Source organism: Haloferax gibbonsii ATCC 33959 (assembly GCF_000336775.1).
GTDB classification, from domain to species: Archaea; Halobacteriota; Halobacteria; order Halobacteriales; family Haloferacaceae; genus Haloferax; species Haloferax gibbonsii.
The window spans coordinates 1-54,516 of sequence record NZ_AOLJ01000013.1; the positions used below are offsets into that span (position 1 = coordinate 1).

56 protein-coding genes, 1 tRNA gene and 2 rRNA genes (1 of these 59 only partly in view) are annotated in these 54,516 nt (G+C 67.5%); 32 read left to right on the plus strand and 27 right to left on the minus strand.

All coding sequences use genetic code 11. From position 1 onward, the window contains the following. From C454_RS20915 to C454_RS07705, 3 genes are all read left to right on the plus strand, one after another. Window positions 1–1,851: ribosomal RNA gene (locus C454_RS20915) — 23S ribosomal RNA — on the plus strand; the annotation flags it as partial. Between the two features lie 111 nt (window positions 1,852–1,962). Next, window positions 1,963–2,084 (plus strand): 5S ribosomal RNA (gene rrf, locus C454_RS07700). A 345-nt stretch (window positions 2,085–2,429) separates the two neighbouring features. Then, window positions 2,430–3,944 (plus strand): hypothetical protein, encoded by a 1,515-nt coding sequence (locus tag C454_RS07705; RefSeq protein WP_049905037.1) that lies wholly within the window; start codon window positions 2,430–2,432, stop codon window positions 3,942–3,944. Window positions 3,945–4,086: 142 nt separating this feature from the next. Here the strand turns inward: C454_RS07705 and C454_RS07710 are convergent, their stop codons facing one another. Together C454_RS07710 and C454_RS07715 are read right to left on the minus strand one after the other, a co-directional pair. Next, complete coding sequence (locus C454_RS07710) at window positions 4,087–4,497, minus strand: hypothetical protein (RefSeq protein WP_004974233.1); 411 nt, start codon at window positions 4,495–4,497, stop codon at window positions 4,087–4,089. Between the two features lie 20 nt (window positions 4,498–4,517). Beyond that, window positions 4,518–4,895, minus strand: a complete 378-nt coding sequence (locus C454_RS07715) for a hypothetical protein (RefSeq protein ID WP_004974234.1) — start codon at window positions 4,893–4,895, stop codon at window positions 4,518–4,520. A gap of 265 nt (window positions 4,896–5,160) precedes the next feature. On the opposite strand from C454_RS07715, the gene C454_RS07720 reads away from it, so the two are divergent. Both C454_RS07720 and C454_RS07725 read left to right on the plus strand, forming a co-directional pair. Next, window positions 5,161–6,351: a redox-regulated ATPase YchF gene (locus C454_RS07720; RefSeq protein WP_004974239.1), complete on the plus strand. Its 1,191-nt coding sequence runs from the start codon at window positions 5,161–5,163 to the stop codon at window positions 6,349–6,351. Window positions 6,352–6,405: 54 nt separating this feature from the next. After that, complete coding sequence (locus tag C454_RS07725) at window positions 6,406–6,816, plus strand: hypothetical protein (protein ID WP_004974241.1); 411 nt, start codon at window positions 6,406–6,408, stop codon at window positions 6,814–6,816. Window positions 6,817–6,861: 45 nt separating this feature from the next. On the opposite strand, the gene C454_RS07730 is transcribed toward C454_RS07725, so the two are convergent. Together C454_RS07730 and C454_RS07735 are read right to left on the minus strand one after the other, a co-directional pair. After that, entirely contained in the window at window positions 6,862–7,476 is a 615-nt protein-coding gene (locus C454_RS07730; RefSeq protein ID WP_004974244.1) for a GNAT family N-acetyltransferase, read from the minus strand. A gap of 84 nt (window positions 7,477–7,560) precedes the next feature. After that, entirely contained in the window at window positions 7,561–8,874 is a 1,314-nt protein-coding gene (locus tag C454_RS07735; protein ID WP_004974250.1) for a 5'-deoxyadenosine deaminase, read from the minus strand. A 301-nt stretch (window positions 8,875–9,175) separates the two neighbouring features. On the opposite strand from C454_RS07735, the gene C454_RS07740 reads away from it, so the two are divergent. After that, window positions 9,176–9,895, plus strand: coding sequence for a helix-turn-helix domain-containing protein (locus C454_RS07740; RefSeq protein ID WP_004974252.1), 720 nt, complete (start codon window positions 9,176–9,178; stop codon window positions 9,893–9,895). Window positions 9,896–9,997: 102 nt separating this feature from the next. Here C454_RS07740 and C454_RS07745 read toward each other — a convergent pair. The 6 genes from C454_RS07745 to C454_RS07770 all read right to left on the minus strand — a co-directional run bounded on the left by C454_RS07745 (window position 9,998) and on the right by C454_RS07770 (window position 14,363). Next, window positions 9,998–10,072 (minus strand) — tRNA-Glu (locus C454_RS07745). Between the two features lie 84 nt (window positions 10,073–10,156). After that, complete coding sequence (locus tag C454_RS07750; protein ID WP_004974254.1) at window positions 10,157–11,314, minus strand: metal-dependent hydrolase family protein; 1,158 nt, start codon at window positions 11,312–11,314, stop codon at window positions 10,157–10,159. A gap of 102 nt (window positions 11,315–11,416) precedes the next feature. Then, window positions 11,417–12,298 (minus strand): MOSC domain-containing protein, encoded by an 882-nt coding sequence (locus C454_RS07755; RefSeq protein WP_004974256.1) that lies wholly within the window; start codon window positions 12,296–12,298, stop codon window positions 11,417–11,419. Further along, entirely contained in the window at window positions 12,299–13,045 is a 747-nt protein-coding gene (psmA2, locus tag C454_RS07760) for a proteasome subunit alpha (protein ID WP_004974258.1), read from the minus strand. It abuts the gene before it with no gap. A 158-nt stretch (window positions 13,046–13,203) separates the two neighbouring features. After that, window positions 13,204–13,386 (minus strand): HVO_2922 family protein, encoded by a 183-nt coding sequence (locus tag C454_RS07765; RefSeq protein ID WP_004974266.1) that lies wholly within the window; start codon window positions 13,384–13,386, stop codon window positions 13,204–13,206. Window positions 13,387–13,448: 62 nt separating this feature from the next. Beyond that, window positions 13,449–14,363 (minus strand): hypothetical protein, encoded by a 915-nt coding sequence (locus C454_RS07770; RefSeq protein WP_004974268.1) that lies wholly within the window; start codon window positions 14,361–14,363, stop codon window positions 13,449–13,451. A gap of 200 nt (window positions 14,364–14,563) precedes the next feature. Here C454_RS07770 and C454_RS07775 point away from each other — a divergent pair, with 200 nt between their 5' ends. Beyond that, a complete protein-coding gene (locus tag C454_RS07775; protein ID WP_004974269.1) occupies window positions 14,564–15,049 on the plus strand; it encodes a hypothetical protein in 486 nt (161 codons plus the stop codon). Between the two features lie 30 nt (window positions 15,050–15,079). Here C454_RS07775 and C454_RS07780 read toward each other — a convergent pair whose 3' ends face one another. From C454_RS07780 to thyA, 3 genes are read right to left on the minus strand one after another with little or no spacing between them, the layout of a single operon-like run. Then, the gene (locus C454_RS07780; protein ID WP_004974272.1) at window positions 15,080–15,283 is read right to left on the minus strand and encodes a DUF4177 domain-containing protein; all 204 of its coding nucleotides are present in this window, start codon (window positions 15,281–15,283) and stop codon (window positions 15,080–15,082) included. Next, window positions 15,276–15,887, minus strand: a complete 612-nt coding sequence (locus C454_RS07785; RefSeq protein WP_004974273.1) for a dihydrofolate reductase — start codon at window positions 15,885–15,887, stop codon at window positions 15,276–15,278. The genes C454_RS07780 and C454_RS07785 overlap by 8 nt, the downstream gene beginning before the upstream one ends. Further along, the gene (gene thyA / locus C454_RS07790; protein WP_004974274.1) at window positions 15,884–16,882 is read right to left on the minus strand and encodes a thymidylate synthase; all 999 of its coding nucleotides are present in this window, start codon (window positions 16,880–16,882) and stop codon (window positions 15,884–15,886) included. The genes C454_RS07785 and thyA overlap by 4 nt, the downstream gene beginning before the upstream one ends. A 108-nt stretch (window positions 16,883–16,990) precedes the next feature. Between thyA and C454_RS07795 the strand changes: the two genes are divergently transcribed. After that, window positions 16,991–17,569: an MBL fold metallo-hydrolase gene (locus tag C454_RS07795; RefSeq protein WP_004974277.1), complete on the plus strand. Its 579-nt coding sequence runs from the start codon at window positions 16,991–16,993 to the stop codon at window positions 17,567–17,569. A 75-nt stretch (window positions 17,570–17,644) separates the two neighbouring features. Here the strand turns inward: C454_RS07795 and C454_RS07800 are convergent, their stop codons facing one another. Both C454_RS07800 and C454_RS07805 read right to left on the minus strand, forming a co-directional pair. After that, a complete protein-coding gene (locus C454_RS07800) occupies window positions 17,645–18,403 on the minus strand; it encodes an SDR family oxidoreductase (RefSeq protein WP_004974278.1) in 759 nt (252 codons plus the stop codon). A gap of 104 nt (window positions 18,404–18,507) precedes the next feature. Further along, window positions 18,508–18,798 carry a DUF5827 family protein gene (locus C454_RS07805; RefSeq protein ID WP_004974279.1) on the minus strand — a complete coding sequence of 97 codons (291 nt, stop codon included), beginning with the start codon at window positions 18,796–18,798 and terminating at the stop codon, window positions 18,508–18,510. A gap of 150 nt (window positions 18,799–18,948) precedes the next feature. Between C454_RS07805 and C454_RS07810 the strand changes: the two genes are divergently transcribed. After that, complete coding sequence (locus C454_RS07810; RefSeq protein WP_004974280.1) at window positions 18,949–19,374, plus strand: DUF7522 family protein; 426 nt, start codon at window positions 18,949–18,951, stop codon at window positions 19,372–19,374. A gap of 106 nt (window positions 19,375–19,480) precedes the next feature. Here C454_RS07810 and C454_RS07815 read toward each other — a convergent pair whose 3' ends face one another. The 3 genes from C454_RS07815 to C454_RS07825 all read right to left on the minus strand — a co-directional run bounded on the left by C454_RS07815 (window position 19,481) and on the right by C454_RS07825 (window position 22,551). Then, window positions 19,481–20,257 carry a superoxide dismutase gene (locus C454_RS07815; RefSeq protein ID WP_004974282.1) on the minus strand — a complete coding sequence of 259 codons (777 nt, stop codon included), beginning with the start codon at window positions 20,255–20,257 and terminating at the stop codon, window positions 19,481–19,483. A gap of 137 nt (window positions 20,258–20,394) precedes the next feature. Further along, the gene (locus tag C454_RS07820) at window positions 20,395–21,000 is read right to left on the minus strand and encodes a DJ-1/PfpI family protein (RefSeq protein ID WP_004974285.1); all 606 of its coding nucleotides are present in this window, start codon (window positions 20,998–21,000) and stop codon (window positions 20,395–20,397) included. 102 nt (window positions 21,001–21,102) lie between these two features. Next, window positions 21,103–22,551, minus strand: a complete 1,449-nt coding sequence (locus tag C454_RS07825; RefSeq protein WP_004974286.1) for a cryptochrome/photolyase family protein — start codon at window positions 22,549–22,551, stop codon at window positions 21,103–21,105. 389 nt (window positions 22,552–22,940) lie between these two features. Here C454_RS07825 and C454_RS07830 point away from each other — a divergent pair, with 389 nt between their 5' ends. Further along, window positions 22,941–23,708: a hypothetical protein gene (locus C454_RS07830; protein WP_004974288.1), complete on the plus strand. Its 768-nt coding sequence runs from the start codon at window positions 22,941–22,943 to the stop codon at window positions 23,706–23,708. 64 nt (window positions 23,709–23,772) lie between these two features. Here the strand turns inward: C454_RS07830 and C454_RS07835 are convergent, their stop codons facing one another. Continuing rightward, window positions 23,773–24,456 (minus strand): 6-hydroxymethylpterin diphosphokinase MptE-like protein, encoded by a 684-nt coding sequence (locus C454_RS07835; RefSeq protein WP_004974290.1) that lies wholly within the window; start codon window positions 24,454–24,456, stop codon window positions 23,773–23,775. Window positions 24,457–24,644: 188 nt separating this feature from the next. After that, window positions 24,645–25,784, minus strand: coding sequence for a dihydropteroate synthase (locus C454_RS07840; RefSeq protein WP_004974291.1), 1,140 nt, complete (start codon window positions 25,782–25,784; stop codon window positions 24,645–24,647). A gap of 177 nt (window positions 25,785–25,961) precedes the next feature. Here C454_RS07840 and C454_RS07845 point away from each other — a divergent pair, with 177 nt between their 5' ends. Genes C454_RS07845 through C454_RS07865 form a run of 5 tightly spaced genes read left to right on the plus strand, consistent with a single transcriptional unit; the run spans window position 25,962 to window position 31,106 of the window. Then, a complete protein-coding gene (locus tag C454_RS07845) occupies window positions 25,962–26,531 on the plus strand; it encodes a response regulator (RefSeq protein WP_004974294.1) in 570 nt (189 codons plus the stop codon). A 22-nt stretch (window positions 26,532–26,553) separates the two neighbouring features. Further along, entirely contained in the window at window positions 26,554–28,650 is a 2,097-nt protein-coding gene (locus C454_RS07850; protein WP_004974295.1) for a HAMP domain-containing sensor histidine kinase, read from the plus strand. 55 nt (window positions 28,651–28,705) lie between these two features. Further along, a complete protein-coding gene (locus C454_RS07855) occupies window positions 28,706–29,698 on the plus strand; it encodes a PstS family phosphate ABC transporter substrate-binding protein (RefSeq protein WP_004974296.1) in 993 nt (330 codons plus the stop codon). Window positions 29,699–29,742: 44 nt separating this feature from the next. Next, on the plus strand, window positions 29,743–30,330 hold the full coding sequence (locus C454_RS07860) for a hypothetical protein (RefSeq protein WP_004974299.1): 588 nt from the start codon (window positions 29,743–29,745) through the stop codon (window positions 30,328–30,330). Beyond that, window positions 30,327–31,106, plus strand: coding sequence for an RNA methyltransferase (locus tag C454_RS07865; RefSeq protein WP_004974300.1), 780 nt, complete (start codon window positions 30,327–30,329; stop codon window positions 31,104–31,106). The genes C454_RS07860 and C454_RS07865 overlap by 4 nt, the downstream gene beginning before the upstream one ends. 38 nt (window positions 31,107–31,144) lie before the next feature. Here C454_RS07865 and C454_RS07870 read toward each other — a convergent pair whose 3' ends face one another. Further along, window positions 31,145–31,606 (minus strand): MaoC family dehydratase, encoded by a 462-nt coding sequence (locus tag C454_RS07870; protein WP_004974302.1) that lies wholly within the window; start codon window positions 31,604–31,606, stop codon window positions 31,145–31,147. A gap of 173 nt (window positions 31,607–31,779) precedes the next feature. Between C454_RS07870 and C454_RS07875 the strand changes: the two genes are divergently transcribed. Both C454_RS07875 and C454_RS07880 read left to right on the plus strand, forming a co-directional pair. Beyond that, on the plus strand, window positions 31,780–32,700 hold the full coding sequence (locus C454_RS07875) for a M48 family metallopeptidase (protein WP_004974303.1): 921 nt from the start codon (window positions 31,780–31,782) through the stop codon (window positions 32,698–32,700). A 1-nt stretch (window position 32,701) separates the two neighbouring features. Then, window positions 32,702–33,229, plus strand: a complete 528-nt coding sequence (locus tag C454_RS07880; RefSeq protein WP_004974306.1) for a hypothetical protein — start codon at window positions 32,702–32,704, stop codon at window positions 33,227–33,229. 33 nt (window positions 33,230–33,262) lie between these two features. Here the strand turns inward: C454_RS07880 and gatE are convergent, their stop codons facing one another. From gatE to C454_RS07890, 3 genes are all read right to left on the minus strand, one after another. Next, window positions 33,263–35,137, minus strand: coding sequence for a Glu-tRNA(Gln) amidotransferase subunit GatE (gene gatE, locus C454_RS07885; RefSeq protein ID WP_004974308.1), 1,875 nt, complete (start codon window positions 35,135–35,137; stop codon window positions 33,263–33,265). A gap of 47 nt (window positions 35,138–35,184) precedes the next feature. Next, the gene (locus tag C454_RS21180; RefSeq protein WP_191965854.1) at window positions 35,185–35,349 is read right to left on the minus strand and encodes an HVO_2901 family zinc finger protein; all 165 of its coding nucleotides are present in this window, start codon (window positions 35,347–35,349) and stop codon (window positions 35,185–35,187) included. Between the two features lie 236 nt (window positions 35,350–35,585). Further along, window positions 35,586–36,995: a class II fumarate hydratase gene (locus C454_RS07890; RefSeq protein WP_004974311.1), complete on the minus strand. Its 1,410-nt coding sequence runs from the start codon at window positions 36,993–36,995 to the stop codon at window positions 35,586–35,588. Window positions 36,996–37,238: 243 nt separating this feature from the next. Between C454_RS07890 and C454_RS07895 the strand changes: the two genes are divergently transcribed. From C454_RS07895 to C454_RS07910, 4 genes are all read left to right on the plus strand, one after another. Next, window positions 37,239–38,609, plus strand: a complete 1,371-nt coding sequence (locus C454_RS07895; RefSeq protein ID WP_004974312.1) for an extracellular solute-binding protein — start codon at window positions 37,239–37,241, stop codon at window positions 38,607–38,609. Window positions 38,610–38,633: 24 nt separating this feature from the next. Beyond that, window positions 38,634–39,704 (plus strand): carbohydrate ABC transporter permease, encoded by a 1,071-nt coding sequence (locus tag C454_RS07900; protein WP_004974315.1) that lies wholly within the window; start codon window positions 38,634–38,636, stop codon window positions 39,702–39,704. Continuing rightward, on the plus strand, window positions 39,701–40,660 hold the full coding sequence (locus tag C454_RS07905) for a carbohydrate ABC transporter permease (protein ID WP_004974317.1): 960 nt from the start codon (window positions 39,701–39,703) through the stop codon (window positions 40,658–40,660). Before C454_RS07900 ends, C454_RS07905 begins: the two co-directional genes overlap by 4 nt. A gap of 90 nt (window positions 40,661–40,750) precedes the next feature. Continuing rightward, window positions 40,751–41,890, plus strand: a complete 1,140-nt coding sequence (locus C454_RS07910; RefSeq protein WP_004974319.1) for an ABC transporter ATP-binding protein — start codon at window positions 40,751–40,753, stop codon at window positions 41,888–41,890. 109 nt (window positions 41,891–41,999) lie between these two features. On the opposite strand, the gene C454_RS07915 is transcribed toward C454_RS07910, so the two are convergent. Next, window positions 42,000–42,263: a BolA family protein gene (locus C454_RS07915; protein WP_004974320.1), complete on the minus strand. Its 264-nt coding sequence runs from the start codon at window positions 42,261–42,263 to the stop codon at window positions 42,000–42,002. A gap of 93 nt (window positions 42,264–42,356) precedes the next feature. Here C454_RS07915 and C454_RS07920 point away from each other — a divergent pair, with 93 nt between their 5' ends. Continuing rightward, on the plus strand, window positions 42,357–42,794 hold the full coding sequence (locus C454_RS07920; RefSeq protein ID WP_004974322.1) for a hypothetical protein: 438 nt from the start codon (window positions 42,357–42,359) through the stop codon (window positions 42,792–42,794). Window positions 42,795–42,820: 26 nt separating this feature from the next. Here the strand turns inward: C454_RS07920 and C454_RS07925 are convergent, their stop codons facing one another. Next, on the minus strand, window positions 42,821–43,144 hold the full coding sequence (locus C454_RS07925) for a hypothetical protein (protein WP_004969267.1): 324 nt from the start codon (window positions 43,142–43,144) through the stop codon (window positions 42,821–42,823). Window positions 43,145–43,270: 126 nt separating this feature from the next. On the opposite strand from C454_RS07925, the gene C454_RS07930 reads away from it, so the two are divergent. The 4 genes from C454_RS07930 to C454_RS07945 all read left to right on the plus strand — a co-directional run bounded on the left by C454_RS07930 (window position 43,271) and on the right by C454_RS07945 (window position 46,951). Next, on the plus strand, window positions 43,271–44,191 hold the full coding sequence (locus C454_RS07930; RefSeq protein WP_004974326.1) for a hypothetical protein: 921 nt from the start codon (window positions 43,271–43,273) through the stop codon (window positions 44,189–44,191). A gap of 51 nt (window positions 44,192–44,242) precedes the next feature. After that, window positions 44,243–45,160 (plus strand): HhH-GPD family protein, encoded by a 918-nt coding sequence (locus C454_RS07935; RefSeq protein ID WP_004974327.1) that lies wholly within the window; start codon window positions 44,243–44,245, stop codon window positions 45,158–45,160. 108 nt (window positions 45,161–45,268) lie between these two features. Further along, complete coding sequence (locus C454_RS07940) at window positions 45,269–46,273, plus strand: alpha/beta fold hydrolase (RefSeq protein WP_004974335.1); 1,005 nt, start codon at window positions 45,269–45,271, stop codon at window positions 46,271–46,273. Between the two features lie 33 nt (window positions 46,274–46,306). After that, the gene (locus C454_RS07945) at window positions 46,307–46,951 is read left to right on the plus strand and encodes a helix-turn-helix domain-containing protein (protein WP_004974336.1); all 645 of its coding nucleotides are present in this window, start codon (window positions 46,307–46,309) and stop codon (window positions 46,949–46,951) included. Between the two features lie 13 nt (window positions 46,952–46,964). On the opposite strand, the gene C454_RS07950 is transcribed toward C454_RS07945, so the two are convergent. Next, window positions 46,965–47,306 carry a DsrE family protein gene (locus tag C454_RS07950; RefSeq protein ID WP_004974337.1) on the minus strand — a complete coding sequence of 114 codons (342 nt, stop codon included), beginning with the start codon at window positions 47,304–47,306 and terminating at the stop codon, window positions 46,965–46,967. Window positions 47,307–47,404: 98 nt separating this feature from the next. Between C454_RS07950 and C454_RS07955 the strand changes: the two genes are divergently transcribed. From C454_RS07955 to C454_RS07980, 6 genes are all read left to right on the plus strand, one after another. Next, a complete protein-coding gene (locus C454_RS07955) occupies window positions 47,405–47,983 on the plus strand; it encodes an NADPH-dependent FMN reductase (RefSeq protein ID WP_004974340.1) in 579 nt (192 codons plus the stop codon). A gap of 118 nt (window positions 47,984–48,101) precedes the next feature. Further along, complete coding sequence (locus tag C454_RS07960; RefSeq protein ID WP_004061202.1) at window positions 48,102–48,689, plus strand: thymidine kinase; 588 nt, start codon at window positions 48,102–48,104, stop codon at window positions 48,687–48,689. A gap of 83 nt (window positions 48,690–48,772) precedes the next feature. Further along, window positions 48,773–49,300: a YIP1 family protein gene (locus tag C454_RS07965; protein ID WP_081605193.1), complete on the plus strand. Its 528-nt coding sequence runs from the start codon at window positions 48,773–48,775 to the stop codon at window positions 49,298–49,300. A gap of 126 nt (window positions 49,301–49,426) precedes the next feature. Next, complete coding sequence (locus tag C454_RS07970; protein WP_004974346.1) at window positions 49,427–51,640, plus strand: DHH family phosphoesterase; 2,214 nt, start codon at window positions 49,427–49,429, stop codon at window positions 51,638–51,640. Window positions 51,641–51,769: 129 nt separating this feature from the next. Beyond that, a complete protein-coding gene (locus C454_RS07975; RefSeq protein WP_004974351.1) occupies window positions 51,770–53,428 on the plus strand; it encodes a tRNA uridine(34) 5-carboxymethylaminomethyl modification radical SAM/GNAT enzyme Elp3 in 1,659 nt (552 codons plus the stop codon). Window positions 53,429–53,515: 87 nt separating this feature from the next. Then, a protein-coding gene (locus C454_RS07980) for a mechanosensitive ion channel family protein (RefSeq protein ID WP_004974353.1) crosses the window boundary here: on the plus strand, window positions 53,516–54,516 show its 5' portion. Its footprint extends 223 nt past the window's final position; the window shows 1,001 of its 1,224 coding nt (coding positions 1–1,001); its start codon is at window positions 53,516–53,518; its stop codon lies off the right edge, out of view.

Below are 54,516 nucleotides of genomic sequence, written 5' to 3' on the forward strand. Positions count from 1 at the left end.
CCTCCGAGACCTGGCGGCGTGTCTTATGACACGATTCCGTAGGTTGGCATACTGCATGGGTGGAAGCACGGGTGAGAACTCGTGTGGACCGTGCAGCAACGAAAATCATGGTCTCAGTAGCAGCGAGAGTCGGGTGTGAACCCCGACGGCCTTACGCGCAAGGGTTCCTCGGCACTGTCAATCAGCCGAGGGTTAGTCGATCCTAAGTCTATCCGTAATTCGAAATAGATGAAAGGGAAACTGGTTAATATTCCAGTACCTTCTTGCACCAAACGTCGACGCTTTAGGAAACACCGAGCGGGGCCTTCGCCCCGTCGAATCACCGAAATTCGTGGAAGCCGTAACGGCACGAAGCGAACGAATGGTGAGATAGGGAAACTCGGCGGTACCTAGAGCCCGTGAAAAGACAAGCAAGAAGCTCGTACCGAGATCCGACACAGGTGCGCTGGCAGAGCAAGCCAAGGCCTGTCGGGATCAACCGACGTTAGGGAATTCGGCAAGTTAGTCCCGTAAGTTCGCGATAAGGGATGCCTGCTCTTGACCGAGCAGGTCGCAGTGACTCGGACGCTCCGACTGTCTAGTAACAACATAGGTGACCGCAAATCCGCAAGGACTCGTACGGTCACTGAATCCTGCCCAGTGCGGGTATCTGAACACCCATTACAATGGGACGAAGGACCCGTCAACGGCGGGGGNCGCAAGGACTCGTACGGTCACTGAATCCTGCCCAGTGCGGGTATCTGAACACCCATTACAATGGGACGAAGGACCCGTCAACGGCGGGGGTAACTATGACCCTCTTAAGGTAGCGTAGTACCTTGCCGCTTCAGTAGCGGCTTGCATGAATGGATCAACGAGAGCGTCACTGTCCCAACGTTGGGCCCGGTGAACAGTACGTTCCAGTGCGGAGTCTGGAGACCCCCAAGGGGAAGCGAAGACCCTATAGAGCTTTACTGCAGGCTGTCGCTGAGACGTGGTCGCTAATGTGCAGCATAGGTAGGAGCCATTACACAGGTACCCGCGCCAGCGGGCCACCGAGGCAACATTGAAATACTACCCGTTAGTGACTGCGACTCTCACTCCTGGCGGAGGACACCGGTAGCCGGGCAGTTTGACTGGGGCGGTACGCGCTCGAAAAGATATCGAGCGCGCCCAAAGATTTCCTCACGCGAGTCGGGAACTCGTGGAAGAGCGCAAGAGCAAACGGAAGTCTGACAGTGACATTCCCAACGAGTGTCGCTGACGCGAAAGCGTGGTCTAGCGAACCTACGAGGTTCATTCATGGGACCCGTAGATGACAGAAAAGCTACCTTAGGGATAACAGAGTCGTCACCCGCAAGAGCACATATCGACCGGGTGGCTTGCTACCTCGATGTCGGTTCCCTCCATCCTGCCTGTGCAGAAGCAGGCAAGGGTGAGGTTGTTCGCCTATTAAAGGAGGTCGTGAGCTGGGTTTAGACCGTCGTGAGACAGGTCGGCTGCTATCTATTGGGGGGGTTAAGGAACTTGACGTGAACGTTCGTATAGTACGAGAGGAACTACGAATGGGTGCCACTGGTGTACCGGTTGTCCGAGAGGGCAGATGCCGGGCAGCTACGCACCACGGGGTAAGAGCTGAACGCATCTAAGCTCGAAACCCACACGGAAAAGAAGTTCCACTGAGGNAGGGCAGATGCCGGGCAGCTACGCACCACGGGGTAAGAGCTGAACGCATCTAAGCTCGAAACCCACACGGAAAAGAAGTTCCACTGAGGTCACTCGTAGAAGACGAGTTCGATAGACTCGGGGTGTACGCAACGAGGCAACGAGTTGTTAAGCCCGCGAGCACTAACAGACCAAGCCACATTCATACGCACTGAGACCCGAGAACGGGTCCAGGCGCAAACTGGATTGCACGAACACATTGGTGAGACGGCCCGTCCGATATTGGTATGACAACGGTTCGATTCCGTTGATCGGCATTAAGGCGGCCAGAGCGGTGAGGTTCCACCCGTACCCATCCCGAACACGGCAGTTAAGCTCACCTGCGTTCTGGTCAGTACTGGAGTGAGCGATCCTCTGGGAAATCCAGTTCGCCGCCCCCACTCATACAGAGCCCACTGGACTTCGGTCCAGTGGGCTTTTTTCATTTATGGCGAGCGGTAAACGCTCGCTCACACACTACACAGACAGCGACCGCTCTCTCGGTCGCGTCTCTCATGTCGTCTGAGAGTGGCAACGCTCTCGTCGAACGCGCCGGTTCCGCCGACACCACTCGCGTTCGACCGTGACGGTGTTTCGAGGGGACCCGGACGGCCGTTCCGCTCGAAACTCGGCGAAATCGACAGACGAAGGCCCGATTTCGAACACGTTGATTGGGGTGAAATTCAGCGAAAACCGGGGTTACGATTCTCCCCTTTTACCGTATCAGGGTTAGAAGGGAGGGTTGCATGCGCGGCAGCAAACACCTCACCGTAGTCATAGTCGTTGCGATGCTCGCCGTCGCGATGGTCCCCGGGACCGTCGGTGCAGCGAGCACCGATGCCCTCCAGGTCGGCGTCACGCAGGACGCCGACACGGGCGACGCGACAGTGACCGTGACGCGGAACGAGACGGCCGTCGAGAACGCGACGGTCGTCGTCGAATCGAGCGGTAACTACTCCGGGAACGGAACGTACGCCACGGGCGCGAACGGCACCGTCGACCTCCCCAATCCGCAGGAGCGTGTGAACGCGACGTTCACCGTCACGGAGGGGAACAACACGACCACCGCGTCGGCCGTCCTCGTCCCGCTCGACGAGTCCCTCGACATCTCCGTCGAGGCTGACGACGCCAACGACACGCTCACCGCCACCGTCACCCAGTACGGCGACGCCGTCGAAGGCGCGTCAGTCATGGTCAACGGGAGCGCGTACGACAACGGAACGTACGAGACGGACGCGAACGGCACTGTCGAGGTTGCCGAACCGACGACCGCGACGAACCTGACGTTCGTCGCGATGGACGGCGACCTCACCGCGGAGACGACGGTCGCGGTGGAGGCTGACGACCTCGACGTCTCTGTCGAGGTTGACGACGCCAACGACACGGTCGTCGCCACCGTCACGCAGGACGGAGAACCGGTCGAGAACGCGTCGGTTCAGGTCAACGGGACCGACTACGCCGACAACGGAACGTACGAGACGGACGCGAACGGCACCGTAGAGGTCGCCGAGCCGACGACCGCGACGAACCTGACGTTCGTCGCGACGGCCGACGGCCTCACCGCCGAGACGACGGTCGCGGTGGAGGCTGACGACCTCGACGTCTCCGTCTCGCAGGACGAAAACGAGTCGGTCACCATCACCGTGACCGAAGACGGCGACGCCGTCGAGAACGCCTCGGTCGCGGTCGAGGGCAACTACACGGACGCGGGCGAGTACGAGACGGACGCGAACGGTACCGTCGAACTCACCGCGCCCCTGCAGACTGTCACGGTCGACGTGACCGCCGAGTACGACGGCCTCAGCGCCGAGACGACCGCCACCCTGCAGGGTGAGGTCGCCGAGGACGACCCGTTCGGCCAGCTCGTCAGCCGGTTCGTCGAGCGGCTCAAGGACACGGGCGGTGACGGCCCCATCGGACAGGCCGTCTCCGACTTCGTGACCGAGAACAACCCGGGTAACGCGGACGACAAGCGTCCGGACCACGCGGGCCCGAAGAACAGCAGCGATGACGCTGACGGCGAGGAGGACGCACCCGGAAACTCCGACAAGGCCAAGAACGGTAACGCCGGTGGCCCGCCGGAGCACGCGAACAACGACAAGGCGAACGACGAGGACGAACAGCAGACCGCCGAGACTGAGGAGACCGACGAAGAGGAGACCGACGACGACTCCGACGACGAGTCAGAAGACGATGACGAGTCCAACGGTAACGGCAACGGCAACGGTGGTGGCCCGCCGGAGCACGCGAACAACAACTAACTAATCGAACACGGGTTCCCACGCATCAAGCGTGGGCTTGGGTTTCACCCTTCGCACGCGCCCGGGCGGGTACTGTGGACAGAGGCACCCCCAACATCTTACGCCCCCGACCGTGGTTGTCAGAGCACGACGGTCGGGCTACTCACTCGCCCGACGCGACTTTTTCTGTGGAAACGTCACCGAGCGCGCCGACGAGCGCGGGGTCGACGTCGAACCGTCGAACCGCGAGCCGTGCGCCCGCGACCACGAGGTCGTCGTCGACGCGGGCGGGCGCGCCGCTGGGATACCACGCCGAGTCGTCGGACGCGCGGACGCTCGACCGGAGCGACTCGCGGAGCCGACGGTGTGCGAACAGCGTCGAGACGAACGCGAGGGACGCCGCGAGCGTCACGCCGCCGCCGTCGAACTCCGTCTCGGTCGCTTCCGTTCTGGCCGTTTCGAGCGCGCCGGCGACGGCGAGCGACTGTCTCGCGTGGTCGCCGTCGGTGAGCGCGCGGGTGAGCGCGGCGTCCTGAATCTCTCGAATCGCGCTTGCTGTCGTCGGGTCGGTCATCGGAGGAGAGACGAGTTAGCTCACGCCCCGTCGAGCGGCGGCACGCGGAGCGTGTGGTCGACGACGGTCTCGTCCGGTCGCAGCGTCACCGTCCCGAGGAACACCGTCTCGCCCTCGGCGGCGTTGGTCGCGACGGTCTGAAGCGTCGCTCGTTGGTCGAGTTGCTCCCAGGTGACGCGTTCGACGAGGCGCTGGAACGCGTCGGGGTCGGTCCACCCCGAGTCGATATCGGACGGGACGTTGACCACGAACCGAAGTTCGGTCTCGGTGACGTGGATGCCGACGCGAAACGTGTCCGCGTCGGTCGAACCGTCCGGCGAGGGCTCGGTGGCGGCCGCGTCGGAGTCCGTGCTCGACGCGGGTGCGGTTTCGCTCGCCGTCTCGTCGGGGTCGGTCATGCCCGGCTGTCGGAGACGTGGAGACAAAGATGCACCGGACGTGAGCCGAAAGGCGAACCACGAGCGCGCGTCGTCGCCGACACCCCGGCGCGACCCGGCTACCGCGTGCCGCGAACCCGGTGACGGAGCCGCGTCTCCGGCGCTCGAACCGGGGTGTCGAGCCCGGGGAACCGTCCTCCTCGCCCCCGGTAGCGTGTGAATCTCACGCATACAGAGACGAACGTCGAACGGTTATTAGCGTTCGAGACACCAGTCCGACCAACGAATGAGTTACAAGATCGGTCTCGTCGGAAAACCGTCCGTCGGGAAGTCGAGTTTCTTCAACGCGGCGACGATGAACGACGTGCCCGAGGGCGCGTACCCGTTTACGACCATCGACCCCTCCATCGGCGAGGCGTACGTCCGCGTCGAGTGTGCGGCCCCGGAGTTCGACGAGTCGTGTACGCCCTCTGTCGGCTACTGCGACCACGGAATGCGGTACGTCCCGGTCAAACTCGTCGACGTGGCGGGTCTCATCCCCGGCGCGCACGAGGGGAAGGGCCTCGGGAACCAGTTCCTCACCGACCTCAACGAGGCGGACGTGCTCGTCCACGTCGTGGACTTCTCCGGTGAGACGGACATCGAAGGCGAGGCGACGGAGGGCCACGACCCCCGGGAGGACATCGACTTCCTCGAGAACGAACTGGACATGTGGTACCTCGGCGTCCTCGAGAAGGGCATCGACCGCTACCGCTCGGGCTACCACGGCGAGGACAAAGACATCGAAGTCGACCTCGCGGAGCAGATGTCCGCGTTCAAGACGAACAAGGACGAAATCAAGCAGATCATCCTCTCTCTCGGCCTGGAGCTCGACCCCGACGAGTGGGACGACGCGGACAAGGAGTCGCTCGCCCGCGAGATTCGAAAGCGGACGAAGCCCATCATCATCGCGGCGAACAAGATGGACAAGCCGGTCTCCCAGGAGAACTACGAGGAAATAACGGCCGACGCCGACTACGAACACCTGACGTTCGTCCCGACCTCGGCGCACGCGGAGAAGGCGCTGAAGAAGGCCGACGAGGGCGGCGTCGTCGACTATCGCCCCGGCGACGACGACTTCGACATCGTCGGCGACGTGAGCGACGAACAGGAGGCGGGCCTCGAACAGATTCGCGAGTTCGTCGCGGAGTTCGGCGGCACGGGCGTCCAGCAGTCGCTCGAAAACGCGCTGTTCGACGTGATGGGTGCCATCGCCATCTTCCCCGGGAGCGCGAACGGCAAGAGCGACTCGCAGGGCGTCTTCCGCGACTGCTTTATCCTCCCCGAGGGCTCGACGACCGAGGACTTCGCGTACCACCTGCACTCGGACATCGGCGACGGCCTCCTCCACGGCATCGACTGCCACTCGAAGCGCCAGATCGGTTCGGACCACGAACTCGCGCACCGGGACGTGGTCGAAATCGTCTCGACGAACTGACTCTCTCGGACGCCAACCGCAACACCGTTATATCCGTGGCTGTAGGACCCGGGTATGGGTGAGGCCGAAACGACGGCCGCGACACTCGACGTCGAGATTGGGGGTCTCGGCGGCGAGGTGACGCTGGCCGACTTGTTCCCGTCGTCGTGGGTCGAGTCACATTGTCAGGCGGCATCGATTAGTGAATTCCTCGAAGAGAGCGGTTTCGCGGTCGCAGACCAGGAGTCCTTCGAGTCGATACCGGCCCACGAGTTGGACCGGTACGTCGACGCGAACACCGAGTTCGACGACTGGCAGGCGATGCTCTCCGCCGGCGTCGAGCGCTACGTGCTCGAACAGGCGGGGGCAGACGGCCCGACCGCCGACGCGGCCGCCGAGGTTGACGACGTCGGCGAAGTCGAGGCGGTCGAGGGGAGCGACTCGGCGGAAACCGAGACGGAAGACTCCCTCGAAGCCGGCGTCTGAACGCGGACGCGGGCGAGGTGCCGGGAGAAGGGAAGGAATCTCGGCTCAGGTAGTGCTGTTCTGTCCGGTGTCTTCGACGAGCGCAGCGCCGCGAGCGAGCGCGTCGTCCCACCAGTCGCATTCCCGAGCGTCGGCCACGGACAGCGGTGCTTCGGGTTCTTCGGGTCGCTCGCCGAGGTCGAGGCTCCACCACTCCACGTCGTGCCACGCGTCGTGTTTGTAGCCGACGCGCTCGAAACGGCCGACGCGCTCGAAGCCGAACGACTCGTGGAAGGCGATGCTCGCGGGGTTCGGGGTCGTGACGACGGCGACGGCAGAGACGTATCCCTGCCGTTCGAGCAGGTCTAAAAGCGCCGTGTAGAGGCCGCGGGCGACGCCGCGACGCTGAAAGTCCGGGTGGACGTAAATCGAGGTCTCGACGGCCCACTGGTAGGCGACGCGCTCTCGAATCGCCCCGGCGTAGGCGTAGCCGGCCACCTCGCCGTCGAGTTCGCAGACGAGCCACGGGTAGCCGGTCTTCTTCTCCAGTTTCGCTTCGAGGTCCGCGACGCTCGGCGGGTCGTAGGCGAACGAAATCGCGGTGTCCTCGACGAACGGCGCGTAAATCTCCCGAATCGCGGGGAGGTCGGACGCCGTCGCCGTGCGGAGGCGGACAGTCATGACTCAGGAGGGGTCACGCGGAGAGAAAGATGCGACGATGGCGGCCGGTCTCGCGGGTGATTCGGCTCGAGGTCGATCCGGCGCTCAGTCGCTCGTCGGCGCCGCGTCGAGGCCGTCGGCGACCGCCTGCGCCCGCTCGCGGATGTCGTCGGCGTCCGCGCGGGCGTGTTCGCCCCCGTCGTAGAGCACGTCGCCGTCGACCATGGTGAACACCACGTCGTCGCCGTGGGCGGAGAAGACGAGGTGCGAAAGCACGTCGTGCATCGGCGTCGCGCGGGTGAGGTCGGTGTCGATGCCGACGATATCGGCTTTCCACCCCTCGCGGAGCGCGCCGACCCGGTCGAAGCCGGCGGCCTTCGCGCCGTTGCGAGTCGCCATCTCGAAGACGGTCGCGGCCGGCGTGCTCGTCGGGTCGAACGAGTCGACTTTCTGGAGGAGGCTGGCCTGCCGCATCTCGGTGAAGGGGTCGAGCGTGTTGTTGCACGGCGGGCCGTCGTTGCCGAGGGCGACGTTGATGCCGCGGTCGAGGTAGTCCGGAATCGGCGCGATGCCCGACGCGAGCTTCATGTTCGACGACGGGCAGTAGGTGACGTGCGTACCGGTCTCGGCGAGCACTTCGCGCTCGGACTCGTCGGTGTGGACGCAGTGGGCGAGCACCACGTCGTCGCCGGTGATTCCGACCTCGTCGAGCCAGTGGATGTTCCGCATGCCCGTCTCCGCCTCGACGGTGGCGATTTCGTCGCGGTTCTCGCTCGCGTGGGTGTGGATGCGGACGCCGTCGTACCGGTCTGCGAGTTCGCGGACGCCCCGCAGACACGCCTCCGAGCAGGTGACGGCGAACCGCGGCGTGACGGCGTACCGAATGCGCCCGCCGAAGCCGTCGTGGTAGCGCTCGATGAGGCGCTCGGACTCGGCGAGGCCGGCGTCGGTGTCTTCCTGTAGCCCCTCGGGCGCGTTCGTGTCCATGAGCACCTTCCCGATTCGCCCGCGGATACCCATCTCGCCCGCCGCCTCGAACGCCTCCTCGGCGTGTCGGACCGAGAGGTGGTCGACGACCGTCGTCGTCCCGGACTCGATGCATTCGAGGTAGCCGAGCTCGGCGGCGACGCGCATCCCCGCCGCGTCGAGGCCGGCTTCCATCGGAAGCACGTGGTCGAAGAGCCAGTCGAGAAGCGACGTGTCGTCGGCGATACCTCGTCCGAGCGACTGTACCGAGTGGACGTGCCCGCCGACCAGCCCCGGCGCGATGACGTCGAACTCGCGTCGCTCGTGGTCCGGATACCGCTCTGTCAGGGTAGCGCGCCCTCCGACCGCGACGATGCGGTCGTCGTCGACGACTACGGCTCCCTCTTCGATGATAGTGGACGCGTCGGCGACCACGGTTCCCGCGAGTAACATCCTCGTGCGGGTAGACGACCGGGCGTGAAATAGGTGGTGACCCGGTCGCCGTCCGAGGTTGGTTGGAGTGAGCTTGCGGTCGGTGGCGGTGTGGGTGGTCGGGACCGGTTCTCGCGAGGCGAGCGGACCCCGCGTCACTCCGACTCTTGTTCCGCCCGCAACTCCCCTCACAATTTCGCTAGTATATGCTAACCAGTTCCGACCCGAGCGGTATCGCTCCAGAAATACTCCGAGAGAACCCCGAACACGCACGGGCGTGATTAGTACATGCTAAGTCAGTTCGCGACAGAGCGGAGACCGAATGCGCGAGTTCGAATTCGTCGTTCGCTTTTCCGAGGGCACCGACGAGCTGATGGACCTGTTTTACGAGTATCCGAGTTTGCGGTCCCGTTCGTCGGTCTGTTCGTCCACCGAGGACGTGATGTGGCGGGTCGACCACGTCGTCGGCACGCCGGAGGCGCTGTCGGCGTTCGAGGGGGTGTTCCTCGACGAGACGCGGTGCAACGAGTGTCTCGACGCGCCCGACTGCCACACCCACCGCGACTACCACGTCCTCGACCGGTCGGACAACTCGATGACCGTCTACACCTACCGCGAGGAGGTGAGTAACTGCCACTCGATTCCGCGGTACGTCCTCGAACACGTCGGACCGGGCGTCATCTTCGAATCGTCCCGCCGTGCGGGCGCGTACCGCTGGCGCATCCTCTACCCCGGCGACCACCCGCTCGGCGAACTGTACGAGACCATCGAGGCGCAACTCAGGGAGGGGCTGCAGCTGGACGTCGAACACCTCACGAGCGCGGGCAACTGGGACGCTGAAGCGCGTATCGCGGCCGACCTCTCGTCGGCCCACTGGGAGGCGCTCGAAACCGCCGTCGAACACGGCTACTACGAGCGACCGCGAAAGGTGACCGTCGAGGACCTCAGCGAGGTGCTCGACGTGCCGCGCTCGACAGTTCAGTACCGTCTGCGAACCGCCGAGGACCTCGTGATGTCGAAACTCGGCGACCGGAATCGGTAAGGAGTCGACGACGCTCGGAAGCGGACGCTCGCTGCTCGAACCGTCATCGTATTTCGAACCGAACACGCTCGCTGTCGCTCGCGGTTCGAGAGTTGAGAGAAGTGCTCCGTCAGGGATTCGAACCCTGGTCATCACCGTGAGAGGGTGATATGATTGGCCGGACTACACCAACAGAGCACGTTGGTACATCCTTTCGTATTGCTCGTGATTGTAAAAGGCTGTCGCTTCAAATCGGGTATGATACCGACTGCCGTGTTGCGATTAGACGACCTGCTCGCCCTCGCGATACACCTGCTCGACCGTCCGCCACGCGCCCGCGTCCTCGCTCGGGTCGGCGTCGAGGACGACGAGGTCCGCGACGTAGCCCTCGGCGACCTTCCCCACGTCGTCCAGTCCGAGCAGGTCTGCGCCGCCGACGGTCGCGGCTTCGAGGGCCTCGGCGGGCGACAGGCCGTACTCGACGAGCAGTTCCATCTCGCGGAGCGCGTTCTGGCCGTGGTCGTTGAACGGCGTGCCCGCGTCGGTTCCCATGGCGATTTTCACGCCGGCGTCGAGCGCGTGTTCCCACGCGCCTTCGAAGCGCTCGGCGGCGTCTTCGGCCTTCGCGACCGCCTCGGGCGGGATGTCGGCCTCGACGCCCGCCTCGACGATTTCCCGAACCGCCGAGGCCGTCGGGACCCAGTACGTGCCGTGGTCGACCATGAGCGCCGCGGCCTCCTCGTCCATGAACATCCCGTGTTCGACGCTCGAAATTCCCGCGCGGACGGCGTTCTTGATACCTTCCTCGCCGTGGGCGTGGGCCGCGGTCGGGACGCCCTTCGCGCTCGCGGCGTCGACGAGGGCGCGAATCTCAGCCTCCGTGAACTCGGGCGCGCCCGTGACCGCGCCGGTGGTGAGGACGCCGCCGGTCGCCATGCACTTCACCACGTCGGCGCCGCGTTTCAGTTGTTCTCGGGCGGCCTTGCGGACCTCGTTCGGGCCGTCGGCCTCCCGGCCGAACCAGTGGCCGTGGCCGCCGGTCATGGTGATGTTCTCCCCGGCGGCGAGGACGCGCGGCCCGTCGAGTTCGCCGTCGGCGACCGCGGCCTTCGCGCTCGTCGCGAGGTCGCCGGAGCTCCCGAGGTCGCGGACGGTCGTGACGCCCGCTTCCAGCGTCTTCCGGAGGTTGGCCGCGGCTCGGTAGCAGGCGCGTTCGACCGGCTCAGACTGGTAGGCCGCCACGTCGGGGCGGCCGTCCATCATGAGGTGGACGTGGGCGTCGACGAGCCCCGGCGCGACGACCGCGCCCGGGAGGTCCCGCGTCTCGCCGTCGGTCTCGTCGCCGACGGACGCGATGCGCCCGGTCGACTCGTCTATCACCACGTTCGCCTCGCGGGCCCCGTCGGCGTCGACGACCCGCACGCCGGTCAGCGTGAACATGGGTCTCTCAACCGAGCCGGACGACGTAAATCCGCGGGTGTCGGCGAGGTGGAACCGCCCGACAGCGAGACGGTCGACCAGTACGCGAAAAAACGGACCGACTCACTCGGGAACGACGTCGCCGACAGTGACCGCGTCGCCGACGGACAGCGTCTCGCCCCACGACGACTCCGGAACGGCGGTGTTGACCATGAGCCGGAAGTCGTGGTCGAACCAGTCGCCGCCGGACCACTCGGGGAGCGTCTCGCGGCGCTTCGTCATGAACGTCGTTCGGAAGTCGGGCGTCTCTTCGCCCGTGTCGGGGTCCCGGCTCGGGACGACACAGCGCTGGCAGGGGTTGACGCCCTCGAAGGCCGCGGCACCGATAGCGAACTCGACGACCGTCCCGCGCCGGTCGAACAGGTGGTCCTCCCAGAACGGCTCGGTCGCGTCTACGACGAGGTTCGGCCGGAGGCGACGGCGCATCTCGTCGGCGTCGACGCCGTCGAACCACGAGGCGACCGCTTCGAGCGTTCCCGTCGAGATGACCGTCGGCCCGCTGGCCTCGGTGTCGTCGGGGAACCCGCCGGCCGGGTCGCGCCGGAGTTCGACCGGGTAGCCGAAGTACGCCGAGAGCCAGTCGTCGGCCTCGGCTATCGGCCCGTCGTAGTCGGCCATCTCGGGGGCCGAGAGTTCGACCGTGCCGTCGTCGAGCGAGACGGAGCTCCGGATGCGGTGGACCGCCCGCTCGCGCTTCCCGTTGACGTACTCGCCGTCCTCGTCGAAGATGGCGTACTCGCGGTCGCCGCGGAGCCCGCCGTTCTCGACGATATCGGCGGTGTCGACGAACTCGGCGTCGAGCGACTTCACGGGGTAGACCGCGATGCGGTCGAGCGTCACGGCCGCCGCTCCGGCGGTCGCGCCCGCTGCCGAATCCGTGGTCGCGTTCGCTCCCGTCTCGGCCGTCGCCGAGGTGCTATCGTCGTTCGGGCTCCCGTCCGTCATCTACTCCTCGGCTTCGTCCGCGTCGTCGTCCTCGCCTTCGGTCGCGTCGGCGAACAGCTCGGCGATGGTCTCCTCGTCGACGATTTCGTAGCCCGCCTCGGAGACGGTGACGAGATTCAGCTCGTCGCTCTCGATTTCGTCGTCGGCCGCGACGAGCGCCTGGACGGCGAGCGCGAGGCCGTCTTCGAGCGACAGGTCCTCGGCGTACCCGTCTTCGAGGGCGGCCTGCACGTCTTCGCGGTGGCCGCCGATGGCGACCGCCTTCCACTCTTGGGGCGTCCCCGACGGGTCGGTCGCAAAGAGGCGACCCGAGCCGTTCTCGACGCCGCCGATGAGGAGCGACGCGCCGTACGGGCGGGTGCCGCCGGACTGCGTGCTCTCCTGGATGTTGTCGGTGATGGTCTTCGTGAGCGTCTCGACGCCGATGGGCTCGCCGTAGCGCAGGTGCTCGCGCTGGGCGGTCGTCCGCGCGAAGTCGACGAGCTTCCGCGCGTCGGCGACGTGGCCGGCCGTGGCCGCGCCGAGCGCGTCGTCGAGCTTGTGGAGCTTCTCGATGCTTTCGGCTTCCATGAGTTCCGACGGAGTCGACCGGAGGGCCGCCAGAACGACGCCGTCGGCGGTGCGGACGCCGAGGACCGGCGCGCCGCGCTTGACGGCCTCGCGGGCGTACTCGACCTGATAGATGCGTCCGTCGGGGGAGAAAAGCGACGTACCGCGGTCGTAGGCCTGCTTGTCGTTTCGGTTCATCGTGCGACCTCCTCGCTCGCGTCGGCGACGTTCGTCATTACTCCGTGGTCAGTTCCGGAGGCGGAAAAAGCCTCCACACCCGGCATCGGTGTGGGGTTCACGTTCGAATCGCCGGGAAATCCGCGTTTTCAGACGAATCGAGGGCTGGAAGCCCCGAACTACGCTTCGACCACGTCCGCGTCGGGAGCGTTCCGCTTCACGCTCTCGATGCCCTGTTTCGCCTTCTGTTTCGACGCGTAGCCCTCGCCGGAGTCGGCGAGGATGTTCCCGTTGTCGTGGACGAGTCGCCACCGGTACTTGTCCGCCGCGTCGACGAACACCTCGAAGTGCGCTTTGCTCATACTCGGATACTGTTGTCAGCAAACAAAAGTGTACCCGCCAACGACGGGATTCGAACGCAGACCTACGCCGCCTCGGGTTCGAGCGCGTCGGCGTCGACCTCCAACAGTCGTTCCTCGCAGTCGTCACAGCGGACGACGAACACCTCCCACGAGCGGCAGCACGACTCGGCCGTCTCGGAGCCGAATCGAACGTCCCCGCCGCAGGCCGGACAGCGGTCGAGGTAGATGCGGAGCCCTCTCGCCAGCGCGCTCCGCTGTTCGCCCGTCAGGCGGTCCCAGTCGTCGAAGCGGTCGCCGAGGGCGGCGTCGGCGGCCACGTCCGCGACGAGCGCGGCGCGCGACTCCCACGTCCCGATGGTGGTGCCGTCGACGACCGCGACGAACCACCGGTTCCGAGACCGGGATTCCAGCGAGATGTCGTCGGCGTCGAGGTCGGTGAGGTCGGCGAGTCGCCGTCGAATCGTCGCGTCGTCGGTGCGCTCGATTTCGTCGTTCCACGCCGACTCGAACGCGGGGTCGAGGCGCAGTTCGTCGCCGCTTTCGTCCCAGTCGAGCGCGCCGGCCTCCAGGAGCGACGCCTCCACGTCCAACTCCTCGGCGGACTCGCCGCCCTCGTCTAACTGCCCCGCCTCGACCTGGTCGCTCGTCGATTCGGCGTCAGCGTCGTTCTCCGTCGCCGGCGCGGCCGGCGCGGACCCGACGCGGGTCGGCGTCGGTTCCTTGTCGAACCATCGGAGGACCCGGTCGGGCAAGTACGTCTTCGTGAGCGTCGGCGTGCCGGGAACCAGGTAGCCGCGGAAGTAGATGGCTCCCGCGAAGACGGCGAACGAGACGAGCGCGAGCGGCGGCCACGCGACGCCGAGCAACAGACTCAGCGCGGCGGCGATGACGACGTTCACGACGGTACACGGCGTACACCGGTTCTCGCCGGTGTACTCGGGCTGACGGAGTCGGTCTGCGAGTGTCGGTGTGGGCATAGCGAGGGGAAGCTTCGTTCCCTGTTATGAGGACTCACCCGTCAATAAACCTACCTATCATCTGTCACGAATCCCGCAGGTGAACGAACGTGACCCGCGGGGCCCACAGACGGCACGTGACGACCCGGGACGACCCGCGACGACCCTTCCGATAGCACGCGTCACGCCCCGTTTATCGCTCCGGAACGCGTTTATCGGGTATGGCCTCGTACTCCGCTGTCGCCCTTCTCGCGGTGTTCTTCGTCGGTCTCGTCGCCGGTGCCGGCGTCGTCGCCTACTCGCTTCCGACGGAGACGACGACCTCACCGACCAGTTCGATGACCACCGCGACCGGCTGTCTGCTCGCCGACGAGACCGCGCCCAGTTCGTGGGTCGGTCGGATGCCCGCCGGCGACCAGACGACCGTCGCGTTCAACCGGACCTTCACGCACGACGCGCCGAGCGTCGTCGTCCGCGGCGAACTCGACACGGCCGAAGACGGCGTCTACGTCTACCGAATCACGACCGCACCCGACGAAGACGGCGAGAAGGAGCCGTCAGACGACTGCGTGCCGCGCACGACCCTCGACGCCGTGGTCTCGGTCCCGAGCGACTACGACTCGGTCACGGTCACCTTCGACGGCGAGGAGATGGTCCGCTTCGAGGCCGGTGACTCGTCACCGCTGTTCCGGACGCTCGAAGAATGAAGAGAGTAGGTACAACGGGAACGGCGAGTCTCAGCGCTTCGGTCGCTTGAACACGAGCGCCGTCTGTCCGCTGTTCGCGCCGGCACCGCGCGAGTCGGAAATCGTGTCCACGAGCTCCCAGCCGTCGCCGCCGAGGGAGTTGAGAGCGTCTTCCATCGGGGTGGTGTCGCCGCTGAACAGGCCGCCGTCGGCCGTGCGGACGATTTTGTACTCCCACTCGCCCGAGTCAGTCATCGGATTCCTCCGCGCCGCGGTTGGCCGCGTCGGGTTCCCGGTGTTCGCGGTGTTCTCGGTGTCCCCGGCGCTCGTACGTGACGAACGAGAAGCCGTCTCGGTCGTCGCGGTCGGTCTCGACCCACCCGTCGCGGTCCCACTGGGGGAACCGCGTGTCGCCCTCGTGGGCCTCGTCGAGTTCGGTGAGGACCAGCCCCGCCGCGCGGGCGAGGAACTGCTCGTAGACGGTCGCGCCGCCGACGACGTACACGGTCTCGACGCCCATCTCGTCGGCCGCGTTCTCGGCTGCGGCGACCGCGGAGTCGACCGACTCGACCGCCTCAGCGCCCTCGGGGAGGTCGAGGTCGCGGGTCGTCAGGACGACGCTGTGGCGGTCCGGCAGCGGGCCGCCGAGCTGGCGGGCGATGCTCTCGTAGGTCTTGCGGCCCATCACGACCGGATGGCCGGTCGTCGTCCGCTTGAAGTGCTTCAGGTCTTCGGGGATGTGCCACGGCATGTCGCCGTCGCGGCCGATGACGCGGTTGTCGGCGACGGCGGCGACGAGGACGAACCGGACCGCGGCGTCGCCCTCGGTTTCGGCCCCAGCGGGCTCCTCGCCGCTCATTCAGCCACCGCGAAGCGAATCCCGTCGGCGGGGTCGTAGTCGCGGAGGACGATGTCCTCGAACGAGAGGTCTTCGAGCGGCACGTCGGCCACGTCGAGCGTGGGGCGCTCGCGGGGTTCGCGCGAGGCCTGCAGGAGCAGTCCGGGAACGTGGTCGTAGTCCTCCTCGCCCTCGGCTTCCTCGGGTGCCGCGTCGAGGAGCCACTCGCGCACGTCGAGGTACCCTTCGGGCGACTCCACGTCGGCGAGGCGGGACTGGAGTTCGTCGAGGTGGTCACCGTACCACGCGCCGCGCTCGCCGGTGCCGCAGTAGACGTGGGCGTCGACGATGGTGTGGGCGAACGACCCGAGTTCGAAGCCGGCGCGCTGGGCGACGACCTGCGCGAGGATGGCGTACGCCGCGAGGTTGAACGGGACGCCGAGCGCGATGTCGCCGGAGCGCTGGGTCAGATGGAGGTTGAGTTCGTCGCCCTGCACGTTGAAGACGAAGGTGTAGTGACACGGCGGGAGCGTCGAGACGGCCGCGTTCGCGGGGTGCCACGCGTTGATGACCAGCCGGCGGGAGTTCGGGTTCTCGTCGAGCGTGTCGAGGACGTACGCGAGCTGGTCGAACGTCCCCTCGTCGTTCATCCAGCGGTGGTCGTCTTCGGGCCACGCCTCGCCTGCAAGCCCCTCCTCGGGGACCGGATAGCGCCGCCAGAACCGGCCGTAGGCCGTGTCGAGATGGCCGTCGTCGTCGGCCCACGCGTCCCAGATGCCCGTCTCCTCGCGCAGGGTGCGGATGTGTTCCTCGCCGGAGAGGTACCAGAGGAGTTCGTGGATGAGGGAGTTCCAGCGGAAGCCCGAGAGGTCCTTCGTCGTGAGGAGCGGAAAGCCCTCCTGCAGGTCGACGGTGTAGTGCTTCGAGAAGCCCGAGATGGTGTCTACCCCGGTTCGGTTGGGTTTGTGTTGTCCGGTGCCGAGAACGTCTGTCACGAGGTCGAGATATTGGCGCATGAGAGGTGGCCTGGTTGGGTGTTGCTCTCGGTTGCGAGTTCTTTCGCTTTTCGGCTCAGCTCCGCAGCACCCACAACACGGAATAGCCCGCTTTTCGTACCTGTGCCCATGATTCGCAACCTCGCGCAGGGAATCCGGGTCTTCACGAGCAACGCCTTTCTCGTCGACGGCGAGACCACCGCGCTCGTCGACGCCGGCGCGAACTTCGACGTGGTGCCGAAGGTCCGCGAGTTCACGGAGTCGCTCGACGCGGTGTACCTCACGCACACGCACCCCGACCACATCGGAAACGTCGACGCCGTCCGCGACGCGTTCGACGTGCAGACGTGGGGTTACGACACCGGCAACCTCGCCGTGGACAAGCGCATCGACGACGGCGAGCGCATCCAAATCGGCGACGACGTGTACGAGGCGGTCCACACGCCGGGGCACAAGGACGACCACCTGTGCTTTTTCTCCCGCGGGTCGGGCGTCTGCTTCGCGGGCGACCTCGTCTTCGCCAACGGCGGCTTCGGCCGGACCGACCTCCCCGAGGGCGACCGCGGCGCGCTCGTCGAGAGCATCGACCGCCTGCGCGAGGTCGTCGGCGACGACCTGACCGAACTCCACACCGGCCACGGGCCGAGCGTCACCACTCGCCCAAAAGACGACATCGACCTCGCGGCGAAAGCGGCGCGGACGAGGTAAGTCCCCGGGTCGACCTCGCCGCCGCCGCGTCGTCCCGTTACGCCTCGCCAACTCGTCACGTCGCGCTAACCCGTTCTACCGACTCGTGTAGCCGCCGTCGACGGTGAGCGCCTCGCCCGTCGTGAACGACGCGCCGTCGGAACAGAGCCAGACGACCGCGGAGGCGATTTCGTCGACGTCGCCGAGGCGGTTCATCGGGTGGAGCGACTCGATTCCCTTCCGCGCCTCGGGGTCGTCGAGGCCGCCTTCTCCGAGCAGCGGCGTGTCGATGAAGCCCGGACACACCGCGTTGACGCGGACGCCCTGCTCGGCGTACTCGATGGCCGCGCTCTTCGTCAGCCCGAGGACGCCGTGCTTCGCGGCGACGTAGTGGCTCGCGTTCGCGAAGCCGACCTTTCCGAGAATCGACGCCATGTTGACGACGACGCCCCCGCCGTTTTCGAGCATCGCGGGAACCTCGTGGCGCATCGACCGCCAGACGCCGTTGAGGTTCACGTCGATGACTTGCTGCCACTCGTCGAACGAGAGGTCGGCGGTCGGTTTCTGCGCGCCGCCGATGCCCGCGTTGTTGCAGGCGAAGTCGAGTCGGCCGTACTCGGAGACCGCCGTCTCGACCATCGCGGCGACGGCGTCGCCGTCCGTCACGTCGGTCTCGACGAACGTCGCCGTCCCGCCGGCCTCCTCGATTCGCGCGACGGTCTCCTCGCCGCCCTCGACGTCCACGTCGGAGACGACGACTCGCGCACCCTCCGCGGCGAACGCCTCCGCCACCGCGCGGCCGATTCCCGAGCCAGCACCAGTTACGACCGCGACTTCGGTGTCGAATTGAGCCATAGTACGCTATAGTCAACAACCACCTGACAGATAACCGTTTGTGCGACTCTCAGGTCGGGAGAACGTCGCGGGCGCCGACCAGTGTGGTGGGTGCGTGGCGGCGGTTACTCCTCGTCTTCTTCCGGGACGGCGTCCGGATGGAGGCCGAAGTAGCCCGGCTCGTCGCTCCGGGGGTCGTTGATGACGAAGTCCTCCTGGTTGGCGACGATCCACGGGATGGTCCACTGCACGATGCGGTCTTCGGTCTCCTCGCTGAGGTCGTCCTGCGGGGACAGCCCCTGCATCAGGCGGGCGATTTCGCCCACGGTGTACATGTAATCGGGGTCGAGGATGTCGGCGGGTTCGTACAGGAGATACCCGTAGAGGGTTTCGAACTCGTCTTTCGGTTTGGGCATACTCACGCTTCTCGGCCGACGGGCAAAACCCCGACGACCGCGGGCAGCGAGCGGCCGGCGGGTGCTGGTCGCCGGCGGGCGTTCGTCGCCCGTGCGACCGCCAGCGGCCTCATGAGTAGGCTTATCAGGCGCGACGCGAGACCCGAAGCGATGAGCGACGCCGCTGCACGACTGGTTGAGACCTTCCGAGACTTCGGTGGGGACGACCTCCGAGACCTCTGGGTCTTCGACCATCACGGGTACGAACACCTCTATCTGAGAGAGGACGTGTCCGACGCCATCGGATGCGTCGACATCTCCCGATTCATCGACAACGAACGGTTCGGCTACATCACGAGAGACACCTACGAGACGCTGTACTACGCCGACTACGGCTACACCGTCCGCGGATTCGACTCGTTCGAGCAGTTCCGAACGTTCCTCGGCGACCGTCCCGTCGGTATCTTGGCCAGCTTCGACCGCGGCACCGACGGCCGGGATTTCGCCGCCCTGAACGACCGAGTCTGCGAGCTGAACGAGGCGTTCGACGGAGCGGAACTGTTCGATGACGCGGCCGCCCGCGACCGACGGCCCTGAGAAGGCGACCGTACCCGCGAGAGACGACCCTCAGCACTCGATTTGACGCGGAGAGCGCCGCCGCTGGCGACGTCGCGTCCGAAAGAAAAGTCGGGATGTACCGGGTCTACTCGAAGAGTTCGACGGCCTGGTCGTAGCGGGCGGCGGGCTCGTCCCAGTCGACGACCTCGAAGAACGCGGAGACGAAGTCGCCGCGGGCCGGGCCGTAGTCGTGGTAGTAGGAGTGTTCCCAGACGTCCAGCGCGAGGATGGGGTGGGAGCCCCAGAGCGCGCCCTGGTCGTGCTTGTCGACGACGACGTTCCGAAGCTGGTTCGAGAACGAGTCGTAGACGAGAAGCGCCCAGCCGCCGGCCGCGCCGGCNCCCTGGTCGTGCTTGTCGACGACGACGTTCCGAAGCTGGTTCGAGAACGAGTCGTAGACGAGAAGCGCCCAGCCGCCGGCCGCGCCGGCCGCCGCTTCGAATTCGCCCTTCCAGGCTTCGTAGGAGCCGAAGTCCTCCGCGATACGCTCTGCGAGCGCGCCCTCGGGCTCGTCGCCGCCTTCCGGCGACATGTTCTGCCAGAACAGGTCGTGCAGAATGTGTCCCGAGCCGTTGTGGGTGACGTTACGAAGCGCGCCGGCGGACGAGCCGAACTCGCCTGCTTCGCGGTTCTCGGCGAGGGTCTCCTCGGCCGCGTTCCAGCCGTTGACGTAGCCCTGATGGTGGGTGTCGTGATGCCACGTCAGCACCTGCTCGGAGATNGCGAGGGTCTCCTCGGCCGCGTTCCAGCCGTTGACGTAGCCCTGATGGTGGGTGTCGTGATGCCACGTCAGCACCTGCTCGGAGATGTGCGGTTCAAGGGCGTCGTACTCGTACGGAAGCGGGTCGAGTTCGTAGCTCATAATGTGTAACCTCCATATCACGGGTCGGGCGGAATCCTGTTAAAACTTGAGGAGAGGTATGCTAGCACAAACCACGACGTGCGGGTCGCTGTCGGTCGATTTCTCCGATTCGAGAAACTCCGCTTCGCGCGAGCGTGTCAGCCGTCGAACGGGTCCGTTCGGCGCTCGTACTCGATTTCGGTCGAGACGGCGTCGGCGATGTCCGACCCGAACTCCCGTTCGACGACGTGCAACGACAGGTCCAGTCCGGAGGTGACGCCGCCCGCGGTGAGCACGTCGCCGTCGTCGACGACGCGGGCGGAGACGACTTCCGCGGCCGTCTCGCGGAGGTCCGAGAGCGCGCCGCCGTGGGTGACCGCGGGGCGGCCGTCGAGGATGCCGGCGCGGGCGAGGAGCATGCCGCCGGTACAGACGCCGGCGACGGTGGTTCCGGCCTCGTGGAGCGCCGCGATGGCGTCCGGAATCTCGCCTTTCTCGGCTTCGGCCCACGCGCTCTGTGCGGCCCGGGAGTTCCAGCCGCCGCCGGGGACGACGAGGAGGTCCGGGCGGTCGGTCTCGGGGTCGAGGACGCCGTCGACGCCGACGCGCATCCCGTGGCTCGCCGTCACGAACTCGCGGTCGGAGAGCGCGACGAGTTCGGCCTCGCAGTCGGCCCCGGCCGCGCCGGCGTTCTGGAACACTTCGAACGGCGCGACGGCGTCGAGTTCGTCGAAGCCGTCGTAGAGGATGATAGCGACCTGCATGCTTGCGGAGTCGGTTTCCGGGGAGAAAGTCGTTCGCGCCGCGGCGACCGAGGGCGGAGAACGGAAGCGGCGGTCGAGAGCCGCCGCCGTTGCGGCCGTCGGTCAGTCGTCGCCGCGGGCGGCCTCGAACATCGAAATCGCCCGTTCGCGGCGCTCGGAGTGGTCCACGATGGGCTCCGGGTAGTCGGGCGCGAGGCGCTCGCGTTCGAGGTCGGTCAGCTCGTGCCACTCGTGGATGGTGTTGGCCGTCACGTCCGATAGCTCGGGGACGTACCGCTTGATGTACTCGCCGTCGGGGTCGTAGCGCTCGCCCTGCGTCATCGGGTTGAAGATGCGGAAGTACGGTTGGGCGTCGGTCCCGGTCGAGGCGGCCCACTGCCAGCCGCCGTTGTCGTTTGCGGTGTCGTGGTCCGCGAGGTGCTCGCGGAAGTGCGCGTAGCCGTGTCGCCAGTCGCACAGGAGGTCCTTCGTGAGGAACGACGCGACGATCATCCGGACGCGGTTGTGCATGTACGCCTCCTCGCGGAGCTGTCGCATCCCGGCGTCGACGATGGGGTAGCCGGTCTTCCCCTCCTTCCACGCCGCGAGTTCCTCGGCGTCGTCGCGCCACGCGATGTCGTTTTCGTACTCCTTGTAGTTCTCCGTGACGACGTTCGGATGCTCCCGGAGGACGTGGGCGTAGAACTCCCGCCACGCCAACTGCGACTGGAACTCCTCGACCGACTCGTCTCGCTCCCCGCCGACGCCCTCCCGGGCCGCCGCGGTCGCCGCGTACACCTCGCGGATGCCGATGGTCCCGAACTTGAGGTCCGTCGAGAGCCGCGACGTGGCGTCCCGCGTCGGGTAGTCGCGGTCGTCGGCGTAGCGGTAGATGGCGTCCGCACAGAACGCCGAGAGGCGCTCGCGGGCCGCTTCGGTCCCCGCCGACTGGACCGCGGCCGACGGCTCCTCGAAGCCGAGGTCCGACATGGTCGGTAGGTCGCCGGCGGCGACGTCGAACTCGGCGTCAGCGAGCGCTTCCGCCGCGGTTTCGAGCGTGTTGGCGTCGGCGAGGTCGTCGGCGTCCGGTTCCGGATAGGGCTCGGGCTTGTCGCGGTCGCGCCACTTCTTCCAGAAGTAGGTGTAGACGGAGTAGGTGTCGCCCGCGTTTGTCGTGATGCTCCCCGGCGGGTGGAAGATGGCGTCGTGGACCGGCTCGCGGCCGACGCCGGCGTCGTCGAGGGCGAGTCGCACGTCGGCGTCGCGCTCGCGGGCGAGTCCGGAGTAATCGATTCCCCAAGTGGCCCGCTCGGCGTCGAGCGCCGCCGCGACCGCCGGGACGACGGCTCGGGGGTCGCCGCGGGCGACGAGCAGGTCGCTCCCGCGCTCTCGGTACGCGCCGCGGAGTTCGGCGAGCGCGTCGAGTAAGTACCTGACGCGGGGCGCGCCGGCGTGGTCGAGCACGTCCCGGTCGAAGACGAAAAGCGGGGCGACGGGGCCCGCCTCGGCGGCCGTCGCGAGGCCGCGGTTGTCCGCGACTCGCAGGTCCCGGCGGTGCCAGTGCAGTTGCATAGCCGCGCCTCAGGACGGCGGCTATGTCAATGTAGCGGCAGTCCGACCCCGACGCGAGAGCGAAGCCGCCTAACCCGTCCGTTCGAACGAACTTAATCGGCCTACGGCTCGGGAAACGGCATCCTACCGCGCCTAACGGCCGTCACTGCCCCGTTTTCGGACGCCTGCTGGCATGGATATGGTACGGTGGCCGACCCTCGCGGCGGCGCGACTGTCTCGGGTAATATGATGTTATCGACCGAATTCCGGGACGAGAGTACGTTTACGTTCTTGCTATCTGGTGTACCCGGTTCATACCTATACCGCGTCGTAGCCACGGTTCTGGTATGTCCGGGCATCGCTTCCTTCCTGACTCCGCGGTCCGACAGCCGCGTCTCCGCTCCCCACTCGTGTTTCCGCTCCTCCTCTTGACGTTCGTCTGCGGAACGCTCGGGTGGCTCGTCTGGGTCCCCTACGGCGTGTTCCTCGGCGTGCTTCCACCCCTGGTCGTCTTCGGCTTCGCGTTCGCCGAACTCTCGTCGACCTCGCCGTCGCCGCCGATGCTCCCGTCGGCGCGTCCCTCGCCGCCGCTCTCGCTCGACGGCCGCGTCGACCTCGCCGCCGCGCTACACGGCGCGGGCGTCTTCGCGACCGACGGGGACGACAACCTCTCGCTGTCGCCGCGGTTCGCCGAGGACTGGCGCGCCCGCATGCTCGACACCGACGGTCGGGACCACGACCGCGAGGCGCTCGCGGCGCTCCTCGGCGTCGCCCCGGAGCGGGTCGAGATGGGGTGGAACGAGCGGGGACTGTTCGCGCGACTCGACCGCGGCACCGTCGGCCAGTGGTCCTCGCGCGCCGCGTTCGTCGCCGACCTCACGGCCGTCGCGACGTTCCGCCGGTACTACCCCGAGTGGTGGCGGTTGCCGACGGCGGACCGGAACCGCGTCCTCGGCGCTCTTCGGTTGTGTCTCCGAACGTGCCCGACCTGCGACGGTGCAGTCGCGGTCGAGAGCGAACAAGTGGCACGGCCCGACAGCGAGCGGGCGAAGCGACGCGTCTCGGCGACCTGTCGGGGGTGCGATTCGGTCCTGTTCGACGGCGTCGTCGAGCAGTCGGCGGGCGAGCCGTCCGGGTCCGACGAGGGGGCCGGCGTTCACCCGCAGAACACGCGCTGAGCGCGCCGCTCCGCCCGACTGAGCCGCGACGGCGAGGGCTCGGATTCGCGGCGGACCGCCGCTCTCAGGGCAGCGGGTCGATGCCGTCGCGCCGGCCGTCGAGAACGGAAAAACGCTCTCCGCGGCGTCGTTCGAGCCACCGGAGCAGGCGCTCGGCCCACCGGAGCTTCTGCGCTTTCATCGCCCCCACGCTCGGGTCGTCGAAGTCCCAGCCGACGAAGACGAGCCGTCCCGCGCCGAGTTCGTCGGCGATGAAGGCCGCTCGGTCGCCGTCGGTGAAGCCGCCCCAGTTGACGACGGGGCCGACCGGGGCCGCCTGCGTCGTCCCGAGGACGTTGTCAGCGTCGAACCGCGGCACCCACTCGCGGACCGCGGGGAGGTTGTCGCCGTGGGCGTGGGCCGCGACGGGCACGCCGGATTCCGTTAGCTCGACCGCCGTCTCGGGGTTCTTGTCGAGGTCGGTCACCATCAGGTCGAGGTCGAACCCGGCGGCTCGGACCGCGTCGGCGGCGGTGGAGGCGGCGACGACCACGTCCACGTCGGGGGCGTCGAGCCTGTCGAGTTCGTCGTCGAGCGTCGGTGCCGCCCCGCAGACGGCGACGGTCGCGTCCGCCCAGTCCAGTCGGTCGCGGTCGAAGGGGCTCACGAGGTCCGCGAGCGCGTCTCTGGCCCGCTCGTCGCCGGTTCGGTCGAAGCCGAAATCGTCGAGAATCCGCTCGTAGACGGGTTCCCACGTGGTGAAATCCATGGTGTAGCTGTCGCTCAGAATGTAACTGTATGGGCCGGAATGGCACTCGTGTACCCCTACCCGCGTGCCCTTCCGGCGTCCACAGGACCGTTTTAGGGTCGGATGGTATAAGTTTTCTCTTAGTAGAACGGTCAACGTCTGCCGAACGTCAGACGAATAGACGGGTCTGGCACGAGATAGCGTACCAGTCAGTTCGTCGCCCGCTCGACGGTCTCTAACGCGGCTTCGAGGGCATCTGAGGCGTCCGTGACGAGCGTCGGAAGCCGGGCGAGCGCGGCGGGACTTCCGACCAGAAGCGCACCGGTGTCGCCGGCGGCCAAGACAGCTCCCGCGTCGCCGGCGGCGGCGGCGAGTGATTCCCGGTCGTCGGCCCCGAGCCCTTCCAGTTCGAAGACGCGCGTGACGCTCTCGGCGGCGACCTCGCGGTTCGCGCCGACGCGGTCGAGGTGCCTCGCGGCCTCGCCGGGCGTCGTCACGTCGAGTTCTTCGACCGACACGTCGCCGGGTTCGCGGACGCGGCGGCGCTTGAACTCGTGGCCGATGAGGGCGGCGTCGCGGGTCTCTTTCACGTCGTGGGTCCGGACGACGTGCGCGCCGCGTTCGACCGCCATCGACGTGGCGGCGAGGCTGACGGGCAGCGCCTCCTCGGTCGAGCGACCGGCCACGTCGCGGAGGAAGTTCTTGCGGTTGATGGAGACCAGGATGGGGTGTCCGTAGCCGCGGAACTCCCGCAGGCGGTCGAACGTCTCGCGGTCGTGTTCGAGCGTCTTCGCCTCCGACCAGCCGCCGAAGGCGGGGTCCACGATGGTCTTGTCGGTGAAGCCGTTCAGTTCGAGGGCGTCGTAGATGTCGTCGACTTCCTCGATTGCACCGGGGCGGGTGAGGTCCGGCGGGCTGGCCATCTTGGCGACGGCGGCGTCGAACTCCTCGCAGACGCGGGGCATCTCCGGGTCGGCGAAGCCGCAGATGTCGTTGACCATGTCGAAGCCGCCGTCGAGCGCCGCCTCGGCGACCTCGTGGTAGCGCGTCTCGATGGAGAAGACGGCGTCGCCGGAGACGCTGTCGAGGACCGAAAGCGCCGTGTCGAGCCTGTCGAGTTCGTCTTCGGCCGACAGCACGTCGAGGCGCTTGTTCGCCGATTCGAGGCCGACGTCGACGATGTCGGCCCCCTCGTCGATGAGTTCGCGGTCGACGTACTCGGCGGCCTCGCTCGGGTCGTTGAACACGCTCGGCTTGTACGGGGACTCCTTGGAGACGTTCAGCACACCCATGATTCGCGGCGGGTGGTCGTCGCCGATTTCGAGTCCTGCCGCATCGACGGTTCGCATACCCGCCGGTTGGACCACACGAACATATGCCGACCGGTCGCGGAAGGTGGGACGAAAGCCGAGTTCGAATCCCCGAAACACGGGAATTGAGCCCTATTGAGCCCTCATAGCAACCGCTTAATAGCGCTCTTTGGACGTTACATCCAACCGGGCTCCAACCGGGCGTACCCACCGATTATGACTGGCGACGGACTCCCGACGATACTCGCCGTTGACGACGAACCGTCCCTGACGACGCTGTACGAGGCGTGGCTCGCAGACGACTTCCGCGTCAGGACGGCGTCGAGCGCCGAGGAGGCTCTCGAACTCGTCGCCGGCGAGTCGTTCGACGCCGCGATGCTCGACAGGCACATGCCCGGCGGCACCGGCGACGAGGTGCTGTCCGAACTCCGGGCGCGCGACCACGACTTCCCGGTCGTGATGGTGACGGGCGTCGAACCCGACACCGACATCGTCGAGATGCCGTTCGACGACTACCTCGTCAAACCGGTGGGAAAGCGGGAGGTCCAGCGGACCGTCCGCTCGCTCGTGGTTCGCGGGTCGTACAACGACCACCTCCGGGAGTACTTCGCGCTCGCCCGCAAGCGGGCCGTGTTGGAGGCCTCCTGCGACCGCGAGGCGCTCGAAAACTCGGCGTCGTACCGCGAACTCACCGCCGCCGTCGACGACGCGGAGACCCGCGCCGACGCGGCCCGTGCGGAACTGCTCGAAGACGGCTTCGAGGGGACGACTCCCGACCTCGGATGACAGACGGGAGGTTCGCTCGACCGTGACGAGACGCCTCCTGCCGCGGTTCGTCAGGAAGCGGTACGCGGTGAAGTTCGCACTCGCGCTCGGACTCGTCACGCTCGCCATCGCGGCCGTCGGCGGCTACTCGTACCTCCACGCCAACGAGGTCATCGGCGAGGAGACGCGCGACGGCCTCGTGACGAACGCCGAGATTCAGGCGCAAAACCTCGACGAGTGGCTCACCCGGATGGAGGTGCAGATGCGGTCGATATCGGAGTCCGCGGCGTTCCAGTCCGGCGACGACCGCGACATCAACCTCTATCTGTGGTCGGTGGTCGAACGCGACCGCGACATCGACGCCGCGTACTACATCGACACGAGAAACGAGACGGTCCTCACGAGCACGGGGAGCGCCAGCGTCGCCTCGGCCGAGTCGGTGACGACGTATTACGGCCGACAGGAGTTCACCGCGCTCGCCCAGCAGTCCCACGGCGACGTGGTCATCTCCGACCCGTTTCGCCCCTCGGAGGGGGCCGCACCGGTCCTCCTCTTCGCGACGACGATACCCGAGCGGCCGAACCGGGCCGTCATCGCCGTGGCGAACCTCCGCGATATCTCTGAGACACACCTCCACGACATCAACGCCGGTCGGTTCGTCGTCGTCGACGCGGCGGGCACCGTCGTCCTCGCGGAGGACGAGTCGCGGCTGTTGGAGACCGACGCGCTCGAAACGACCCGGTACGACTCGGCGTCCGGGTTCGTCCCCGGCCAGTCGCTCGGCGACTCGAAGACCGAGGTCGGGTTCGCCCGAATGGAGGCCCACGACTGGGTCGTCACCTCGCGCGTCCCCACGGGGGAGGCGTACGCCCTCCGGACGGACATCCTCACCCAGATACTCGCGACCCTGTTCGTCGTCGGCGCTGGAGCGGCCCTGCTGGCGGCCACCATCGGACGGGACACCGTCGACGCGGTTCGGACCCTCGGGTCGAGCGCGCGGGAACTCACCGACGGCAACCTCGACGTGGCGATCGACCGCGACCGCGAAGACGAGTTCGGCGACCTCTACGAGGCGTTCGACGTGATGCGAGTTTCCCTGCGCGACCAGATTCTCGACGCCGAGCGCGCCCGCGAGGAGGCTGAGTCGGCGAGACGGGAGGCGTGGGACGAAAAGGAGGCCTCGGAGCGCCGCCGCCGCCACCTCGAACGGACCGCGGAGGCCTACGGCGAGGTGATGCGGGCCTGTGCCGACGGCGACCTCGCGGAGCGAATCGACCCCGACGAGGAGAGCGAGGCGATGGCCGAGGTCGCTCGGTCGTTCAACGAGATGATGGCCGACGTCCAAGAGCGGAACGAACAGCTTCGAACCGTCTCGAACGTGCTCTCGCACGACCTCAGAAACCCCCTCAACGTCGCGGTCGGCCGGGCGGAACTCCTCGCCGACGAGACCGAAAGCGACCACGTCGAACCGCTCGTCGAATCGCTCGACCGCATCGACGCCATCATCGACGACGCGCTCGTGTTGGCGCTCCAGCGGCGGGTCGAAGACACGCTCCCGGTCGCGTTGTCCGACGTGGCGCGTCGGTCGTGGACGCACGTGGACACCGGGGACGCGACGCTCGTCGTCGACGAGAACCCCCGGTTCGCCGCCGACCCCGACCTCGCGGCCCACGTCTTCGAGAACCTCTTTCGGAACTCGGTGGAACACGGTTCCACGGGCAGTCGGATTCCATCCGACGACGCTGTAGAACATGGTTCTACAGGCAACCGGACTGTGTCCGGTGACGCTGTGGAACACGATTCCACGGGCAGTCGGATTCCATCCGACGACGCCGTCGAGCACGGCGACGACGGAGTGACCGTCACCGTCGGCGCGCTCGGGGACGCCCGCGGGTTCTACGTCGAAGACGACGGCCCCGGCATCCCGGAGTCCGACCGAGCGAGCGTGCTCGAACCGGGCTACACGACGAACCGCGCCGGCGGCGGGACCGGCTTCGGCCTCCCGATCGTCCTGCAGGTCGCCGACGCCCACGGCTGGGACCTCACGCTCTGCGAGTCGGCGTCCGGCGGGGCGCGATTCGAACTCAGCGACGTCGAGCGCGTCGGCCGCGACACCGACGACGCGGCCTCCCTCGTGTGACTATATATCGCACTTAGCAACCACCATGACCGGACGCGAGAAACGACTGACCGTAATGCCACCTTGTCGGGACGACGAACCGAGTCGGCGTGCGCTTCTCGGCGCGCTCGGGGCGACGGGAGCGGTCGGGCTGGCCGGCTGTCTCGGGAGCGTCGGGTCAACTCCGACCCGGACCGCGGCCACGACGACCGACGACGACGCGCTCTCGGGGCGTATCGCCATCGCCGGCAGTAGCACGGTCTACCCGCTGACGCTCTCGCTCGGAAAGTCGTTTTCGGACGCGCACCCGGACGTGACGGTGTCCGTCACCTCGACGGGCACCGGCGGGGGGTTCGCCGACTTCTTCTGTGCGGGCCGAACCGTCGTGAACGACGCGAGCAGGGCCATCGAGACGGACGAGCGCGACGCCTGCGCAGCCGCCGGTGTCGAGCCGGTGGAGTTCCGCATCGGCACCGACGCCATCTCCGTCGTCGTCAATCCCGACGCCGACTGGGTCGATTGCCTCACGCTCTCCGAACTCGCCGAGATATGGCGCGTCGACGGGGCCTCGTCGTGGAGCGACGTGCGACCCGAGTGGCCCGACGATCCGATTCGCCTCGCCGGCCCGACCACGGCCTCGGGCACGTTCGACTACTTCTCGGCGGCTGTTCTCCCGAGCGCGGTCCAGCGCACGGACCACCTCACGACGGAACAGGACACGGCCATCGCCAAGACCGTCCGCGAATCGCCGTACGCGATGGGCTACTTCGGCCTCGCGTACTACCTTCAGAATCGCGACGCCGTCCGGGCGGTCCCGATTTCCGAGCCCGACGGGTGCGCTCTCCCGTCGCCCGCGAACGCCAAGAACGGGAGCTACGACACGCTCTCGCGGCCCCTCTATATCTACGTCGCTCGCGAGGCGCTGTCGCGCCCGGAGGTCGCCGCGTTCGTCCGGTACTACCTCGAACGGTCCACGTCGGAGCCTGCGGTCGTCGGCTACGTGCCCGTCACGGCGGAGACGGCGTCGGCCAATCTCGACCGGCTGGACGCGCTCCTCGCGGACGGCTGACCGGCATCACGCCATTTTTATCCGCCGCTCGGCTACCTCGGCCCATGGCGAAGGTCAGCGTCGGACTCCGCGGATGGCGGTTCGAAGAGTCCGAGATATTCACCGACGAGGGCGAGTTCAAACCGCTCGACGAGATTCCCGAGGACCCGCGGGAGCGACTCATGCGCCTCGTCTCGCTCGTCGAGGAACCGTGCGACGCCTGCTATCTGGTCCACGGCGACGAGGACATACAGCAGTGCCGACAGGCGTCCATCGTCTACGGCGAGCCCCGCGAGGAGGTGCTCCTCTGTGACCACCACGAGCCGGACTTCCTCTACTGGTTCCGCGAGGAGGACGGCCGCGACTTCGTCGGCGACGCGGTGTTCGCCGACGCCTTCCACGAGTGGTTCGCGGACGGCGGTCGCGCTCCCGACGGCTACGGCGGACTGGACTACGTCGACACCGACCCCGACGAACTCCCGTCGCCGCCGGACGCCAACGAGATTCAGCGCCGGCTGGAGGAGAACTTCGTCGAGGGCGAGCGTATCAACCTCCGCGACTACGGCCCCGACGCGGACGACGAGGACGCGACGCCCCTGACCGAAGACGACCTCGACGCCGTCGACCTCGACACGGACTACCCGACGAAATGAGCGGCGACCGAGACGCCGGTACGGGCGGGGGCCGCGAGTTCGTCGTCGTCGTCGTCGAACCCGAGACGCCCGGCAACGTCGGCACCATCGCGCGGGCGATGAAGAACTTCGGCATCTACGACCTCCGCCTCGTCGACCCGCCGGAGCTGGACCCCGACGGCGAGGCGTACGGCTTCGCCGGCCACGCCCGCGAGGACGTGCTCCCGAACGCCACCGAGACGACCTTGGAGGAGGTCGTCGAGGAGTTCCACACCATCGGGACGACCGCGGTCTCCCACGAGGACTCCACCCGGCACATCCGCTACCCGTTCAAGACGCCGGTCGAAATCGCCGACTCGCTGGAGTCGGTGGAGACGAAGACCGCGCTCGTCTTCGGCCGCGAGGGGACCGGCCTCGACAACGAGGAGTTGGCGATGCTCGACGAGGTCTGTTGCATCCCCGCCGACGACCGCTACCCCGTGCTCAACCTCGGACAGGCGGCGACGATTCTCATGTACGAGCTTCGCCGCTTCACCGTCGAGGAGACGCAACTCCCCGACGTGGAGCGCGAGCGCGCCTCCGAGGCCGAAATCGAGGTCGTCTACCGCTTCTTCGACGAGTTGCTCGACGCCGTGGACTACCGCGAGCACAAGCGGACCAAAACCTCGCGGATGATGCGCCGACTGCTCGGCCGCGCTCACCCGACCGAGCGCGAGGCCGCGACGCTGACGGGCGTGTTCCGTCGCGCCGCCGAGGCCGTCCGCGACCCGGACCGCTTCCGCGACGACGAGAACTGACGCGACCCGTCTCTACTCCTCGCCGCCGGCGCGCCGCGCTACTCGTCACCGCCGCTCCGGCGGGCGAACATCACGTAGCTCACGAACGAACAGACGTCCTCGACTTCTCCGGACTCGCGCTCGGCGCGGGTCGTCGTCCGAATCTCCACGAGCCCGCGGTCGTCGGTCTCGGCGGTCGTCTCCAGCACTTCGGTTTCCACGACGAGCGTGTCGCCCGGGTACACCGGTTTCCACCAGCGGAGTTCGTCGACGCCCTTCGCGCCGAGGGACGCCGAGTCGGCGAGGAAGCCGTCCACGAGCAGGCGCATCGTCATCGCCGTGGTGTGCCAGCCGCTGGCGATGACGCCGCCGTACATCGACTCGGCCTCGGCGCGTTCGGGCTCGGTGTGGAACCACTGCGGGTCGTACCGCCCGGCGAACTCCAGAATCTCCGATTCGGTCACGTCGTACTCGCCGAACTCGTGGGTGTCGCCGACGGCGAAATCCTCGAAGAACTGCATGACCCCTCTTCGGCCGCCCCCGTGGAGAAAGTAGCGGTGCCGGTGGTCCGGGCGGCGGGGTCGCTCGACCGCGTTCGACGACTCCGTTCCTCCGGCGCGCCAGACAGCTTTTGCGACCCGACGCCGTATCCTCACGCGAGATGGCATCGCCCCCGCGCCGCTCTCGCCTCCCGATGGTCGTCGTCGGCGTCGTCGTCCTCGCGTTCTACCTCTCGCTCAGCGCGCTCAGCGCGTTCGCGGTGGTGACGCTGTGGCGGCTTCGCCCGGACCCCCTGACCGCCGCCGTCGTCGGCGTCGTCGTCGCCGTCGTCCTCGGCTACCTGAGCTTCCGCTTCGGCACGGTGCGACTGCTCAGCCAACTCGACGCGCGGGACATGTCGCCCAGGGAGTCGCCGTCGGTCCACCGCCTGCGCGACCGCCTCGCCGAGCGGATGGACCTCGACCCGCCGACGCTGAAGCTCGCGCGTTTCTCCGCGCCGAACGCGATGGCGCTCGACCCGATGGGTCGCGACGTGGTCGTCCTCGACGCCGCGCTGTTTCGCCTCCTCGACGCCGACGAGTTCGAGGCGCTGCTCGCGCACGAACTCGCGCACCTCGAACGGAAAGACGGGCTGGTCCAGTCGCTCGTGGCGAGCGTCCTCCAGACGGTCGTCGGCGTCGGTTACCTGTTCGTCTCGCCGGTGACGTTCCTGACGACGGGCGTCGCCCTCGGCTCGGCGTGGATGCGCGGCCGGCCGGGGTCGTGGCACGAGACGCTCGCCGGGCGGCTCCGACTCCGACTGGACGAGTTCGTCGGCCTGTTCGGCTTCGGCCTCACCGTGTTCGTCCGGTCGCAGTCGCGAAAGCGGGAGTTCGCGGCCGACGCGCGGGCCGCCGAGGTGACGGGCAAGCCGATGGCGCTCGCGTCGGCCCTGCGGAAGTTAGAGCGGGCCGCTCGGCCGGGGTTCGGCCTGTCGCCGCTGTGGGTGTACGGCGAGGTCGAGGTCGAAGACCCGGTGTCGGACCTGCTTTCGACCCACCCCTCGACCGACGAGCGCGTCGAGCGACTGGCCGCGATGGCCGACGAGTCGATGACGCGAATCGAGGTGCGGTGAGATGCCCGGCTCACCCGACCCGGTGCTCGGTAATTGGCTTCTCACCCACGTCGTCGCCGTCGCCGCCGCGCTCACGACCGTCGGCGTCGTCTACGCGACTCGCGCTCGGAGCGCCCGCGGCTCCCTGATACCCGCGCTCCTCGGCGGCGGCTACGCCGTCGCCACGCTCGCCGTCTGGACCGCGGCGCGACTCGCCACCGACGCGTTCCCCTCGGGCTTCGTCGAGGACTCGCTGGCCGCGGCGGGCTTCGTCGGGTTCTCGTTCCTCTTGCTCGCCGGGTTCGTCGTCGTCGCGGCCCTGCTGTTCGCTCGCCGGGGACTGGTCGCGCCGCTCGTCGGCCTGTTCGGCGTCACGGAACTCGTCTGGTGGGCGTTCCTCCACGTCCGCGGCGAGACGGACGCGCTCGGGATGTTCCTCATCGTCGGGCCGGCGCTGTTGGCGCTTCTCCTCGTCGCGGCCGGCGTCGAGTACGCGGGCCGGTGGGGCTGGCGGCGGTTCGTCCGCGGTGGCGGGCGCTCGACGACGTGAGAACGGAGAAAAACCGGGTGCGGTCTGACGGCTTCAGGCCCGCTTTTGAATCTCCTCGCGGAGCACGTCGCTGACGATTTCGCCGTCGGCCTTGCCGCGGAGCGCGCCCATCGCCTCGCCCATGAGCGCGGAGAACGCGCCCATGCCCTGTTCTTCGACCTGGTCGGCGTTGCGCTCGACGACCTCCGCGATGGCCTCGCGGACCTCGTCCTCGGAGACACCGGAGAGTCCGGCCTCCTCGACGGCCTCCTCGGCCGTGAGGCTCGGGTCCTCGGCGATGGTGGCGAGCACGTCGTTGACGCCCTCTTTGGCGAGGTCGCCGTCCTCGACGAGGTGCATGACCGCGAGCAGGTGGTCGTCTGTGAGCCCCGCGACGGCCACGTCGTCGCGGCGGAGTTCGGTCAGCGTCGATTCGAGCAGGCCCGCCGCGAACGTCGCGTCGATGCCGGCGTCCACCGCCTCCTCGAACAGGGGCATCTTCCGGCCGTAGGCGACCTGTTCCGCGAGGCCGGCGTCGAGGCCGAACTCGTCTTGGTAGCGGTCGACCTTCTCGGTCAGGAGTTCGGGCGTCTCAACGTCGCTCGGGTCGAGGTCGACGGTGAGCACGTCCGTCTCGGGGTACATCCGGGCCGCGCCGGGGAGCGGGCGGAGGTAGCGCGTCGTCCCGTCGTCGTTAGCGCCGCGGGTCTCCTCGGGGACCTCCTCGATGGCGACGGCGGCGCGCTCGGCGACCGCGTCGATGGCGAGGTCGGCCGTCTCGGGGTCGTCGGCGACGATGGCGACCGCGTCCTCGGGACCGGCGTCGACGGCGTCGCGGAGCGCTTCGACCTCGGCCTCGGTGACGCCGTAGGCCGGGAGTTCGTCGGTGTGGAAGATGCCGCCCGCGCCGTGGCGCTTAGCGTGGTCGGAGAGTTCGGTACCGAGGCGGCGGTCGGGCTGGAGTTCGCGGCCGACGAGGCCGTCGAAGCCGTACAGGGGGACGGCCGTGACCTTTCCGCCCGCGTCCAGCGCGCCGCGGATGACGCCCGAATCGCTGTCCTCGAACACGTCGGTCGCGTCGGCCACGTCGCCGACCGAGGCGTCCCGCGACTGGAGTTCGTCGCGAATCTCGACCAGTTCGGCCTGTCGGCCGACCTCGAAGCGGACGATTTCGTCGATTTGGTCGAGCGCCTGCACGCCCTTGATTTCGACGCGCGCGCCGTCGGCGATGGAGACGTTCACGTCCTGCCGGATGGTGCCGAGGCCGCGTTTGACCGTGCCCGTCGAGCGCAGGAGCATGCCGATGGTCTGGGCCGCCTCGCGCGCCTGCTCGGGCGAGGAGATGTCCGGCCCGGTGCCGATTTCGACGAGCGGGATGCCGAGGCGGTCGAGGCTGTAGAGGACGCCGTCGTCGCGCTCTTCGACCCGCTGGGCGGACTCCTCTTCGAGCATGAGGTCGACGACGGAGACGGGGCCCTCGCTGGTTTGAATCTCGCCTTCCTGCGCGATGAGCGACGAGCGCTGGAAGCCCGAGGTGTTCGAGCCGTCGATGACGAGCTTGCGCATCACGTGCGCCTCGTCGACGACGTTCATGTCGAGCAGTTCGGCGATCTGCATGGCGACCGTGCGCGCCTCGTGGTCGAGTTCGTGCGGCGGCTCGTCGTCCTCTTCGACCAGACAGGTCGAGTCGTAGGCGAGGTACTCGAACTCGCGTTCGACGCGGCTCTCTTCGAGCGCGGCGTCGTCGAGTTCGCCCAGTTCGCTCTTGGTCGGGTGGAGGAAGCGCGTGAACGTGCGCGCCGCCTCGTCGGGCTCGCGGAGGTCGGTCGGACACCCGCAGAACAGCTTCGTCTCGGTGTCGAGTTGCTGGTGAATCTCCAGTCCAGCCACGAGGCCGAGGTCCTCGTAGTCGTAGTCGTAGTCGGTCATTGCTACTCCCTGCGTTCGGGGGGAGTAAAAAAGGATTCAGTCTGCCGTCAGAGGCGACGAAGCCCCTCGCCGATACCTTCGACCTGTTCACACTCGGGACAGACGTACGTCCACCCGTCGTTCGTCGCTCGTCCCTCCGGGAATACGGCCCCACAACCTCGACACTCCAACATGTCTCGCCCGCGGGCCCGCTGCTCTTGCAGTCCGGCCATACTGGTATAATCGTCAAAATCAGGCTTCAAAATACCGATTTTCGAGATTTCGTGACAGTTCTTCACTCGGGGGTGACTGTCACGGCGGTGCCGGAGTGCGATTGCTACCGCGAGCCGAGTAAATATAACCGTCTCTACGACTGAACCGACTGAAATCGTCGAGCGCGCGACTCGAATCGGGACGTCCACCCGCTCGCCCCGACGTATCAAAAAGTGGACTGCTTTTCCGGCCGGGCTCAGTCGTCGCCGAGGATGCCGCGATGGGTCATCTTCTCGGGGTCGAGCACCTCGTCGGCCTCCGCCTCGGTGAGGTAGCCCTCGTCGACGGCGACCTGCCGGACGCTCTTGCCGTCCGCGAGCGCCTTCTTGGCGACCTTCGAGGCCTTGTCGTAGCCGATTGCGGGGTTGAGCGCCGTCGCCAGCGCCATCGACTGTTCGACCCGCGTCTCGCAGTGTTCCTCGTTGGCTTCGAGCTTGGCGACGAACCGCTCGGCGAACACCTCGGAGGAGTTCGCCAGCAGCTTCGCCGATTCGAGGAAGTTGTGCGCGAGGACGGGCTTGTAGAGGTTGAGGTCGATTTGGCCCTCGGCGGCGCCGGCGGAGACGGCGGCGTCGTTGCCGACGACCTGCTTGTGGACCTGATTGACGGCCTCCGCGACGACCGGGTTGATTTTGCCGGGCATGATGGAGGAGCCGGGCTGGTTCTCCGGTTGTTCGAGTTCGCCGAGCCCGTTGCGCGGGCCGGACGCGAGCAGGCGGAGGTCGTTGGCGATTTTGTTGAGGGAGCCGGCGACCGTGCGGAGCGCGCCGTGGGCCTCGCTCATCGCGTCGTGGGCCGCCTGCGCCTCGAAGTGGTTGTCGGCCTCCCGGAACTCGACGCCGGTCTCCTCGGACATGTACTCCGCGGCCTTCGCCGGGAACTCGGGGTGCGTGTTCAGCCCCGTGCCGACCGCGGTGCCGCCGAGCGCGAGTTCGCCGAGGTGTTCGCGGACGTTCTCGACGCGGCGGACGCCCTTTTCGACCTGCGTGCGGTAGCCGCCGAACTCCTGTCCGAGGCGGACGGGCGTGGCGTCCTGCAGGTGAGTGCGACCGGTTTTGACGACGCCGTCGAACTCGTCTTCCTTGTCGCCGAGCGCCTCGGCGAGCGTCTCCAGCGCGGGGAGGAGGTCCTTCTCGACGGCTTCGAGGGACGCGACGTGCATGGCCGTCGGAATCACGTCGTTCGAGGACTGACCGAAGTTGACGTGGTCGTTCGGGTGGACGACGCGGTCGCCGATGCCCTCGCCCATAATCTCCGCGGCGCGGTTGGCGATGACCTCGTTGGCGTTCATGTTCGAGGAGGTCCCGGAGCCGGTCTGGAACACGTCGACGGGGAACTGGTCGTCGAGTTCGCCGGCGATGACCTCGTCGGCGGCCTCGACGATGGCGGCCGCGACGTCCTCGTCTATCATGCCGAGGTCGCGGTTGGCCTGCGCGGCGGCCTTCTTCACGACGCCGAGCGCGCGGACGAAGCGCCGCCCGAAGGTGATACCGGAGATGGGGAAGTTCTCGACCGCCCGCTGGGTCTGTGCGCCCCAGTAGGCGTCGACAGGAACTTCCATCTCGCCGAGACTGTCCCGCTCGATTCGATAATCATCGTCGCTCATGGCTCGGGGGTCGTTTTGGCAGGGGGTAAAATCCATTGGTCCGTGCGCCCGCCTCTCGTTCATGAAAATTTACTCATGTTTGAATAGTTATTAATTTGCACCGTATGTAAACGCAGTCTAGCGATTCTGACCAACCAGTTTTCTGATGACAAAAAAATTTACTCGATTTCGAATTGTTGATTTGGAAAGTCTTAAGTAAATCGTGTAAAATTCATTGTCTGGACTTGTCACGGACCAACAATCATGACTGACACACCTAATTCGGACGACGTTTCTCGACGCACGTATCTCAAACTGGCCGGTGGTGCCGGAACCGCGACGTTCCTCGCGGGCTGTACCGGCGGCGGCGGAGAGTCGACGACGGAGTCCACGGAGAGTTCCGGCGACTCCGAGAGCACCGAGGAGACGAGCGGTGACGACTCCGACTCTTCGACGGAGTACAACGCGCTCGAAGTGCAGCACTGGTGGACCGGCGGCGACGGCGGCGCGGCGGTGCAGGCGCTGTTCGAGGGCTTCGAAGAGCAGCACCCCGACATCGAACTCACGGAGAACCCAGTCGCGGGCGGCGCGGGACAGAACCTCCGCGCGGTCATCAAAAAGCGCATCCTGAACAACGACCCGCCGAGCTCGTGGCAGGCGTGGCCCGGCGCGAACCTCCAGCCCTTCACGGACGCCGACAAGCTGGAGGACATCGAGGAGTCCGTCTGGGACCACAACGACATGAAGAACACCTACCTCGACGGCCCCCAGGAGGCGGCGCAACCGGCGGGTAACTACGTTTCGGTCCCGCTGAACATCCACCGCCTCAACAACCTCTTTTACAACGTCGAGGTCGTCGAGGACGCGGGCGTCGACCCCGCGAGCATCGACTCGCCGAGCGCCCTCGTGGACGCGATGGCGACCGTCGACGAGGCGGGCTACGTCGGGATGGCCCAGCAGACGAACTCCGCGTGGTCGACCGGTCAGCTCTGGGCGCAGGTGCTCCTCGGCGAGTACGGCGCGGACGTGTACGCCGACGTGACCGCGGGTAACGTCGAGGCCAACGCGGACGCCGTCCGCGACTCGCTCGACATCGTCAAGCAGTACTCCGAGTACTACCCGAACGACGCCGGCTCCATCTCGTGGCAGGACGCCAACTCGAAGATTATCGAGGGCGACGCGGCGTTCTTCCACCAGGGCGACTGGGCCGCGGGCATGTACCGCGGGCAGGACGGCTTCGAGTACGAGTCCAACTGGGACCACGTCCCGTTCCCGGGTACCGAGGGACTCTACTCGCTCAACATGGACTCGTTCCCGATGCCGACGAACAACCCGTCGCCCGAGGCGACGAAAGCGTTCCTCCGCTACGTCGGCTCGGTCGACGCCCAAGAGCGGTTCAACCCCAAGAAGGGCTCCATCCCGCCGCGCACCGACGTGCCGCAGGACGCCTTCGGACCGTTCCTCCAGAACCAGATGGACGACTTCTCCAACTCCGAGGCCCAGCCGCTTTCGATTCAGCACGGCCTCGCGGTCGCCCCCGACGCGCTCACCGCGTTCGAGGACGCGATGGCCTCGTTCATCTCCAACTACGACGTGGAGGCGGCCTACAGCGCCGTGCAGTCGGCGTTCCAGTAAGGGAACACTCCCCCATTTCCGATTATGTCAACTCACATCCTCAAGCGACTCCTGGACCGTCTGCGAGACGGCGGTTCGCCGGTTCGAACCGACGGCGGGACGGCCGCCGCGGGGAGCGAAACGGCCGGGGGCGACTCCGACCTCGGGTCGGCGCTGTCGTCGCTCCGCGAGAGCGACGCGGTCCGCTCCGCGCCGTTTTGGCTCCCGCCGTTCCTGCTGATGGGCTTTTTCGTCTACGGCGCTATCAGCTGGAACATCGTCATCTCCCTCACCGACTTCGGCGGGCTCACGCTGCCGACGTACGACCCCTCGACGTTCGACCTGGAGATGTACCGGCGGGCCTTCTCGGACGGCCAGTTCTGGATCGCCACCCGGAACACGTTCGTGCTCCTCATCTCGTTTACCGGCCTCTCGCTGGCCGGGGGGCTCGGCCTCGCCATCCTCGTCGACCGCGGCATCCGGTTCGAAAACTGGTTCCGCACCGTCTACCTCCTGCCGTTCAGCCTGTCGTTCGTCGTGACGGCGGTGTTCTGGCGGTGGATGTACAACTTCGACTCGGGGCTCATCAACGCGTTCCTGCGGGGAATCGGCCTCGACTTCGTCGCGTCGAAGTGGCTCACCGGCAGCATCGACACGGGCGCGCTCGGGGCGATACCGCTCGTCCCCGACACGTTCTACTTCAAGCTGTTCGCCGTCATCTTCGCGCTGCTCTGGCAGTTCAGCGGCTACGCGATGGTCGTCTACCTCGCCGGTCTGCGCGCGATTCCGAACGACCAGTACGAGGCCGCGCGGGTCGACGGCGCGTCCATCCTCCGGATGTACCGGCGGGTCATCCTGCCGCAGCTCCGCGCCTCGACGGTGAGCGCCGCGGTCGTCCTCATGGTGTTCGCGCTCAAGGCGTTCGACTTCCTGTACGTCCTGTTCGGGAGCAACCCGGGCCCGACGGCGGACATCCTCTCGACGATGATGTACCGACAGGCCTTCTCGGCCAACGAGTGGGCCTACGGCTCCGCCATCGCCGTGGTGCTCTTCGTCGTCGCGCTGACCGTGGTCGCGCCGTACCTCTACGGCGAGTACCGGCGGGGTGAACTATGAGCGTCCGCGACGACCTCGCGGAGCGCGTCGGCGTCGACCTCGAAGCCGTCGACCCGCTTCGCGTCGCCCTCTACGCGACGCTCGTCGGGCTGGTGGCGTTCTACCTGTCGCCCCTCGAATCGGGGCTGATGACCGCGCTGAAGACCGAAGCCGAGTTCGCCACGTCGCCGCCGTTCGTGCCGCCGACGGTCGAGGGCTTCACGCTCGAACCGTTCGGCGTCGCTATCGACACGCTGTCGTCGGCCATCCTCAACAGCATCATGCTGGCCGTGCCGGCGACGGTGCTGTCGGCGCTGTTCGGCAGCTTCGCGGCGTACGGCCTCACGAACTTCGAGTGGCGCGGCCAACTCGGCGTCGTCGCGCTGTTCATCGCGGGCATCTTCATCCCGTACCAGGCGGTGCTCATCCCGCTGTCGCGGCTCTGGGCCATCGTGGACACGCAGTCGTTGCTCGCGCCGGTTCTCGACATCACGGTGTTCTCGGCGCAGGTGCCCGTCCTCGGGACGGTCGAACTCGCCACCCACCCGCACTACGCGAGCATCATCAACCTCATCATCACCCACACGGCGTACGGGATTCCCATCACGACGCTGCTGTTCCGAGGCTACTACAAGAAGCTCTCGACGGAGATGCTGGAGGCCGCTCGCCTCGACGGCGCGGGCGCGTTCACCGTCTACCGCCGCATCGTGCTCCCGCTTTCGATGCCGATGTTCGCGGTGACGCTCATCTACCAGTTCACGCAGGTCTGGAACGACCTGCTGTTCGCGCTCATCATCATCCCCTCGGGGTCCGGCCCCGCGGCGGTGGCGACTATCGCGCTCAACGAACTGACCGGCGGCATCATCCAGACGTTCAACACGCAGATGGCCGGCGCGTTCGTCGCCGCCCTGCCGACGTTGCTCGTCTACGTCCTGTTCGGGGACAAGTTCGCGAAGGGGGTCGCGGGCGGCACATGAGCCGACTCGCACGCGGCGCGGTCGGCTTCCGCCGCTCCCGTACCTCCCTCGTCGCATCGCAGACGACCACCACGACACGCACACAGACCCATGGCTGACCTCACGCTCGACCACGTATCGAAGTTCTTCGACGACGGCGGCTCCAAAGTCGTCGCCGTCGACGACGCCTCCGTGACCATCGAGGACGGCGAGTTCCTCGTCCTCGTCGGTCCCTCGGGGTGCGGGAAATCGACCACGCTCCGCATGATTGCGGGGTTAGAGACCGTCTCCGAGGGCGAGATTCGCCTCGGCGACGACCGGATGGACAACCGCCCGCCGCGCGACCGGGACATCGCGATGGTGTTCCAGTCGTACGCGCTGTACCCGCACATGACCGTCCGCGGGAACATGCGCTTCGGGCTGGAGGAGTCGACCGACATGGCCGACGCCGACATCGACGAACTGGTCGAGGAGACGTCGTCCATGCTCGGTATCGCCGACCTGCTCGACCGCAAGCCCGGCGAACTCTCCGGCGGCCAGCAACAGCGGGTCGCGCTCGGGCGCGCAATCGTTCGCGACCCCGAGGTGTTCCTGATGGACGAGCCGCTGTCCAACCTGGACGCCAAGCTCCGCTCGCAGATGCGGACGGAGCTCCAGCGCCTGCAGGAGGACCTCGGCGTCACCACCGTCTACGTCACGCACGACCAGACGGAGGCGATGACGATGGGCGACCGAATCGCCATCCTCAACGACGGCGAACTCCAGCAGGTCGCCACGCCGCTGGAGGCGTACCACCGCCCGGCGAACCGCTTCGTCGCGGGCTTCATCGGCGAGCCGTCGATGAACTTCTTCGAGATGGACGTGCAGGGCGACGAACTCGTCGGCGACGCGTTCTCCTACGAACTCTCGGCGAAGTCCGCGAACGCGGTCGAGGGCTCGGAGCGCGTCACCCTCGGTATCCGCCCCGAGGACGTCGAAGTCATCGACGACGCGGCCGCGGACCACGCCTACGAGACGACCGTCGACGTGGTCGAACCGATGGGCAACGAGAACGCGGTCTACCTCGAACTCGGCGGCGAGCGCCGCTTCGTCGCCACCGTCGGCGGGATGCGCCGAGTCGAAGCCGGCGAGTCCGTCGTCGCCCGCATCCCCGAGGACGCGGTTCACCTGTTCGACGCGACCACCGGCGAGACGCTCCAGAACAGGTCGTTAGAGTCGGCCGACCTCGACGCGCCGGAAGCGAACCTCTGAGCGGGCCGTTCGGGTTCAGCCGGATTCAGTCGAGTCGGATTCTTTTCGGTCGGTTCGCCGTTCGCTCAGTACGTCAGTCGCGGCGGTTCGCTCACTCCTCCAGCGCCGTTCACTCCTCCAGCGCCGCGTACTCCTCGGGCGTGTACGTCTTCAGTTCCATCGCGTGGATGTCCGTCGTCATGTGGTCGCCGAGGGCATCGTAGACGAGTTGGTGCTGCTTGACCAGCGACTTCCCCTCGAAGGCGGGCGAGACGACGACCGCGGCGTAGTGGTCGTCCTCGTGGTTTTCGTCGACCGTTCGCGGCCGCGAGACCGTCGCGTCGGCGTCCTCGATGTGCGATTCGATGAGTTCCTCGATGGCGGCGAGTTCCATGTGCGTACTGGCGGCCCGCGCCGGCAAAAAGCGTCCGGGAAGTGACGGACGTACTCGCGGAGCTTTTTATACGGTGACGACACACCTCGGTTCGTGACTGACGCGACATCCCACGCTGGACTCGCCGAGGAGGCCGCTCGCGTGCTCCGCGACGAACACGAGCGACTGTTGACCGTCGTCGGCCAGTGCGCCACCGCCGTCGCCGCCGAGTGGGACGGCGATTCGGTGGCGGACCGCGAGCGCGTCATGCCGCCGTTCAGGCGCGCGCTCGACGGCTCCGGCGCGCTCTCTCGACTGCCGCGAGCCCTCGCCGACGCGGTGACAGCCACCGGCCGCCCGATGGCCGCGCCGCCCGTCGCGGCCCCGCCGTACGTGGTCGTCACCGGCGAGGGCGTCGTCCTCCGCGCCAACCTCGGCGAGGAACGACTGGTGGTGCTCCTCCGGGCGTTCGAGGTCGTTCGCGACGGCGACGACGGCTCCCACCGTTACCGCCGCACCGACGGCGTCGAAATCGAGGCCGAAATCGTCTGAGTCGGTTCGCCCCGTCTCGACCGCGGTTACATCTGGTAGCGGCGCACGTCGTCCCGCGGCGGGGCCTGCGACTGCCCGGTCATCTCCTCGTAGGTCATCCCCGCGAGGTACTCGTCGTAGGTCACGTCGTAGCCCTGCCGGAGGTGGAAGTCGAGCTGTCCGCGGTCGAGTTCCGACTGGAACAGCGCGTGGACCGCCCGGCGGACGAGTTCGTCGGCGTCGTCGGGGTCGAACAGAGCGACGAGCATGGCGAGTTCGTGTCGCGTCTCGCGGTCGAGCGACACGTCGAGGCTGTCGCCGAGGTCTCCGTAGGCCGCGTCAACGTCGTCTGTGAGTTCGTCGAGCGTCATCGCCCGGCGATGGGGTCGTCACGGGGATACGCGTTTCGACCGCGGTATCTGTCCGCCGTGCGTCCCGCCGCCCGGTCGACGGTTCCCGACAGAAGACACTTACTGGTAATCCGGCAATTTCCGTGCATGTCCTCGGAACTCTCCCGACGGTCCCTCCTCGGCGGGCTCGCGGCCGGTTCGGCCCTTCTCTCGGGCTGTCTCGGCGGGCTCCCCGGCAATAGCTGTCCCTCCAGCTACTCGCTCGAAGCGACGGCACTCTCCGACCCCGAACTGGTCGATACCGTGACTCAGGACTTCCACGAGCACGCTGAGACGGTGTCGCGTCTCGTCGCAACTGCGGCCAGCGAGGGCGAGGCAACGCACAGTACGTACCGCCATCTCCCGCTCGATTCGGGCGACTACGTCGAACACGACGGCGCGTACTACCGCGTCGAACGCGAGCGAATCGAGACGCGAGAACGCACCGCCCGCGAAGTCGGAATCGAATACGACCGAAACGAGTCGCCGACGACCGGGGCGACGGTCTTCGACTTCGACGAACTCCCGAAGGCCGACCGCGAGGCGTTCCTCGCCGCGTATCCGAGCGAGAATTTCGAGAACGGCGACGGTCCGCGAGGATTCTCGGTCGGCGGATACGCGTACGTCTATCCGGACGGTGCCGAGTCCCGACTCGTCGACGCCGGGACCGTCTGGATACGGTACGATGGGCGACCGTTCGAGGTCACCGTCGGAGAGACGCGAACCGTCACAGAAGAGACCAACAGATACACGCTCGAACAAGTCGGCGAAGACAGGGCGGCGTTCGTCGCGTTCGTTCACGAGGAACTCGTCGTTCCGCTCGACGACCTTTCGGACGCCGAACGCGCGGTGTTCGAGCGCGCAATCGACGGCGAGGTAGACGAGTGCGAACCGCTCTCCGACGACTTCGCCGCGCTCAAAGACCGGCTCGACGAGATATCGGAGAATACAGCGACCGGCTACGGTGCCCCGCTCGTCGAGTACGAGGGAACCACGTACGAAGTGGACCTGATAAACGCGGTCGTCTGATAACCGTTCGGCATCGCCACGGCTAAACGCGGGCCGTCCCAAGCCGGGGCGATGAGCGACGCGCCGTCCGAACTCCCCGCCGACCTCGACCGCGAAGCAGTCCAGTCCGCGCTCACCGAGTGGTACGAGGCCGACCACCGGGACTTCCCGTGGCGGCGCACCGACGACCCCTACGAGATTCTCGTCTCCGAGGTGATGAGCCAGCAGACCCAACTCGGCCGCGTGGTCGAGGCGTGGGAGGCGTTCCTCGACGAGTGGCCGACGACGGCCGACCTCGCGGCGGCCGACCGCGCCGACGTGGTGGGCTTCTGGACGAACCACCGACTGGGGTACAACAACCGCGCGAAGTACCTCCACGAGGCCGCCCGGCAGGTCGAAGAAGAGTTCGATGGCGAGTTCCCACGGACGCCCGACGGCCTCTCGGAGCTGATGGGCGTCGGCCCCTACACCGCCAACGCGGTCGCCTCCTTCGCGTTCAACAACGGCGACGCGGTGGTCGATACCAACGTCAAGCGGGTGCTCCACCGCGCCTTCGCGGTCCCCGACGACGACGCGGCCTTCGAGGCCGCCGCCTCGGAACTCATGCCCGACGGCGAGTCACGAGTCTGGAACAACGCCATCATGGAACTCGGCGGGGTCGCCTGCGGGAAGACGCCGACGTGTGACGAGTCCGGCTGTCCGTGGCGGCGGTTCTGTCACGCCTACGAGACGGGCGACTTCACCGCACCCGACGTGCCGACCCAGCCGAGTTTCGAAGGGAGCAGGCGGCAGTTCCGCGGTCGAGTCGTCAGGGTTCTCGGCGAGTACGACGAACTCGGCCTCTCGGAGTTGGGACCGCGAGTCCGCGTCGATTACGGCGGCGACACGGGCGCGGAGTGGCTCCGCGGCCTCGTCGACGACCTCGAATCCGACGGCCTCGTGGACGTCGCAGAAGATGACGACGGCGTCCGCGTCTCGCTGGCGAAGTAGTTCGCGCTCCGCCGGTGGTTCTCGCCGCGCTTGTCTCGCCGCTCGTATTTATCCCACCGCACTAGTCCGGCACCAGTCGCACTCCTCGTCTCCGACTACGTACACTCGATGGCAACACGCGACGCGTCGTCGTTCGACCCTCGCGAAGTCGCCGAATCCGCCGAATCGAAGACCCTCGCGCTGGAGGGTGGGAGGCGACTCGCATACGCCGAGTACGGCGATTCCGACGGCATCCCGGTCGTGTTTCTCCACGGCGCGCCGGGGTCGCATCTGCTCGGGGCACTGTTCGACGCGTCGGCCGAGGAACGCGGAATCAGAGTCCTCGCGCCCGATAGACCCGGCTACGGGTTGTCGTCGCCGCGCCCGACACCCGAGGGACCGGGCGAGCCGAGCCGGCAACCCACGACACCTGCACCTGCGGAGTTCTTCGACGCGCTTCTCGACGACATCGGCGCGCAGTCGGCGGGGTTGGTCGCGTTCTCCGGCGGGAGCCGCGACGCGCTGGCTGTCGCGGCGGCGCGGCCGGACAGGGTTCGGCACGTGAGCGTCGTCGCGGGGGCGGTTCCACCGGAAGCGAGCGAGGAGACGCCCCGAACGCAACGGCTCCTGTCGTGGCTGGCGACGAACGCGCCGGCGGTCCTCAACTATCTCTTCCGCGGGCAGGCGTGGCTCGCCGGGAGGCTCGACCCCTCGCTCGTCGTCGCGCAGTACACGGCCGACGACGCGACCGGAGCGGTTCCAGACGGGGTCGCCGCGCTGGTCCGAGACGACTTCGTGGCGGCGGTCAGCCGGTCGCGCCGGGGCGTCCTCGACGATTTCCGAAGCGCGGCCGCGCCGTGGGACATCTCCTTCGACGACGTCGAGGCCGACGTGTCCCTGTGGCACGGCGACGCCGACACGAACGTCCCGATAGCCGGCGCGAGACGCCTCGAATCGGAGGTTCCCGCGGCTCGGCTTCGAGAGGTGCGCGGCGCAGACCACCTCCGGACGCTCCTCCGGAGCGCCCCCGGCGTGCTGGACGAGCAGCGCCGCGCCGCGGGATCGCTCGACTCGGACGCTTCGGACGGCCCGCCGGGGCCGACCGCCGCCGCCGAATCGCACCACCGCGTTTGATATACCGGACCGAAAAACGGTCGGTCGAACGGAATGAAACACGCCCAGTTCTCGGTCGACTACCCGGACCGGCTGGTCCACCCGCTCCAGCGCGGGATGATGCGCGACTCGCCGGTCGACCGGGCGGAGCTGTTGATGTGGAGTCCGACGGCCGACGCGACGACGCTGTTCTGGTTCGACGGCGACCGAGACGCGGCCGACGCGCTCGTTTCGGGCGTCGATTCGCTCGTTCGGGCGCACTTCGTCGAGGGAGCGGAGGGGACCTACGGCTTCCTCCACCAGCGCGACTACGAGTTCGCGGACCCGCTTCTCGGGGTCGTCGCCGACGCTCGAGTGATATTCCTCCCGCCGGTGGTGTTCCACGCCACCGGCTCCGTCCGGTTCGAGGCTGTCGGCGAAGTGTCGGCGCTTAGCGCGTTTTACGACGACATCGCGGCGCTCGGCGACCTCACGGTCGAGCGCGTGAAGCCCTTCGACCGGCGGCGGTCCCCCTCGCAGCTCACCGACCGACAGCGGGCCGCGCTGGAGACCGCGGTGTCGGCCGGCTACTACGAAATCCCTCGCGAGGGGTCGGTCGCGGACGTGGCTGACGCGCTCGACTGCTCGACGAGCACGGCCGGCGAGCTACTCCGAAAGGCCGAGGCGACGGTGCTCCGGGAGTTCGTCGGTTCGAGGTGACGCGCGCCGATTCCTACGGCACCTTCAGGTAGGCGTCGCCCGCCGCCTGTCGCGCCACGAGCTCGCCGACGCCCGAGGGAACGACCTCGACGCCGTCGGCCAGTCGGTCGGCGTCGAACCCGCGGCCGTCGAGCGAGTTCCGACAGGCGCAACAGCGAACGCCGGCCTCGAACAGCGGGTCGAGGCGGTCGCGGACGGGCGAGTCGGCGAGGAAGAGGAGCGCCGCGTCGCCGTTGGCGAGGAGCGTGACCTCGCCCGTCTCGACCGTCTCGTCGTCGAGCAGGTTTCGGACGTTGCGGATGGCGTGTCGCCAGTCGCCGAGGTCGGCGCTGGAGACGTGGAAGACGACGTTCACGGTTGGTTTTCGCGGTCCGGGTTCCTGTGTGTTGTGCCCGTCCGACACGCTCGACTGCGGCCGACGAGATTTTCACGGCGCTCTCGGAGATACAGGGTATGACGCAGCCACACGTGGTCGCCATCTGCGGCAGTCTCCGCGACCGCAGCTACACCCGATTGGCGCTCGAACACGCCCTCGCCGGCGCGTCGGCCGCCGGCGGTACGACGGAACTCGTGGACCTCCGCGAGTACGACCTCCCGCCGCTCGACGCCGATTACGACGAGCAGGGCGATTCGGCCGAACTCGTCCGCGTCGTCGACGGCGCGGACGCGGTCATCCTCGGCACGCCGGTCTACCACGGCTCGTACTCCGGCGTCCTCAAGAACGCCCTCGACTACTGCGGCTTCGACGAGTTCGGCGAGAAGACCGTGGGCCTCCTCGCCGTCGCCGGCGGGTCGTTTCCCGTGACGGCCCTCGAACACCTCCGGTCGGTCTGCCGGTCGCTGAACTCGTGGGTGCTCCCCCATCAGGTCGCCATCCCCCGCGTCTCCTCGTCGTTCGACGGCGACGACCTCGCGAGCGAGGACCTGCGCGAGCGGGTCGAGCGACTCGGCCGCGACGCGGTCGTCTACGCCAACATCGAGCCCGAGCCCCCGACGTTCGAAAGCGGCGAGAACGTCGGCGCGGACGACTGAGCAGTCGCCACGCGCCGTTTCGAACGCGGCGCGGGTTCGGTGGACCGACCCGTCTCGACTCCCGACCGTCGCGGCAGATGAACAATCGTTTTGACCCTCCTCGTCCCCCAGTCAGGATATGCACGCCATCACGCAGAGCGGATGGATAGAGGTCATCTCCGGCTCTATGTTCTCGGGGAAGACGGAGGAGCTCCTCCGACGCCTCCGCCGGGCCGAAATCGCGGGACAGGAGATTTCGGTGTTCAAGCCCCAGCTCGACGACCGCTACGGCGAGACGACGGTCGGCTCTCACGCCGGTCGTTCGTGGGAGGCGAGCGTCGTCCCCTCCGAGGGCGAGGGCGTCTGGCAAATCGCCGAGGAACTCAACGGCGAGGACGTGGTCGCAATCGACGAGGCGAACTTCTTCTCGGCCGAGCTGGTCGACGTGTGCGAGGCGCTGGCCGCCGACGGCAAGCGCGTCGTCGTCTCCGGGACCGACCAGACGTTCCGCGCCGAACCCTTCGACCCGCTTCCCCAACTGATGGCGCTCGCCGAGTACGTCGACAAGCTCCAGGCCATCTGCACCGTCTGCGGCGAGCCGGCTACACGGAACCAGCGACTCATCGACGGCGAGCCCGCGCACGTTGACGACCCCACCATCCTCGTCGGCGCGGAGGAGTCCTACGAGGCGCGGTGCCGGAACTGTCATACCCTCCGGCGGGACTAGAGGCTAGCGTGACTACTTGGGTCGAAACCCCACGCGAGGGCCGCGACCGCGGACCGACCGGCATCCTCCGCGCGTGGGTCGCCGTGGTCGTCCGCCCCCGCCAGTTCTTCCGGGACGGCGTCGCTCCCGGCGACCAAGCGCCCGGCCTCGTGTTCGCCATCGCGGTGGCGCTCGTCTATCAGGGCCTCGGGTTCGCCTTCGCGCCGGCGACGATTCCGGCCATCGAGGGCGGCCCGCTCGTCTCGGCGCTCGTCGCCCTGCTCGTCGTCGCGCTGTTCGTCGCGCCGGCGCTCCTCCACCTGACGGCGGCCATCCAGACGGCGCTTCTCATCCCGCTTTTGTCCCGCCGCGCGGGGGTGAGCGAGACGGTGCAGGTCATCGCCTACGCCGCCGCGCCGTGCGCTTTCGCCAGCCTCCCGATTCCCGGCGTCCGCGCGCTGTGCGCCGCCTACGGCGCGGTGCTCCTCGTCGTCGGCATCAGCGAGGTCCATCAGACGACGGTTCCGAAGGCGGCGCTCGCCGCGGCCGTCCCCGCCGGCGTGGTCTTCGGCTACGCCTTCGGCGGCTTCCGCGCCGTCTCGGAACTCGCCGCGGCGCTCGCGCTCGTCTGAGCCGAACCGCGCCTCGAATTCCCGCGTTTCGACCGACGGAGCGCCGTTTTTTCGCCCGCACACGCGCAAATCTCCCCTGAGCGTTTTTCGACAATCGTTTTAGTTAGGGGTTGTTTGCTCAACGCAATGGATTGGATTACGCACGAGGAGGACGTCTGGTTCGAATTCCGGGGCAATAGCCCCCACCAGCTCGTCCCCGGCCGATTTTACAGAGGCACCGTCGACGGGTACGCCGACTTCGGTGTCTTCGTCGACCTCGCTTCGAACGTGACCGGATTACTGCACCGCAGCGAACTCGACCGCCGCCTCGAATCCCTCGAATGGGAGCCGGGCGACGAGGTGTTCGTCCAGGTGAAGAACGTCCGCGACAACGGCAACATCGACCTCGGCTGGTCGATTCGCCAGTCCGACTCGGAGTTCCGCGGCGCTCGCATCCACGACCCCGACGGCGACGCCGACGGCCAGCCCGTCGAGAAGGAAGCCGAGAGCAGCGGTCCAGCGACCGTCAAGACGCGCCCGAAGACGGGCAAGACGACGAAGCCCGTCGGCGCGAGCACGTCGTCCGAGACGGTCGAAGCCGAGCCCGAGTCCGAACAGGAAACCGAGCCCGAGCCCGAACAGGACGCCGCGTCCGAGTCCGAGTCCGAGTCCGACGCCGGAGACGAGGACCGCGCGCCGACCGCCGGGGACGTCGTCGACGACATCGCCGTCAACGGCGAGTCCGAGCAGGACGTCGAAGCGGAACCCGAAAGCGAACCCGAGTCCGAGTCGGCGCCCGAGCAGGACGACACCGACGCCGAGCAGGAAGCCGAGACCGAGGCTGACGCCGACGCCGACGAGGCGGAGCGCGTGACCCTCGCCAGCATCGACGACCGCGTCGGCGACGTGATTCGCGTCGAGGGCGAAATCGCCAGCGTCCGCCAGACCGGCGGCCCGACGGTGTTCGAACTCCGCGACGAGACGGCCATCGCCGACTGCGCGGCCTTCGTCGAGGCCGGCGTCCGCGCGTACCCCGAAGTCGAAGTGGGCGACTACGTCCGCATCGACGGCGAGGTCGAGCGCCGCCGCGGCGAACTGCAGATAGAGACCGAGGAGCTGACGGTTCTCGACGGCGACGAGGCCGATACCGTGGCCCAGCGCCTCGCGGACGCCCTCTCGGACGAGGCCCGACCGGACGCCGTCGCGCCCCTCGCGGCCCACGAGCCGGTCGCCGCCGTCGGCAAGTCGCTGCTCGACGCCGCGGAGGCCATCCGCCGCGCCGTCCTCGAATCGCGCCCCATCGTCGTCCGCCACACGGCAACCGCCGACGGCTACGTCGCCGGCGCCGCCGTCGAGCGCGCCGTGCTCCCGCTCATCCGCGAGGAGCACCCCCGCGACGACGCCGAGTACCACTACTTCACCCGTCGCCCGCTCGAGGAGGCCGTCTACGGCATGGACGCCGCCACGAACGACGTGACGCGGATGCTCGAAGACCGCGACCGCCACGACGAGAAGCTCCCGCTCGTGCTTCTCCTCGGTGCCGGCTCGACCGCCGAGTCCCTCGACGGCCTCGGCCTGCTCGGCGTCTACGGCTCCGAGCGCGTCGTCGTCGACGCCGCGCCCGCTGACGACGAGGTCGCCGAGGAAGTCGACGTGCTCGTCAACCCCGCCCGCGAGGGAGCCGACGCCCGCGACCTCTCGGTCGGCGCGCTCGCCTCCACGCTCTCGGTCGCCGTCAACGAGGACATCCGCGACGACGTGTCGCACCTCCCCGCCGTCAGCTACTGGGAGAACTGCCCGCAGCAGTACCTCGACCTCGCCGAGTCCCACGGCTTCGACGCCGACCGCGTCCGCGAACTCCGCGAGGCCGTCGCGCTGGAAGCCTACTACCAGTCCTATCAGGACAAGCGCGAACTCATCGCCGACCTGCTGTTCGACGCCGACGAGGGCCTCGCCGGCCACGTCTCCGAGCAGTTCCGCATCAAGCTCGAAGACGAAATCGAGACGGCGCAGGCGAACCTCGAACGCCGCGACGTCGGCGCAATCTCCGTGGCCGTCCTCGACTCGGACGCCTACAGTCACCGCTTCGACTTCCCGCCGACGGGCCTGCTCGTGGACGAACTCCACCGCCGCACCCGCGAGGGTGACGCCTTCGTGACCGTCGCGCTCGGCATGGACGAACTCTACCTGCGCTCGACGGGCGACCTCGACCTCCGCGCGGTCGTCGAGTCGGCCGCCGAGAAAGCGCCCGCCGCCGGCCTCGCCGCCGCGGGCATCCGCGAAGGTCGCATCGAGTTCCTGACCGGCGCGCGCGACGAGGCGCTCGAAGCCGTCCTCGACGCCGCAGCCGAGCAGTTCTAAGCCGCAATCCAGACTCCTCCTCGCGCGGTTCGACGGAGGGCTGTATTCCAGCCTCCCGAGCGACACGCTTATCCACGAAACGACCCGATTCGCGCCCATGAACCGCCACCGCGTCGCCGAACGGGAGGTGTGTCCGTGAGCGCCGAGACCGAGACGGAGTCCGAGGCGTTCGAACGGACCTGCGAGGCGCTCGTCGAGCGCATCCTCGCGGGCGACGTCGACCGCGACGGCCTCGAATCGGCAAAGCTCGACGCCTGTTCGGAACACTCCTCGCCGAAGGTTCCGAAGAACGTCGAGATTCTGCAGTACGCCCCGGAAGACCGCCGCGAGGAGGTCAAAGAGGTCGTCCAGCGCAAGCCCGTCCGGACCGCCTCCGGCGTCTCGCCGGTCGCCATCATGACCTCGCCGCACATGTGCCCCCACGGGAAGTGTCTCTACTGTCCCGGCGGGCCCGCCAGCGAGTTCTCCTCGTCGCAGTCGTACACGGGCCACGAGCCCGCGGCCGCCCGCGGCGTCCAGAACGACTACGACCCCTACGGGCAGGTCACGCTCCGACTCGAACAGCTTCGACACATCGGCCACCCCGTGGACAAGGTCGAACTCATCCTGATGGGCGGGACGATGACCGCCCGGAGCCACGACTACCAGGAGTGGTTCGTCAAGCGGGCGCTCGAAGCGATGAACGACTACGACCTCGACAAGGAGCCCGAACCGGCGGAAGACCGGTCGTTCAAGCCCGACCCCGAGGATGTCGAGTTCAAGTACATCGAGGACGTCATCGCCGAGAACGAGACGAACGACATCCGCAACATCGGGACGACCTTCGAGACGAAGCCGGATTGGTGTGACCCGGAGCAGATAGACCGGATGCTCGATTTGGGCGCGACGAAGGTCGAAGTCGGCGTCCAGACGACCTACGAGCGCATCAACCGCGAGATGCACCGCGGCCACGGCGTGCAGGCCTCTATCGACGCCAACCGCCGGCTCCGCGACTCGGCGTTCAAGGTCGGCTTCCACATGATGCCCGGCCAGCCGGGCATGACCAAGGAGATGTGTCTGGAGGACTTCCGTCAGCTGTTCGAAAACAGCGACTGGCGGCCCGACTACCTCAAAATCTACCCGACGCTCATCGTCCGCGACACCATCACCTACGACATGTGGCGGCGCGACGAGTACGAGCCGCTGAACAACGAGGAGGCCGCCGACATCGTCGCGGAGGTCATGGGCATGATTCCGAAGTACACCCGCCTCCAGCGCGTCCAGCGGGACATCCCCGCGGACTTCATCGACGCCGGCGTCTGGAAGTCGAACCTCCGACAACTGGCCGCCCAGCGCGCCGAGGAACGAGGTATCGTCCAGCGGGACATCCGCGCCCGCGAGGTCGGCATGAACGAGGCCGACCCGGACCCAGAGCGCATCGAACTCGACGTGATGACCTACGAGGTCGCCGGCGGCACGGAGCACTTCATCTCGTTCGAGGACCCCGTCGAGGACCTGCTCGTCGGGTTCTGTCGCCTCCGGTTCCCCGGCAACCCGGTCCGCCGCGAACTGCAGGACGCGGCGCTCGTCCGCGAACTCCACGTCTACGGCTCCGAGGCGGGCATCGGTGCCGACGGCGACTGGCAGCACAAGGGCTACGGGAAGAAGCTCCTCGCGCACGCCGAGGAACTGTCCCGCGACGCCGGCTACGACAAGATTTCGGTCATCTCGGGCATCGGCGTCCGGCAGTACTACAAGGAGAAACTCGGCTACCACCAGGACGGTCCGTACGTGTCGAAGCGGCTGTAGCCGACGAAAACACCCTCATCGGCCGATTCTCACCCCTGATTGTCGCTCCGCCACGTTTTTACTTTTCGGCCGACCGCAGTCGATAGAATGGCACCACAGGGGGGTGCGGCGGTTCAGGGGCAGGCGACGACGTGGCTTCAGGACCTCCGCTCGGCGCTCGCACAGTTCGTTTCGACCGAAGAACGGCTCGGCATCTCGGCGGCGCTCGTGGCGCTCGCGCTCGGAATCGCGGTCTTCCTCGCGCCGCGACTCGTCTCGCGGGCGACCGTCGAGTTCCGAACGCGAGTGTTGGACCACCCGCGGGTTCCCGACGCCGTCACCGACGCGGCGTGGCTGTTTCCCGCGACGGTCGTCGTCCGGACGCTCCAACTCGCGGTCTTCGTCGGCGCGGCGCTGTCACTGTTGCTCCTCTGGGGCTTTACGGGCCTCGCCGCGGATTTCGCCGAGGTGCTCGCCGTCGCGGTTCCGAACGCCGTCAAACTCGGGGCCACGGTCGCGCTGTTCGCCGGCGCGCTCGTCGGAACGAACGTCCTCGAAGAGCGATTGGAGTCGTACGCGACCGCCTCGGACAACATCAACGCCCACCAGCAGGGCATCGTCTTCCGCGTCCTCCAACTGGTCGTCCTCCTCGCGGTCGGGATGGCGGCGCTCACCGTCTGGCAGGTCCGAATCGGCGGCCTGCTCGTCGGCGCGGGCTTCCTCGGTATCGTGGTCGGGATGGCCGCGAGACAGACCCTCGGGTCGCTCATCGCGGGCTTCGTGCTGATGTTCTCCCGGCCGTTCGAACTCGGCGACTGGGTGGAGATAGACGACGCCGAGGGCATCGTCACCGACATCACCATCATCAACACCCGGCTGAGCAACGCCGACGGTGAGACGGTCGTCTTCCCCAACGACCGCGTGACGAACGCGAAGATAACCAACCGGACGAAGCGCAATCGCCTCCGACTCCGCCTCGACGTGGGCATCGACTACGAGGCCGACATCGAACACGCCGAGTCGGTAGCGGCGGAAGCGCTCACCGACCTCCAGTTCGTCGAGGACGTGCCGAAACCGCAGGTGATGCCGACGACGTTCGGCGACTCGTC

Excerpts from the sequence above, each read along its gene's own strand:
- C454_RS21180 (WP_191965854.1), bottom strand. The coding sequence starts at position 35,349 with ATGGCCGGACTGCAAGAGCAGCGGGCCCGCGGGCGAGACATGTTGGAG.
- C454_RS07905 (WP_004974317.1), top strand. The coding sequence starts at position 39,701 with ATGAGCGTCCGCGACGACCTCGCGGAGCGCGTCGGCGTCGACCTCGAA.
- C454_RS07795 (WP_004974277.1), top strand. The coding sequence starts at position 16,991 with ATGATTCGCAACCTCGCGCAGGGAATCCGGGTCTTCACGAGCAACGCC.
- C454_RS07720 (WP_004974239.1), top strand. The coding sequence starts at position 5,161 with ATGAGTTACAAGATCGGTCTCGTCGGAAAACCGTCCGTCGGGAAGTCG.
- C454_RS07895 (WP_004974312.1), top strand. The coding sequence starts at position 37,239 with ATGACTGACACACCTAATTCGGACGACGTTTCTCGACGCACGTATCTC.
- C454_RS07800 (WP_004974278.1), bottom strand. The coding sequence starts at position 18,403 with ATGGCTCAATTCGACACCGAAGTCGCGGTCGTAACTGGTGCTGGCTCG.
- psmA2 (WP_004974258.1), bottom strand. The coding sequence starts at position 13,045 with ATGAACCGAAACGACAAGCAGGCCTACGACCGCGGTACGTCGCTTTTC.
- C454_RS07900 (WP_004974315.1), top strand. The coding sequence starts at position 38,634 with ATGTCAACTCACATCCTCAAGCGACTCCTGGACCGTCTGCGAGACGGC.
- C454_RS07860 (WP_004974299.1), top strand. The coding sequence starts at position 29,743 with ATGGCGAAGGTCAGCGTCGGACTCCGCGGATGGCGGTTCGAAGAGTCC.
- C454_RS07730 (WP_004974244.1), bottom strand. The coding sequence starts at position 7,476 with ATGACTGTCCGCCTCCGCACGGCGACGGCGTCCGACCTCCCCGCGATT.
- C454_RS07715 (WP_004974234.1), bottom strand. The coding sequence starts at position 4,895 with ATGACCGACCCCGACGAGACGGCGAGCGAAACCGCACCCGCGTCGAGC.
- C454_RS07935 (WP_004974327.1), top strand. The coding sequence starts at position 44,243 with ATGAGCGACGCGCCGTCCGAACTCCCCGCCGACCTCGACCGCGAAGCA.
- C454_RS07875 (WP_004974303.1), top strand. The coding sequence starts at position 31,780 with ATGGTCGTCGTCGGCGTCGTCGTCCTCGCGTTCTACCTCTCGCTCAGC.
- C454_RS07765 (WP_004974266.1), bottom strand. The coding sequence starts at position 13,386 with ATGAGCAAAGCGCACTTCGAGGTGTTCGTCGACGCGGCGGACAAGTAC.
- C454_RS07810 (WP_004974280.1), top strand. The coding sequence starts at position 18,949 with ATGAGCGACGCCGCTGCACGACTGGTTGAGACCTTCCGAGACTTCGGT.
- C454_RS07785 (WP_004974273.1), bottom strand. The coding sequence starts at position 15,887 with ATGAGCGGCGAGGAGCCCGCTGGGGCCGAAACCGAGGGCGACGCCGCG.
- C454_RS07925 (WP_004969267.1), bottom strand. The coding sequence starts at position 43,144 with ATGACGCTCGACGAACTCACAGACGACGTTGACGCGGCCTACGGAGAC.
- C454_RS07845 (WP_004974294.1), top strand. The coding sequence starts at position 25,962 with ATGACTGGCGACGGACTCCCGACGATACTCGCCGTTGACGACGAACCG.
- C454_RS07915 (WP_004974320.1), bottom strand. The coding sequence starts at position 42,263 with ATGGAACTCGCCGCCATCGAGGAACTCATCGAATCGCACATCGAGGAC.
- C454_RS07725 (WP_004974241.1), top strand. The coding sequence starts at position 6,406 with ATGGGTGAGGCCGAAACGACGGCCGCGACACTCGACGTCGAGATTGGG.
- C454_RS07910 (WP_004974319.1), top strand. The coding sequence starts at position 40,751 with ATGGCTGACCTCACGCTCGACCACGTATCGAAGTTCTTCGACGACGGC.
- gatE (WP_004974308.1), bottom strand. The coding sequence starts at position 35,137 with ATGACCGACTACGACTACGACTACGAGGACCTCGGCCTCGTGGCTGGA.
- C454_RS07930 (WP_004974326.1), top strand. The coding sequence starts at position 43,271 with ATGTCCTCGGAACTCTCCCGACGGTCCCTCCTCGGCGGGCTCGCGGCC.
- C454_RS07840 (WP_004974291.1), bottom strand. The coding sequence starts at position 25,784 with ATGCGAACCGTCGATGCGGCAGGACTCGAAATCGGCGACGACCACCCG.
- C454_RS07750 (WP_004974254.1), bottom strand. The coding sequence starts at position 11,314 with ATGTTCACGCTGACCGGCGTGCGGGTCGTCGACGCCGACGGGGCCCGC.
- C454_RS07710 (WP_004974233.1), bottom strand. The coding sequence starts at position 4,497 with ATGACCGACCCGACGACAGCAAGCGCGATTCGAGAGATTCAGGACGCC.
- C454_RS07755 (WP_004974256.1), bottom strand. The coding sequence starts at position 12,298 with ATGACGGACGGGAGCCCGAACGACGATAGCACCTCGGCGACGGCCGAG.
- C454_RS07940 (WP_004974335.1), top strand. The coding sequence starts at position 45,269 with ATGGCAACACGCGACGCGTCGTCGTTCGACCCTCGCGAAGTCGCCGAA.
- C454_RS07775 (WP_004974269.1), top strand. The coding sequence starts at position 14,564 with ATGGCCTCGTACTCCGCTGTCGCCCTTCTCGCGGTGTTCTTCGTCGGT.
- C454_RS07820 (WP_004974285.1), bottom strand. The coding sequence starts at position 21,000 with ATGCAGGTCGCTATCATCCTCTACGACGGCTTCGACGAACTCGACGCC.
- C454_RS07870 (WP_004974302.1), bottom strand. The coding sequence starts at position 31,606 with ATGCAGTTCTTCGAGGATTTCGCCGTCGGCGACACCCACGAGTTCGGC.
- C454_RS07890 (WP_004974311.1), bottom strand. The coding sequence starts at position 36,995 with ATGAGCGACGATGATTATCGAATCGAGCGGGACAGTCTCGGCGAGATG.
- C454_RS07805 (WP_004974279.1), bottom strand. The coding sequence starts at position 18,798 with ATGCCCAAACCGAAAGACGAGTTCGAAACCCTCTACGGGTATCTCCTG.
- C454_RS07855 (WP_004974296.1), top strand. The coding sequence starts at position 28,706 with ATGCCACCTTGTCGGGACGACGAACCGAGTCGGCGTGCGCTTCTCGGC.
- C454_RS07835 (WP_004974290.1), bottom strand. The coding sequence starts at position 24,456 with ATGGATTTCACCACGTGGGAACCCGTCTACGAGCGGATTCTCGACGAT.
- C454_RS07825 (WP_004974286.1), bottom strand. The coding sequence starts at position 22,551 with ATGCAACTGCACTGGCACCGCCGGGACCTGCGAGTCGCGGACAACCGC.
- C454_RS07880 (WP_004974306.1), top strand. The coding sequence starts at position 32,702 with ATGCCCGGCTCACCCGACCCGGTGCTCGGTAATTGGCTTCTCACCCAC.
- C454_RS07735 (WP_004974250.1), bottom strand. The coding sequence starts at position 8,874 with ATGTTACTCGCGGGAACCGTGGTCGCCGACGCGTCCACTATCATCGAA.
- C454_RS07970 (WP_004974346.1), top strand. The coding sequence starts at position 49,427 with ATGGATTGGATTACGCACGAGGAGGACGTCTGGTTCGAATTCCGGGGC.
- C454_RS07960 (WP_004061202.1), top strand. The coding sequence starts at position 48,102 with ATGCACGCCATCACGCAGAGCGGATGGATAGAGGTCATCTCCGGCTCT.
- C454_RS07865 (WP_004974300.1), top strand. The coding sequence starts at position 30,327 with ATGAGCGGCGACCGAGACGCCGGTACGGGCGGGGGCCGCGAGTTCGTC.
- C454_RS07780 (WP_004974272.1), bottom strand. The coding sequence starts at position 15,283 with ATGACTGACTCGGGCGAGTGGGAGTACAAAATCGTCCGCACGGCCGAC.
- thyA (WP_004974274.1), bottom strand. The coding sequence starts at position 16,882 with ATGCGCCAATATCTCGACCTCGTGACAGACGTTCTCGGCACCGGACAA.
- C454_RS07705 (WP_049905037.1), top strand. The coding sequence starts at position 2,430 with ATGCGCGGCAGCAAACACCTCACCGTAGTCATAGTCGTTGCGATGCTC.
- C454_RS07955 (WP_004974340.1), top strand. The coding sequence starts at position 47,405 with ATGACGCAGCCACACGTGGTCGCCATCTGCGGCAGTCTCCGCGACCGC.
- C454_RS07945 (WP_004974336.1), top strand. The coding sequence starts at position 46,307 with ATGAAACACGCCCAGTTCTCGGTCGACTACCCGGACCGGCTGGTCCAC.
- C454_RS07770 (WP_004974268.1), bottom strand. The coding sequence starts at position 14,363 with ATGCCCACACCGACACTCGCAGACCGACTCCGTCAGCCCGAGTACACC.
- C454_RS07740 (WP_004974252.1), top strand. The coding sequence starts at position 9,176 with ATGCGCGAGTTCGAATTCGTCGTTCGCTTTTCCGAGGGCACCGACGAG.